Source organism: Pseudomonas mucoides (assembly GCF_015461845.1).
Classification (GTDB): domain Bacteria; phylum Pseudomonadota; class Gammaproteobacteria; order Pseudomonadales; family Pseudomonadaceae; genus Aquipseudomonas; species Aquipseudomonas mucoides.
In genome coordinates this window covers 1255468-1313138 of sequence record NZ_JACOPW010000001.1, presented here as the reverse complement: position 1 = coordinate 1313138, position 57671 = coordinate 1255468, and the positions used below count along the sequence as shown (strand labels likewise).

The following is a 57671-nucleotide window of genomic DNA, read 5'->3' as shown; positions in this document are numbered from 1 at the left end:
ACGACCACGCCGCACGCGAACGACGGCGCCAATACCCTGACCGAAAGCTTCACCTACCAGGCCACCGATTCGCTGGGCAACAGCACCACCAGCACCATCGTGGTGAGCATCGTCGATGACGTGCCAAAAGCGGTGAACGACACGAACTCTGCGACCGCGACGGAGAACGCGCTGACCCTCACCGGCAACGTCCTGACCAACGACATTCAAGGGGCGGACCACGTTGCGACCGGTCCGAATGCCGGGCCGATCACGCCTGCCACACTGAATGGCACGTACGGCACCCTCGTGCTCAACGCCAATGGCACCTACACCTACACGCTTGACACCAATGATGCCGACTTCAAAAACCTGCACGGCGGCGGCAATGGCACCGAAACCTTCACCTACACCCTTACCGATGCCGACGGCGATACCAGCACCGCCACGCTGGTGCTGAACATCCAGAACGCCAACGATCCAGTGACCCTCAACGGCCTCGACGTCAGTGGCGGCGAACTGACCGTCTACGAGAAAAACCTCAGCGATGGCACCAGCCCCAACACCCCGGCACTGACCCAGAGCGGCACCTTCACCGTGACCGCGCTCGACGGCCTGCAAACCCTCGACGTTGGCGGCATCCATGTGGTGGCCGGTGGCGTGGCGGCGGGCTTTCCGCAAACCCTCGTCACCGCGTTGGGCAACACGCTGACCATCACCGGCTACAACCCGACTACAGGTGTAATCAGCTACAGCTACACCCTGGTGGATAACGAAACCCATCCAACCGCCAACGGCGCCAACAGCCTCACCGAGAACTTCAACGTGGTGGCCACGGACACTGACGGCAGCACCGCGTCGGGTCAGATCAACGTCAACATCGTCGATGACCTGCCTACCGCCGCACCGAATACGGCGAGTGCGGCCGAAGGCGCAACGGTCAATATCAGCGTGCTGGGCAACGACGTATTTGGCGCCGACGGTCCGGCGGTCGATGGCGCGGTGATTGGTGTACGTGCCGGCAGCAACACCTCGACCTCGGCGGTCGGCGGCCTGGGCACCAATATCAATGGCACCTACGGTTACCTGACCCTGGATGCCGCCGGCAACGCCGTGTACCACAGCAACCCGAACTCGGTGGGGCCGGAGGGCGCCACTGACACGTTCACCTACACCATTCGCGATTCCGATGGCGATGAAAGCACCACGACCATCACCATCAACGTCTCCGACACCGGTCTCAAAGCCGTGGTGGATCAGGACGTGACGGTTTACGAAAAAGCCCTCGACCTGAACCAGGACGGTCAGGACCTGGCGCCGGGCACCGTCACCGGCAGCGAACCGGGCAACACCGGGGAAACCGCCACCGGGACGCTGGTCGGCTCGGTCACCGGCGGCAGCGGCGCGCTCACTTACAGCCTGGTCGGCAGCGCCACTGGCACGTACGGGCAAATCCTGCTCAACCCCAACGGCACGTACACCTACACCCTGACGTCGGCACCGAAAACCTCGCCGAACGCCAACGACGGGCCCAACACCCTGAGCGAAAGCTTCACCTACAAAGCCACCGATGCCCTGGGCAACAGCACCACCAGCACGATCGTCGTCAACATTGTCGATGACGTGCCCAAAGCGGTGGCCTCGGATCGCTCGGTGGCCGCGGTGGAAATCGACTCCAACATACTGATCGTGCTCGACATCTCCGGCAGCATGATCGACCCCTCTGGGGTGGGTGGGCTGTCACGGCTGGACCTGGCCAAACAGGCCATCAGCGCCTTGCTCGACAAGTACGACGACCTTGGCGATGTGAAAGTGCAACTCGTCACCTTCAGCAGCAACGCCACTGACCGGACCTCGGTGTGGGTCGACGTGGCGACCGCGAAGACGCTGCTCGCCGGGCTGTCCGCGGGCGGTGGCACCAACTACGACGCTGCCGTGGCCACCATGCAGACGGCGTTCAATACGTCCGGCAAACTCACCGGTGCGCAGAATGTCGGCTACTTCTTCTCCGACGGCAAACCCAACGAAGGCGACATCGGTACTACCGACGAGGCCGCACTCAAAGCCTTCCTCGACGCCAACGGCATCAAGAACTACGCGATCGGCCTGGGCAGTGGCGTGAGCAATGCCAACCTCAATCCGCTGGCCTATGACGGCAGCACCCACACCGACACCAATGCGGTGGTGGTGACCGATCTCACCCAACTCAACTCGGTGCTTTCGGGCACTGTGGCCGGCGCGCCGGTCACGGGTACGTTGCTGGAGAACGGTACGTTCGGCGCCGATGGCGGCTTCATCAAAACCCTCACGGTCGACGGCACCACGTACACCTTCGACCCGAAAGGCAACGCTAACCAGGGGTCGCTGAACTTCAGCGGCGGCGCTAACCACGGCACGTTCAACACGGTGAACAACAGCATCAGCATCGCCACCAACAATGGCGGCACGCTGGTGGTGAACCTCGACACCGGCGAGTACAACTACACTTCGCAAAAAACCACCGCCGTGGTCATCACCGAAAACATCGGCTTCACCGTCAGCGACAACGACGGCGACCTGGCCAGCTCCACGCTGACGGTCAAAGTCATTCCCAACGCGGCGCCGGTGGCAGTCGATGACCACATCATCACCAACGTGCTGTCGGGCAACATCGTGGTGCCGGGCGAGCTGTTGCTGGCCAACGACACCGATGCCGACAAGGATCCGCTGACCGCATCGCCGACCAACTTCACCACCGGCTGGGTGGCCAAGGGCGCGGACTTCACCGGCAGCGGTGCGATCAATTTCAAAGGCACCAATGACACCTTGGCCAACCAGGCCCTGGCAGACGTGCGTAGTTCTTTTGCGGCCAACACCGCCGCGATGACGGCACTGCTGGTGGTCAGCGGGTATCTGGGCCAGGTGGCTGCCAACAACGCCAATGATGAAGACCTCATCACCGTGAAGCTGAAAGCGGGTGAAACCCTCAATCTGGATCACAATCTGGCGGGCGGACACATCACCATGGAGTATTCGCTCAATGGTGGCGCCTTCACGACCATCGCGGACGGCGGGACGATCACTGCCTCGTCGGATGGGACCTATCAGATCCACATCACCAACATTGATAACAACAGTGGCAGCAACCCCAAAGGCGCAGAGAACTACCAGTTGACCATGACCGTCAACTACGCCGGCGCCCACGACATCGCACCGGACGCCCACGGCACCTACACCGCCAGCGACAACCATGGCGGCAGCGACACCGCGGGCGTGACCATCACCTACCAGGACGGCCACACCCTCACCGGCACTGCGGGCGATGACACATTGATAGCCGGCACCGGCAACAACATCATCAATGCCGGCGACGGCAACGATGTACTCACCGCCGGTTCCGGCAACAACGAACTGCACGGCGGCGCCGGTAATGACTTGCTGTTCAGCGGCACCGGTAACGATCTGCTCGACGGCGGCACCGGCATCGACACCGTGAGCTACGCCCACGCCACCGCCGGGGTCACCGTCGACCTGAGCCTGCTCACCCCGCAAAACACCGGAGGCGCCGGCACCGACACCCTCACCGGGATCGAAAACCTGGTCGGCTCCAACTTCAACGACAGCCTCACCGGCGACAACAGCAGCAACGTCATCAATGGTGGTCTGGGCGATGACATCCTCAACGGTGGCGGTGGTGACGACTTCCTGATCGGCGGCCTGGGCAACAACACCCTCACCGGCGGGGCAGGGGCCGACACCTTCCAGTGGCTCAAAGGCAACAGCGGCCACGACGTCGTCACCGACTTCACTCCTGGCACCGACAAACTCGATTTGTCGCAACTGCTGCAAGGTGAAAACGGCACGTCGGCGTCGCTGGATGACTACCTGCACTTCAAAGTCACCGGCAGTGGCGCCTCGCTGGTCACCAGCATCGACGTCAGCGCCATGGCCGGTGCCACGCCGAACCAGACCATCGACCTGGCCGGCGTCAACCTCGCCAGCCACTATGGCGTCACGCCGGGGGCGGGTGGTGTGGTGGCGGGCGGGCACGATACGGCGACCATCATCAATGGCATGTTGAATGACCATTCGTTGAAGGTGGACACCGTGTGACCTGAAGGCTGAAACGACAAAACCCGCCATTCCTGGGTCAGGAATGGCGGGTTTTTTGTTGTCTGTGAGAAAGCAATCGCGAGCAACCACCACAAACCTCTACTACCAACCCGGTCATTGTGGCGAGGGGGCGGAGAGTTAGCCGTGCGGATCGACGTTATCGAGCATCCGGTTCACCGCCAACTCACCCAGCATGACCGAGTGTTGAATCCCCAGCAGCGTGTGGCGCTGCGGGCCATTCAACTGTCCCGCGAAATCACTCAACATCACACTCGCTGACGCCAACGTCTCACAGGCATTCACCAGCAGGGTTTCGTTATCGGTGTCGGGCCTGACGAAGTAGATCGTGCTGGGTTTGCGCGGGGTGTCTTTGGGAATGACCGGTTTGAGGTAGTAGTCGAGGGCGCGGTCGGCGGCGGAGTTGAGCTTTTTGGAATCGGTGGATTCGTAGGGGGAAACGTCGTCGGTTTCGGTTTCTGGTGGGGTGGGTGGGATTTTGAACATGGTGAAGCGCCTATACCTGATGGAGCCACCAGAACCTGTCGCTAAACAAGTAAGGATGGCGGCTGTTCGCAGGTTAGCGAACCGAGAGGTATAAGACCCGGCAGACCCGAGGGTCTCCCGCGCACAGCCGCCATATCGAAACTGCAGACGTTCGCCTGCAGTAAGACTGAAGTGTTGCGCTTATACCTGGTCGGGTCGCTAAACCCGATCGCTGATTGGCAGCGATGCGGAAACGATAAAGATCAGGGTCAAAGCACACAAGCCGGCGGATTCTGACGTAGCCATAGGCTACGGCGCAAGGATGCGTAGCCGGAGTGAGTGTCTGGAAGTGTTTTTTTAAACATCGCTGTTTATTCCGCATCGGATGTCGGCAGTAAGACGAGCGGTCGAACCCTTCACATCGGCTCCGGCGGCCCAATCAACCGTCCCATCACCCCAAACAACCCCAGTTCCCGAATCACCTCCAACTCCCCCTGCGTCTCGACCATCTCCGCAATCAACGGCAGATCAATGCTGTTGGTCGCGCGGAAAATCGCATCGATAAACAGCCGCTTGTCAGGCTGCACATCAATGCGGCGGATGTACGCGCCATCGATTTTCAGATACGCCAACCCGAGCTGCGTGAGGTTGCCGATCTGGCTGAAGCTGCCACCAAAGTGCTGCAAGCCGAGGCCATAACCGGTATCGAGCAGGCTATGGCTCAGGCGCTGCAGTTCTTCGGGCGGCGGCAACTGGCGTTCGTCGATTTCCAGGGTCAGCAGCGGTGCCAGTTCCGGCAGCGAATCAAGCAAGTCGATGATGTGTCGCAGCGGCACCGGGTCGCGCAGGGTGCTGCCGGACAGGCTCAACGCCAGGGGCCAGCGGTTGACGACGAGGTAGTCGAGGGTCGCTTCGAGCATCGCCAGGTCAAACCGCGCTGACCAGCCGAGGCGCTCGATCCACGGCAGGAAATGCCCGGCGGCAATGGCTTCGCCGTTGGGGTCGAGCAGGCGCGCAAGGACTTTGTGATGCAGCACCTGGCTGGTGTCGGCGCATTGCACCACGGGTTGGAAATACAGCTGCAGTTTGCCGTGGGTCAGGGCGTCGTCGATCCAGGCGCGCCAGTCATGTTGGGAGTGGTTGTTCGCGGTGGCAGTGTCGGCCAGATGCACCCACGGCCGCTCGGGATGTTGCCGGGCTTGCGTCAGCGCCTGATCGAGACGCAGCAGCACGTCGCTGGCCGGTTCGCCGGGGTGGTAGGGGACGATGCCCAAATGCGCCACCGGCATGCAATCACTGGCGCCGGTCAGGCGCAGGTTCTCCAACGTTGCACTGATTTCCGAGGCCAGGCGTTCGGCGTCGGCGCCATCCAGGCCCGGCGTCAGCAGGCTGAACTCACCGCCGCGGTTGCGTGCCGCCAGCCAGGTCCGACGTTCCGGCAAATGCGTCAGGCGCTTGAGCAGCTCGCCGACGGCGCTGATCAACGCATCGGTGCGCTGACCACCCAGACGCTGGTTGAGGCCGATCAGGTCGTTGACTCGCAGCATCAGCAAATGGCCGGTGCTGCTCTGTTCGCTGATCAACAGATGATCGGCCAGTTGTTCATCCAGCAAACGGCGATTGGCCAGGCCCGTGAGGCTGTCCTGATAGGACTCGGCCCGCAGTTTTTCACTGCGCGTGGCTTCTTCGGCGAACAGCGCCTTGAGCTTCTCGACCATCTGGTTCATGGCCAGTACCACGCGGCGCAATTCCGGAGTGCGCGGCAGTTTTGGCAGGCTCAGGAACTCGCGTTTGCTGATGGCCTCGGCCTGTTTGACCATTTTGTCGAGCGGGCGCAATTGCCGACGCAACAGCCAACCGCCGAATATCGCGCTGAGCAACCCACAGACCAACAGCCAGAGCAGGCTGCCAAGGGTACTGTCCCAGAGTTTGGCCAGGGCAAATTGCGGATTGCTCAACACTTCGACCCGGGCCACCTGTTCCCAGCCGCGCATGATCAGCGCGTCGCCGCCTTCGGGGCGCAGGTTGACGAGCCTGACGAACCAGCCTGGAACGCCGTCGATTTTTGCGGGGGCGCTGCGTTCCACCAACACCTGTTCGTCGACGATGTTGACGACGCGAATGCTGCGGAAGTAGCCGCTGTCATAAATCGAGCTGACCATCAACTCGATCATGGCCGGGTCGTCGATCTGCGCGGTCAGCGACAGACCCAGTGCGGTGGCGGCGTCCTGGGCATGCGAGCGCAACTGGCCGAGCATCTGTTCGCGGGAGCTTTCCAGACTGACAAAAAAACTGCCGCTGAAGGCCACCAGCAGGAACAGGCAAATGGCGAGAAACAACTGTTTGCGCAGTGACATAAAACGCTCCTTGCTATAACGGCTAGCCGTCGCCCACGGCGAATCCTTCGGCTTGCATCTTTTTCAACACGTCTTGCCAGCGCGACAGCTTTTTTGTGTCGCCGCTGCGTTTGCCGCCGTTGGCACCGGGCAAGTACAGGCCTTCGGCGTTGAAGGCGTACACCGGCAACAGGTCTTTACGCTGGGACGCGGGGCGGATTTCGCCGATCAGGTTATCCAGCACCAGCGGTTCGGCCGTGGGGCTGCTGTAGAAGGTCAACACCATGTGCGCCTGGTTTTGGGCCAGGGCCTTGACGTAGGTGATGCGCAGTTTTTCGCTGGGAACACCGAGGTAGCGCAGGCTGAAATACTTTGCCAGCGCGTAGTCTTCACAGTCGGCGGCGCCCTTGATCAGCGATTCTTCTGGCGTGGCCCAGTAATCGGTCTGATGCCAGATGCGCATGTCATCCTGAAAATTCAGCTGCTGATTGAAGAACTGATTGACCGCATTCAGTTGCTCGCGCTCGGGTTGCTTGAGTTCGCTTTTGAGCATTTGACTCCAGGCCTCGACTCTTCCCTTGGCGGGGCCGAGAGGGCCATAGCGCTTTTCGGCGGTTTGCAGAATCTGCGCAAAGTCCCAGTCGGCAAGGACACTGCCCAACCCTGTCAGTAGAAAACTGGACAACAGCAACCAGCCGCCGAGCCGAAGTCGGAGCGTTGACCATCCTGGACTACGCGGACGACGTGACATGTCTGGCTGCTCGCGTGCAGATGACTGAAGTCTAGGCGGTGTTTTGGGCGAGGATGGACAAATTGTCGGGTGGGTACACGGACCTGCACGGACCTGCTACAGGGATCGAGGTTTTTGCAGGGTTTTTTGCTTGAGGATGTAGATCGTGACGAGCACGGCGCTGGTCAGCATGAAGCCGCGCGCCCACGGCAGGGGCACCAGGTAGCAGGAGAACAGGATGCTTACCCACATCAGCCCGATGGCGTAGACCTTGCCTTTGAGGGGGATGCCGTTGCCGTCGAGGTAGTCGCGAATCCACGGGCCCAGCCATGGATGCTCCACCAGCCACTGATAAAAACGCGGCGAACTGCGGGCGAAGCACGCAGCGGCCAGCAACAGAAAGGGCGTGGTGGGCAAAACCGGCAGGAAAATCCCGATCACCCCCAGCGCTACGCTCAGCCAGCCGATGGCCAGCAGCACGTAACGCAACATCAGGGAGCGGTTGCCTATGGGGTTGTCCATAGGCAAGACCTTAGTGATGACGTGGCTTGAGGATCGCCGGTTTTTCGTCTGGCGCGTTGCACAGCAGGTACAGCGCGGTCAGGGCTTCCGGGATCTGTACGATCATGTCGTCCATCAGGTTGGCATCTTTGGCGATGTCTTCGAACTCTGGCTGTTCGTCGAACAGGCCCGAACCGACCATGATCGGCAGGAGCATTTCGCTGACTTCGTCTTCGGCGGTTTCGAACCAGGCGGCTTCGCGCAGGAACACGCCTTCCATGAAACCGATGCACCAGCCGCGCAGGTCGGAGTCATCCGGATCTTCGCCCAGGTCCAGCTCGCACGGCAGCTCGAACTCTTCATCGGACGCCAGTTGGCGGGCGATGTGAGCCTTGAGGGCCAGCAGGGTGGATTCGATGGCTTCACGCTCGGTGTCGTCGGCATAGTGCGGCTCTTCGGCGAAGAGGGCGTCGATCCATTCGCGGTCCGGTACTTCTTCGGAGCAGATCGACAGCGCAGTGAGGTAGCCGTGGGCGGCCACGTAGTCCAGCGCCTCGTCATGCAGTTCGTCGGCGTCGAGGAAAACTTGCAAACGGGTTAGTTGCTCAGCGAAGGACATTAAAGGGCTACCTTGGGAAATAAACAGATGCGGGAATTCTAGGCCTTCTTGAGCGCTCAGGCCAGCCGCGCGGCATATTTGCAGCCTCAGAACACCGCATTCCCTATAGGAGTGAGCCTGCTCGCGATAACGGTGCCACATTCAACATCAATGTTGACTGACCCACCGACATCGCCGGCAAGCCGGTCTCACTCCCCTACAGGGTTCTTTGTTGCATTGGGTTGATGTGTCTTATCAGCGGTGCCCTGCGCAAGGGAGGGCTCGGGTATACTCGCGCGTTTTGTGATGCCCTGCTGGCGTCGCGGCTGGAATGTGAAGCGTCATGCAACGCGCACTTACGATTTGTCAGTGCAGCGTGCGTGGTTCTGAACCAGCCTTGCAGGGATGTTTTTGTGATTTTTGGAGTTTTTATGCTCGAACAGGCTCAACGCGTCCTCAAGGACATCTTCGGCTACGACAGTTTTCGTGGCCGTCAGGGTGCAATCATTGAGCGCGTGGCCAGTGGTGGCGACGCCCTGGTACTGATGCCTACCGGTGGCGGCAAATCCTTGTGTTTCCAGGTGCCGGCGCTGTTGCGCGAAGGCCTGGCCGTGGTGGTGTCGCCGCTGATCGCACTGATGGACGACCAGGTCGCCACCCTCGAAGAGCTGGGCGTCGCGGCCGCAGCCTTGAACTCGACGCTGAGCGCCGAACAACAGCGCGATCTGGCGGCCCGCATCAAGCGCGGCGAAGTGAAGATGCTCTACCTCGCGCCCGAGCGTCTGGTCCAGCCGCGCATGCTGGCCTTCCTGCAAAGCCTTGAAATCGCCCTGTTCGCCATCGACGAAGCGCACTGCGTGTCGCAATGGGGCCATGACTTCCGTCGCGAATACCTGCAACTGGGGCAGTTGGCGGAGTTATTCCCGAACGTTCCGCGCATCGCCCTGACCGCCACGGCCGACAAGCGTACCCGCGAAGAAATCGTCGAGCGCCTGCATCTGCAAGACGCCGAACGCTTCCTGTCGAGTTTCGACCGCCCAAATATTTTCTACCGCATCGTGCCCAAGGAGCAGCCGCGCAAGCAGTTGCTCGCGTTCCTTGCCGAGCGGCGCAGCGATGCCGGTATTGTTTACTGCCTGTCGCGCAAGAAAGTCGACGAAGTGGCGGTGTTCCTCAGCGAACAAGGCTTCCCGGCGCTGCCGTATCACGCGGGTCTGCCCAACGAAACCCGGGCCCATCACCAGAAGCGCTTCCTTAACGAGGAAGGCCTGATCATGGTTGCCACCGTGGCGTTCGGCATGGGCATCGACAAACCCAACGTGCGCTTTGTCGCTCACCTCGATTTGCCGAAATCCCTTGAGGCCTATTACCAGGAAACCGGTCGCGGTGGCCGTGACGGTCTGCCAGCAGACGCCTGGATGGCCTACGGCCTGCAAGACGTGGTGATGCTCAAGCAAATGTTGCAGAACTCCGAAGGCGACGAGCGCCACAAGCGTCTGGAACAGCACAAGCTCGACGCGATGCTCTCGCTCTGTGAAGAAACCCGCTGCCGTCGCCAGACATTGCTGGCCTACTTCGACGAAGACATGCCCGAGCCGTGCGGCCATTGCGACAACTGTGTCGACGGCGTGCAGACCTGGGACGCCACCGAGCCGGCCCGTCAGGCGCTCTCGGCGATTTACCGCACCGGCCAGCGTTATGGTGTCGGGCATCTGGTCGACGTGTTGCTGGGCAAGGACAACGAAAAAATCCGCAGCATTGGTCATCAGCATCTTTCAGTGTTCGGGGTCGGCAAGGCGATGGGCGAGAGCGAATGGCGCTCCCTGTTCCGACAGCTGGTGGCCCGTGGGCTGGCCGACATCGACCTCGAAGGCTATGGCGGCCTGCGCCTGAGCGACACCTGCCGGCCGCTGCTCAAGGGTGAAGTGACCCTGGAGCTGCGCCGCGACCTCAAGCCGCAAACCACCGCGAAAAGCAGCAAGAGCCAGGCGAGCCAACTGGTGCGTGGCGAAGAGCGCGAGCAGTGGGAGGCGCTCCGTGCCTTGCGGCGCAAACTGGCCGAAGAACATGGCGTGCCACCGTACGTCATCTTCCCCGATTCGACGTTGCTGGAAATGCTCCGCAGCCAGCCGACGTCGCTGGCAGAAATGGCCACGGTCAGTGGTGTCGGTGCACGCAAGCTCGAGCGTTACGGCGAGGCCTTCCTCGAAGTGCTGGGCGGTCAGGTCGAGGCACCGAAAGTCGTGGCCGACGTGCGCCACGAACTGATCACCCTGGCTCGCGCCGGCATGACCCCGGTGCAAATCGCCGGTCAGCTGCAATGCTCGGAAAAGAACGTCTACACCATGCTCGCCGAAGCGATTGGCAAGCAGCAGCTGTCTTTGGAACAAGCGCTGGACTTGCCGGAAGAATTGATGGGCGAAGTCCAGGATGCGTTCCTCGACGGCGAAGGTGAATTGCCAGCGGTTTCTGAGATCGCTGCCCTGTTTGCCGGGCGAGTGCCGGAAGGCGTTTTGTACTGCGTGCGTGCCGCCCTGCAATCGGAGTTTGAGGTTTGAGTGGCCCTGTAGGTTGATGTAACGATTCACTACAGACCAAACCTTGCCTCCAGCCAACGGCCATGCTTAGCTGACTAATAATTAGTTTTAATTAATTTCAGTCTAATCATGAGTGTTTTATGCCGTTAACCGATCAACACCGCTTTGGCATGCAACTGGCCCAGATGTCGCGTGGCTGGCGTGCCGAACTGGACCGCCGTCTCGCCGGGCTGGGATTGTCCCAGGCACGCTGGCTGGTGCTGCTGCACCTGGCCCGTTTCGAGGAAGCCCCGACCCAACGTGAGCTGGCGCAAAGCGTCGGTGTCGAAGGGCCGACGCTGGCCCGTTTGCTCGACAGCCTTGAATCCCAGGGCCTGGTACAGCGCCAAGCTGTTCTGGAAGACCGTCGGGCGAAAAAAATTGTCCTCTGCGCGCCGGCCCGTCCCCTGATCGAACAAATTGAAACCATTGCCACGCAACTGCGCCACGAATTGTTCGCGGGCGTCGATGAGGCGGATCTGAAGGTGTGCATGCGGGTTCACGGGCACATTCTGGCCAACCTGGAAAAATCTTGAGGCATAACCACTCGCCAGACTTTTGAGATACCCCGTTGGGCAGACTATAAAGAACTACTAGGCAATATCGTGTTCGTACCGGATGTGCAAACACGCATAGGTTGGTTCTGTTCTCTAAGGGATGCTCATGCTTGAGAGTTGGCGGTTGGTTTTACGGTGTGGCGTCAGGTCGTTTCTGGTCAGTGGCGCTATCACCTACTCGGCATTGGCACCTGCGCTGGGTTTGGGGGACATCACGCTCCACTCCGCGCTGAACCAGCCGTTGAGTGCCGACATCGCCCTGGTGGATGTCGGTGGTCTGGAGGAGGGCGAGTTGTCCGTCAGCCTGGCGACGGCGGATGAATTCAGCCGTGCCGGCGTCGAGCGGGTGTTCTTCCTCAACAATCTGAAGTTCACCCCGATCCTGCGAGGCAATCGCAACCTGATCCGGGTGACCTCCACCAAAGCGGTCAAAGAACCTTTCCTGAATTTCGTGGTGCAGCTCAATCAGCCCAACGGGCGCTTGCTGCGCGAATACACGGTACTGATTGATCCGCCGGGCACCCCGGGGATTGAACCCGCCGCTGATGAGCCGGTTGGCGAACCCCAGCCTTCTGCATTTCCGGTCGTCAAACCGGCCAGTCCGCCAGTTGCACCTGCGAAGAACCCCGCTCCCCCGCAACCGGCCGTCACGCCTGTGAGTGATCCCGTTGTGGCCGAGCAACTGGCCGCCGCTGTCCTGCAAAACCAGCAACTGCAAAAAACCATCGATGAGTTGAAGGCGAAGCTGGCGGCTCAGGATGAGCAGATCGCCGGTCAGAAAAAGCAGATCACCGAACTGCAGACTCAATTGGCCGACGTCAGACAAATGCCAGCCGAGCCCGCTGCGCCGACGGCGGTCGTGCCCGCGCCTGTGGTTGTCGAGGAAGCGACCCATTGGCAATTGATCATCGGCCTGCTGGCACTGGTGGCGTTGGTGCTGCTCGGGTTGTTTCTTCGTCATCGACGTCAGCAGGTCGCGGCCTTGCCCGAGGCAACCCCCGATTTGCCGTCACGGCAGGAGCCGATGCTTGATCCTGCTGTGCAACCGTTAGTCCAAAAGACCCTGCTCAAACCGGCGTCCGATCATCGTGAAGAAACCTCAGCGGGTGATGTGCTGGAAGGGGTCGGCATCTACCTGACGTATGGCCGGTTTTCCGAAGCCGCTGCCATGTTGCGAGAGGCGCTGATGAAAGAGCCTGAGCGCACGGAGCTGGCGGTGCAGCTGCTGGAGGTGCTCGGCAAACAAGGCAATGTGACGGCCTATGACGCGCAGGAAAGCAGCCTGCGCGACGCCGGGTTCGACCCGCAAAAACTACAGGACATCCGCGCCAGCCATCCGAAACTGAGCAGTGCCGCACCCGTGGTGGCCGCGCCCGTAGTCGCACCGGCGGAAGCTGTGCCCAACGATGAATTCCAGTTGAACCTGGATGAGTTATCGATGGATTCAAATTGGGATCTGGTCAGCCCTTTTGACAGCCCACCGGCTTGCGCCAAACCGTCGGACGAGCTGACCTTCACCTCGAACCTGCACGTGTTGCCCGAGGTGTACGAACTGCCCGGCGAATCGTCGCAGCAAGCGCCCGAACTGGAATGGGACCCCGTGCCTGACACGCCATCACTGGATGACGACTTCCTCGACGAATTCAGCGAGGCGCCTCAGTCGCTGCACCTTGAACCGCTGAGCCTGGCCCCGGCGGCGCCATCCAACGCCGGCAAACTGGAACAAGCGCAGACCTGCATCGACGATGGCGACCTGGATCGCGCGATCACGCTGCTCAACGAATTGCTCAAGGACGGCGACGAACCGCTCAAGCAGACCGCCCGCAGTCTGTTGGCCGGTATCGGCTGAGGCTCTATGATGGCTGCGCTCCCAGACTCAGAGACTTGCCTGTCATGACCGCGCACAAACCGGAAATCATCATCACCTATTGCACGCAATGCCAATGGCTGTTGCGTGCCGCCTGGCTTGCTCAGGAACTGCTCAGCACCTTCGGTGATGACCTGGGCAAAGTGTCGCTGGTGCCCGGCACCGGTGGGGTGTTCCATATTTTTTGTGACGACGTGCAACTCTGGGAGCGTAAGGGCGATGGCGGTTTTCCCGAGGCCAAGGTGCTCAAGCAGCGAGTCCGCGATCAGATCGATCCGGACCGCGACCTGGGCCACAACGATCGCACTCAGTGAGACGCCGCTTCCGCCGCCACGGTTTTTTTGCTTGAACCACCGGACAGCCGGCTGGAAACCACGATCGCCACAATGATCAGCGCGCCGCCGATCAGCATCCGCAACGTCGGGTTTTCATTGAACAGCAGCCAGGCCATGGTGATCCCGTAAACGGGTTCCAGGGCGAACACCACCGCCGCCGTGCGGGCCTTGATCACCGCCAGGCTGGCGACGAACAGACTGTGGGCGACGCCGGTGCAGAACACCCCGAGCAGACTGATCCACAGCCAATCGATGCCACGCACTTCGCTCAACTGCGGTACCGCCACGGGCAGCAGGCACAGCGCGACCACCACGTTTTGACACAGCGCGGCCTGTACCGGCGGGATCCGTCCGGAACTGGCCCGGTTGGTCAGCGACAGCAGGGCAAACAACAACCCGGAACCGACGGCCCATAGCAGACCGGTGGTCGCGCCGCTCGCCAGATCGAAGTCCGGTGTGACCAACACCAGCCCGACACTGACCAATACCACCAGCAGGATTTCATTGGCGCGAATCCGCTCGCGGAAGATCAGCCCTTCGAGGATCACGGTAAACGCCGGGAAACTGGCAAAGCCCAAGGTCGCAATCGCCACGCCCGCGACTTTCACCGCAATAAAAAAACTCACCCAATGTCCGGCCAGCAGCAAACCGCTGAGCAGCAGGCGGCGCCAATCCACGGCTTCAAGTTTCTGCCAACGGGTGTTGCTGGCGAAACGCGCGAAAACCGCGAGTGCCAGCACCGCAAACGCAGCGCGGCCAAAGACGATGACAGCGGGGGACGCGGCGGCGAGTTTGCCGAACACACCGGTCAGGCCAAACATTAATGCGCCGATATGCAGGGCGCCAAGGGCGGTACGGGGAGTCATTGCAATCCTTGATAAACGAGTAAACCAAACCGACAGAAACTACGGATTTGTAGCAGCTGGCGCAGCCTGCGTCCGACTGCGGAGCGGTCGTAAAACCTGAAAACGCGGTGTATCAGACACATTGCATTTGTCCCGATGGCGACCGCTTCGCAGTCGGACGCAGGCTTTGCCAGCTGCTACATTTAATCGCGTGATGCGCGGTTTTTCTGTCGTCAGACTCGCCTCATTTGTCGCCAGCCTCGCGCCGCAGTTTGCCGGGAGAGGCGCCAAACTCGCGCAACACTGCGGCGGCGAAGGCGCTCTGTGAGCTGTAGCCGACCCGACTGGCAATCTCGCCGATGGGCAATGGCGAATCCCGCAGCAACCCCACCGCAATATGCAGCCGTCGACTGCGGATATAGTCCATCGGCGTCTGCCCGCATTCAGCCACAAACCGTGCGTGCAACCGGGCGCTGGACAACCCGGCGACACCGGCCAGGTCCGCCACTTGCAACGGATAAGCTGCATGCTGATCGATGTGCGCATTCATCGCTGCATACGGCAGGCGTCGTCCGCCCACGCTGGCTGGTTTGGCGTTGTTGAGGCTGGCCAATAACAGCACCGCGCCTTGTTGCGCGATCAACGGATCGTGGACCTGACTGCTCGCCAACCAACTGACCAATTGGCTCTGCCCGGCATCCAGCGGCAAGCGTCCAGCGTTGTCGAGCAGACGGCGACTGGCCTCGGCGTGATCGCCCAGCGACTGTGAAATCCATTGATCGCTCGGCACATCCAGCACCAGGCAGCGGCTGCCATTGCTGCTGCCGCAGGCGTGATGGAAACCGGACGGCACCACCACGAAACTCTGCTGCACCACCTGACTGCCACGCCCGTCGACTTCGAAATCCAGCGCGCCCGACAGCCCGAACACCAGTTGGGCGTGGTCGTGGCTGTGGACGATCAGGTCGTGGGTGTACTGGCGTAGTGTGAGGATCGGTCGCATCACCGCTCTCCTGGGCAAGATGGGGCCAGTCTACACCGGCCGGTTGCTGTCACAGGAATGACTCACCCCTGTCATGACCGATTAACCCGACCGGCGCAAGCTTGGAAAAACAATCGCAGAGGGTTGCCCATGACCAGCGCCGAGCTCGCCAAACCCAGTCGTAAGCAACGTGTGCGGACCTTGTGGATTTCAGATGTTCATCTGGGCACTCGAGACTGCCAGGCCGAGCACCTGTCGCAGTTTCTCAAGGGCTACCACGCGGACAAGATTTACCTGGTCGGCGACATCATCGATGGCTGGAAACTGCGCGGCGGCATGTACTGGCCCCAGGCGCACACCAACGTCATTCGTCGCTTGCTGACCATGAGCAAGCGCGGCACCGAAGTGATCTACGTCACCGGCAACCACGACGAGTTCCTGCGTCGTTACTCCAAGCTGATCCTGGGCAACATCCAGTTGGTCGACGAAGCCGTGCACGTCACCGCCGACGGCCGTCATCTGCTGGTGATCCACGGCGATCAGTTCGATGTCATCACCCGTTACCACCGCTGGCTGGCCTTCCTCGGGGACTCGGCCTACGAGTTCACCCTGACCCTCAACCGCTGGCTCAACCACTGGCGCGCCCGCTATGGCTACGGCTATTGGTCGTTGTCGGCGTACCTCAAGCACAAGGTTAAGACTGCAGTCAGCTTCATCAGCGATTTCGAGGAAGCCATCGCCCACGAATGCGTGAAGCGCGAGTTACATGGCGTGGTGTGCGGGCACATCCACCATGCCGAGATTCGCAAGGTGGGCGAGGTGGATTACCTCAATTGCGGGGATTGGGTGGAGTCGTGTACGGCGCTGATCGAGCATTGGGACGGGTCGATCGAGTTGTATCGGCTGGCGGATGCGCAGGCGCGTGAGGCGGAGTTGAAGGCGCTGAAGGTTGCCGAGCCGGCCTGAAATTTGCGGTGACTGGGCTGGCCTCATCGCGAGCAGGCTCACTCCTGCATTGAACTGAGTCTGCCTTGAGAACGCGGTCAACTGTAGGAGTGAGCCTGCTCGCGATGGACCGCGCAGCGGTCCCCTGAGGTGTATCAGGCCGGCGAATATTCTTCCATCGCCGCTTTGTAGATCGAGTTCTTCGGCTGCGCAAACAACCGTTCCATCATTGGCATAAAGAAACTCAACGGCAGCGTGTCATAGGCCGGGTCAAAGGCCGCCGCATCGTATTTGGCACAGAACTCGACGGTGGCCTGATACTGCGGATGGTCCTTGAACTGCTCGCGCAGGTGCCGATCCATGCCCAAATGGTGGAAAAAGTAATAGCCTTGGAAAATCCCGTGTTTCTCCACCATCCACAGATTCTCGGCGCTGACGAACGGCTTGAGAATCGCCGCGGCAATGTCCGGATGGTTGTAGGAACCCAAAGTGTCACCGATGTCATGCAGCAACGCGCACACCACATATTCCTCATCACGGCCATCGCGCCAGGCGCGGCTGGCGGTTTGCAGGGAGTGGGTGAGACGGTCCACCGGGAAGCCACCAAAATCGCCCTCCAGCAACTTCAGGTGCGCCACAATCCTTGAAGGCAATTGTTTCGCGTAGGCACTGAAGTCGGCGGCGATGATCGCCCAGTCTTCCCGGGTGCCATCCTTCATGTGGGTGAAACGGGCGTTGGCATTCATTGACTCTTCTCTCTTCGTGTTCACGACGCTTAAAACGGCACGCGACCCAGGATCATGTCGCGGTACATGACGAAGTCACCGAGCAGGCTATAAAGAGGATGCTGGAAGGTCGCAGGCCGATTCTTCTCGAAGAAAAAATGCCCGGCCCAGGCGAAGCTGTAACCCGCCAGCGGCAGGGCCCACAGCAGCAGCCACGCGCCTTTGCCGATGGTCAGGGCGAGAATGAAGATGACCAGGGTCGTGCCGATGAAGTGCAGTCGTCGGCAAGTGCTGTCACTGTGCTCGCTGAGGTAATACGGGTAGAACTCAGCAAAGCTGTTGAAACGTTTGATGTTTTCCACGACAGCGATCTCTGTGGTTGTTGTTCTGATTGCAAGATGTTCTGCGGGTAGCTTATTTGAGTCTAGAGTGATCATTGGCATCAGCCAGTGACAATAGGCGCCACTTTAGTATCCTTCGAAAACTAGCCGCGTCAGACGGCTCACTGAACAGTAAGCAAACGCCATGAGCGAACGAACGACTTCTGCAAGCTGGGCGATGGGGATTGTCAAAGCACTGGAGATGGACGGCCTGGATTGCCGGGCACTGTTCAAGCAGCTAGGGCTCGACTACGCCTCACTGGATGATCCGGATGCGCGTTTTCCGCAAGATTCCATGACGCGACTGTGGCAGCGCGCGGTCGAGCTGTCCGGCAACCCGGCGATCGGCCTGAACATGGGCAAGGTGGTGCGACCGGCGTCTTTCCATGTCGCCGGTTACGCCCTGATGTCCAGTCAGACCCTGGCCGAAGGCTTTCAGCGGCTGGTGCGCTATCAGCGGATCATTGCCGAAAGTGCCGACCTGAGTTTCCGTCTGCTGGATGAAGGTTATGCGCTGATTCTGACGGTCCACGGCGACCACTTGCCGCCGACCCGGCAAAGTGCCGAGGCGTCACTGGCCTGTGCGCTGGCATTGTGCGGCTGGTTGACCGGGCGGACCTTGCAACCGCTCAAGGTGCTGTTACAGGGCGATCAACCTGTCGACCTCGAACCCTATAAACAAGCCTTTCATGCGCCGTTGCTGTTCAACGCGCCTTACGACGCGTTGATCTTCGAACGGGCAGACATGGAAGCACCATTGCCGACCGCCAATGAAGCAATGGCGCTGTTGCATGACCGGTTTGCCGGCGAGTACCTGGCGCGGTTTTCCGAGAGCCGTGTGACGCACAAGGCGCGACAGGTATTGTGCCGTTTGCTGCCCCAAGGCGAACCCAAGCGCGATACCGTGGCGCAGACGCTGCACCTTTCACAACGCACCTTGCAGCGACGCTTGCAGGAAGAGGGCACTAGTTTCCAGGCCTTGCTCGATGACACCCGGCGCGAATTGGCCGAGCAGTACCTGGCCCAGCCCACCATGACCCTGCTGGAAATTGCCTACCTGCTGGGGTTCGCTGACCCGAGCAATTTCTTCCGCGCGTTCCGCCGCTGGTTTGATGCGACCCCCGGCGAGTACCGGGCGCACATGACCGAAGCGGCGGCGCAGGTCAGTGGCGCCAGAACGCAGGAATGCACAGAACAAACACCGTAATGATCTCCAGTCGGCCGAGCAGCATGCCAAACGACAGAATCCACTTGGCGGCGTCCGGCAACGACGAAAAGTTACCCGACGGCCCGATGGTCGGCCCCAACCCCGGCCCGACACCGGACACGGTACTGGCCGCGCCGGTCAGGGCAGTCATCCAGTCCACGCCGAGCAGTGAGAGCAGCAACGCGATGACGCAGATAATGATGGCGAAGAAGAACGAAAAGGTCAGGATCGAACGCACGATTTCTTCGTCGAGACGGTGACCGTTGTACTTCTGCTTGATCACCGCGCGCGGGTGAATCAATTGGTTAAGGTTGGCCTTGAGCAGGATATAGGCGACCTGGAAGCGGAAAATCTTGATCCCGCCGGCCGTCGAGCCTGAGCAGCCGCCGACAAAGCCCAGGTAAAAGAACAGCATCAGCGAGAAATTGCCCCACAGGCTGTAATCTCCCAGCGCAAAACCGGTGGTGGTGACCACCGATGTCACGTTAAACGCCACGTGCCGCAAGGCTTCGAGCCAATGCAGTTGGGTGGTCCACCAGTACCAGGTGCCAAGCACCAGCCAGGTCACCAGCAACATGCCGAGCATCCCTTGAACCTGTTGATCCTTGATCAAGGCCCGACGGTTGCCGCGCAAGGTTGCGACGTACAGGGTGAAGGGCAGGCTGCCGAGAATCATGATGACAATCGCCACCCAGTGCACCGCCGGCTGCGTCCATTTGGCCAGCGACTGGTCCGAGGTGGAAAAACCGCCAGTGGAGATCGCTGACATCGCGTGGTTGATCGCATCAAACAGGCTCATCCCGGCCCACCAGAGCGCGAGGCTGCCGATGATGGTGATGCCGACATAAGCCGCCACGATCAGACGCGCCACCATGTGCGAGCGAGGCATGACCTTTTCCGAACGGTCCGAGGACTCGGTCTGGAACAGGCGCATGCCACCGATGCGCAGCAACGGCAGAATCGCCACCGCCATGCCGATAAAACCGATGCCGCCGAGCCAGTGCAGCAGCGAACGCCAGATCAGGATGCCGGGTGACATGGAGTCCAGGCCGCTGAGGACCGTCGAACCGGTGGCGGTGATGCCGGACATGCTTTCAAAGATCGCGTCGGTGAAGCTGACATGTTGAGCCAGCATAAAAGGCAGTGAGGCGAAGAGGCAGACCACCAGCCAACTGCTGACGGTCAACAGGTACATGTCCCGTGGACGCAGGTGGATGTGTTCGGGGCGACCAGGGATAACCATCGCCAGGCCGGCGACGAAGGTAATCATGCTCGACCACAGGAACGAGGGGAGCTCGTGGGTGCGCTCGAAAATCACCAGGGTCGCCATGGGCACGACCATGGCAATGGCCAGCGTAATCAGGAAGATGCCGATGATAAAACCAATAATCCGTAAGGTCGGCAACGCCATGAAATCCGCTCGGGCTGTGGTGGGAGTGGGCGCCATTCTACCTGCGGGGCAGGGCATGTAAACCGACGCCGCTTGCGCACTTGCAGCTAGAATAGCCAAACATTTTTTCAGGAGGTGGCCGATGCAGGCTCTCGACGCTTTGCTCAACCGTGTTTCCGTTCCACGACTGCTTGACCCGGCACCGACTGCGGCGCAACGCGAAGTCCTGTTTGGCGCCGCCATGCGCGCCCCGGACCATGGTCATTTGCAGCCTTGGCGCTTCCTGACCGTCGAGGGCGCGGCGCGCGAGCAAATGGGCGAATTGCTGGCCGAAGCGGCGAAGTTGCAAGACAGCGAGGTGTCGGAGGCGGCGCTGGACAAGGCGCGCAACGGCCCGCTGCGCGCACCGTTGGTGGTGGTGGTGATTGCGCGGGTGCAGGATCACGTCAAGTACCCGAAATCCGAGCAACTGCTGGCCGCAGGCTGTGCAGCGCACGGAATTTTGCTGGCGGCGTATGCGCAAGGGATTGGCGCGGTATGGCGTACCGGTGAACTGGCCTACTCGGCGCATGTGGCCAAAGGGCTGGGGTTGGCGGAAGGGGAAGAGGTGATTGCGTTCCTTTACCTGGGCACACCGCAAAAAGAACCGCGTGTGGCCGAAAAAGCCGACCTCGCCGAGTTCGTCAGCGCGTGGCCTGCCAAGTCCTGAAGATCAAAAGAATCGCAGCCTCGTTTCACTCGACAGCTGCTACAGGTGCACACAGACCTCTGTAGCAGCTGTCGAGTGAAACGAGGCTGCGTGCTTTTTACGGTTGGACGACCGCCCCTGGCACCAGCGGCAATTCCAGACTGGCCACAAACCCGCCCTGCGGATGATTGGCCAGTACCAGACTCCCGCCATGACGTTCTGCCGCGCGGCGCGCGATCGCCAAACCCAGGCCATGCCCGGCGGCCGTTTGCCCTGGAGCTCGATAAAACGGCTCACCCAACTGATTCAAATGCTCGGTGTTCACGCCCGGTCCATGGTCACGCACGCTGACCACAATGCGCTCACCCTGACGCACGGCCTTCATTTCAATCGACTGCCCCACCGGATTAAAGCGCTGGGCGTTGCGCAGCAGATTGTCGACGGCGCGCTCGATCATCGTCGGCCAGCCCTTGAGGTTCAGTTGCGGTTCTGCCTCAAGACTTACGTTCTGTTCCGGTGAACTCAGTTGCGCATCCTTTTGCAGCGTATGAAGCAACGCGTTCAGGTCGACCTCTTCGGCACTGGCGTTGTCGGCGTCGACCCGCGCCAGTACGAGGATTTCGCTGATCAACGCTTCCAGCCGGTCGCATTCGCGGGTCAGGCGCGGCCAGAGTTTTTCCCGTTCTTCAGGGTTGGCCCGTTCCGCCAATGCCAGGGCAATGCGCAGTCGAGCGAGCGGGGAGCGCAATTCATGCGACACATCGCGCAGCAACTGCCGCTGACTGCCGATCAAGCTTTGCAGGCGTGAGCCCATGCGGTTGAAATCGTTGGCCAGCACGCCAAACTCATCGCGCCGGTTGGCCAGTTTCACCAGACTGTTCTGCTGATAAGTGGTTTGTCCCAGGTCATGCACGGCGCTGCGCAAACGGCTGAGCGGGCGGGTAATCGACAGGGTGACGAACAGGCTGAACAAGGTCAGCACCACCAACGCGATGCCCAGCGCACTCAACGGCCACAGCAGGCTTTCGCGGTGCCAGGAATCCAGTTCCGGGTGCGGAATGCGATAGATCAGCAGGTAGGTGTCGCCGGTTTTCTCGCTGGTGTATTCCGCGGTCAAACGACGCCATGGCAGGCGCCGGTCATCGTTGTTCTGCCGCGCTTCGAACGCGGCTGCGCGACGCGGAAAGGTCCCACGGACGACCGGGTCGCCGCTTTCGTTCAACACCTGAACGTCGATGTGATATTGACGTTTGCGCTGTTCCAGAATGTTTTGGGCGGCTTCTTCGCCTTGGGATTCGTAGGTTTGCGTCCACTCTTGCGCGAGGGTATTGAGGCCTGGATGGCGACTGAGGATCCACGCGTCCTGATTGAGCATGTGCCCCAGCAGAATGGAGAGCCCTGCCACCAGAGCGATGGCCAGCCAGAAGCTGGCCAGGATACGCCAGAACAATGAACGCACAGAAAATCCTCAAGCTGACGCAAGATCCTTGTAGGAGCGAGGCTTGCCCGCGAAGGCGATTTAACATTCAACATCTCTGTTGATTATGAAATCGCCTTCGCGGGCAAGCCTTGCTTCTGCAGTGGTAACAGACCCAACGGGGTTGGCCGTTGGGTCCGGGGTCAGCGCATTATTGCGCTTTTTGCGGTTGTTGCGCTTTCCAGGCCTTGAACTCGGCCCACTCGGCGCGACGCTCAGCCTGCTTTTTCTGGATCTCGTCGAATTTCTTCTGTTGATCCGGTTTCAGCACGGCGCGTACATCGGCTTCGGCTTTCTGATGCTTGGCGGTCATTTCGTCTTTCAGGGCTTTCTGGTCGGCTGGCGAGAGTTTCTCCAGGTACTTGTCGACCAGTTGCTTACGCTCGTGCATCTGCTCGCCCATGATCTTGCGGATCTGCTCGCGCTGTTCGCGGCTCAGGTCAAGCTGACTGTACGGGCCTTTACCGTGCATGCCGTGCATCTGACCGCCGTGGTGCGAGCCATCCATCGGCCCACCCATCGGGCCGGTGCCCTCAGGCATGGCCATGGCAACGGTCGGCAAAGCGGCGGCGAACATCAGAGCGATAAGAGTCTTGCGCATGGTGAATCTCCTTGTCTCGTTCCCGGTACGTTCCGGATGAGTACAGATTACGCAGATCAAGGTCAGCGGCGGTCAGCGAAGCGTAAAGCTTGGGTAAAGACGATTTCCCGCCGACCTGACACTTCCACCACCTTTTGGACACACATGGCCCGTGTAGCAGCTGTCGAGCCTGCGAGGCTGCGTTCGGTGGCGAAGCCGTCGTGAAATCAGGCGCTGCGGTTTTTCAGGAAAACCGCGTTTTCAGGGTTTACGACGGCTTCGCCACCGAACGCAGCCTCGCCGGGGCTCGGCAGCTGCTACAGAGGATCGCGTTCGGGATTAGAGGCTGTAGTAGTAACCACGGCTGCGCAGCGCAACGATGCGCGGGCGGCCGTCGGGGTGCGGGCCGATTTTCTTGCGCAGGTTACTGACGTGCATGTCCAGGCTGCGGTCGTACAGGGTCAGCTTGCGGCCGAGGGCGATTTGCGCCAGTTCCTGTTTGTCCAGCGGCTCGCCGGGTTGCTTGAGCAGGGCTTCAAGCAGACGGCTTTCGGAGACGGTGAGGGTGAATTCCTGTTCATCGATGCTGACCACGCCGCGCACCGGGCTGAAACACAGGTCGCCCAGTTCCAGCTGGCTTGACACTGCCGCCGGATGGCTGCGACGCAACACCGCGCGCAGGCGGGCTGTCAGTTCCCGTGGGTCGCAGGGTTTGGCCAGGTAATCGTCGGCGCCCAGTTCCAGGCCGAGGATGCGGTCCAGTGGCTCGCCGCGTGCCGACAGCATCAGCACCGGCAGGTCCGGGTGATCGCTGCGCAATTGCTTGAGCAGCTCCAGACCGCTGCCGTCGGGCAGCATCACGTCCAGCACCACGGCGGCGGGAGAGGTTTCGGCCAACGCGCGGCGGGCACTCTGGCCATCGTGGCAGGCACGGACCTGAAAGCCTTCCTGGCTCAACCAACTGCTCAGGAGCTCGCACAGCTCCTGGTCATCATCAATTAGTAACAGCTCGCTCATGAATCACTCAATTTAGCCATTGCCGACGTTTTCTGGTGGCACCACTGGCGAAGATACCGCAGAGCAGGGCCAATAGCGCTACTCCACCGCCGATAACAAACCATTGCTGCTGATCAGTCAGCAGACGTGGCAACGGGCTACTGGCCTGCGCTTCCTTGAGTTGCAGCTTGAGGCGCTGATTCTCTTGGCGCAACCGGCTCAGTTGAGCGCTTTCGCGTTCGGCATCGGTATTTTGCAGTTGCTTGCTCAATTCTTCCCGTTGCTGCTCGCTGACCTTCAAGCGTTGCTGCAACTCGCTAATCTGGCTGCCGGCGCTCAGGGACAAAGGCGTCGAATTAGCGCCCTCGGCGCTTTCTTCACCGTGGGCCGGGGCCATGATCGACAACGTCACCAACAACAGACACAACGGACCCTTGCGCATCGCGACTCCTGATTCCAATCGAGTGATTGGGCAGGTTGTCGGCAGGCAAACAAGAATAATGAGCGTTGAGAGCGCGATGAACCGACAAGGTTCAACGCGCGGGGGGCATTTGTGGGGGAGAGTTACGGCAGGACTTGCTTGAACGGCTTGACTGAAACGTTGGCGTAGACGCCTGCAGCGATATACGGGTCGGCGTCGGCCCAGGCCTGTGCGGCGCTCAGGGAGTCGAATTCGGCGACGATCAGGCTGCCGGTGAAACCCGCAGCGCCCGGATCATTGCTGTCGACCGCCGGGTGCGGACCGGCCAATACGATGCGGCCTTCGCCCTTGAGCACTTGCAGGCGCTCAAGGTGGGCAGGGCGCGCGGACAGTCGGGCTTGCAGCGAGTTGGCGACGTCTGTGGCAATGATTGCGTAGAGCATGTCAGTCCTCGGTTTTTGGCGTAGTGGTGTCGGTGTCGTGCAGGTGGCGGGACAGGTAAATGCCCTGGCCGACCAGGAACAGCAGCGTCATGCCCAGGCTGCCGAAGACTTTGAAGTCGACCCAGTAGTCCTGAAAGGTGAACGCGACGAACAGGTTGGCGGCGCCGCAAAACAGGAAAAAAGCGATCCAGGCGATGTTCAGGCGCGTCCAGACGGGCTCTGGCAGGGTCAGTGCATGGCCCATGATGCGCTTGATCAAAAGGCTGTCACCGACGAAGTGGCTGCCAATGAACGCGAGGGCAAACAACCAGTTCACTACCGGCGCTTTCCACTTGAGGAAGGTTTCGCTGTGGAACGCCAGGGTCAGGCTACCGAAGACCAGGCAGGCAATGAGGGTCAGCCACTGGCTCTTCTCAAGCTTGCGCTGCTTGATGAACAGCGCGCCGTAAACCACCAGCGAGCTGATGATCAACATCGCGGTGGCGCTGTAGATACCGCCTACAGTCAATTCATAACCGCCGATGTCGACGACCCGTGGGTCCAGTTTGAAGACGATGAAAAACAGCAGAAGCGGGATGAAATCGATGAATTGTTTCACAGTGGCAGCCAGAAGCAGGATGTGGCGGCATAATAACAAACATATGGGCGCGCGATAGCGCCAGCTGATTTGAGGTAACAAAGTCCTGTGAATGTTGATTTGCACTGCCATAGCACGGCCTCCGACGGCGCCCTGGCGCCTGCGGTACTGGTTGCGCGTGCGTTCGAGAAAGGCGTGCGAGTCCTGGCCTTGACCGATCACGACACCCTTGAGGGCCTCGATGAGGCCCGCACAGCCGCGACGGCGCTGGGGATGCAACTGGTCAATGGCGTCGAATTGTCCTGCACCTGGGGCGGCGCGACCATTCACGTATTGGGTTACGGATTTGATGTCACGGCGCCGCCGTTGGTCGAGGCGATTGCAAAATTGCACGATGGCCGTTGGCTACGGTCCGAAGAAATAAGCCGCAAGCTGGCGTTGAAAGGCATGCCGGGAGCGCTGGAAGGTGCCCGCGCCATGCAGCAGGAGCTGGGCGACAGCGGCAACGCGCCGGCCCGTCCGCACTTTGCCGACTGGATGGTGCGTGAAGGGTTTGTAAAGGATCGCGCCGAAGCCTTCCGCAAATGGCTGGGCGCCGGCAAGCTGGGCGACGTCAAGCAACACTGGCCGACCCTCGAAGAAACCGTCGAAACCCTGCGCGCGGCGAAGGCCTGGGTCAGCCTGGCGCATCCCTGGCACTACGATTTCACTCGCAGCAAGCGTCGTCGCCTGATTTCTGACTATATTCAAGCCGGGGGCCACGCGATTGAAGTGGTCAATGGTCATCAGCCCGCCGAACAAGTGGGCAGCCTGGCCATTCTTGCCCGTGAGTTCGGTCTGCTGGTCAGCGCCGGCAGTGATTTTCATGGCCCTGGAGGCTGGTCCGAGATCGGCGAATATCGCCCGCTCCCGGAGGATCTGCCACCACTGTGGTGTCGATTCAAACATGACCCAATTATTGCCGCCGTCTGAACAGGTAGAGAATGTGAGTCAATTTTTCCAGATTCATCCGGAAAACCCGCAAGCGCGCCTGATCAAACAGGCGGTTGAGATCATCCGCAAAGGCGGGGTGGTGATTTATCCCACGGACTCGTCCTACGCCATTGGTTGCCAGATCGGCGACAAGAATGCCGTGGACCGCGTACGCCGTTTACGCGGGCTGGATGACAAACACAACTTTGCGCTGATTTGCAGCGACCTGTCGCAGCTGGGGCTGTTCGCCAAGATCGATACCGGCACGTTCCGTCTGCTCAAGGCGCACCTGCCCGGGCCTTACACCTTTATTCTCAACGCCACCCGCGAAGTGCCGCGTCTGCTGCTGCATCCGAAAAAGCGCACCATCGGCCTGCGAGTACCTAGTCATCCGATTGCGCTGGCCTTGCTGGCCGAACTCGGCGAGCCGCTGATGAGCGTGACCCTGATCATGCCCGGCGACGAAGACCCGTTGAGCGATCCGTACGAAATGCGTCAATTGCTTGAGCATCAGGTGGACTTGATCATCGACGGCGGTTTCGGCGGGATCAAGGCGTCCACCGTGATCGACCTGACCGGCGACGACCCGGAAGTGATCCGTGTCGGTTGCGGCGACCCTGCGCCGTTCATGGCCGAGGCGTAGATGTCTGCAGTAGAACCCGCAGTCGACAGTCAGGCCGGAGCCCAGCAAGAGCTGCCCTTCGCGATGGTGTATGGCCAGGCGGTGCTGGAAATGCCGCTGGACCTGTACATCCCGCCGGATGCGCTCGAGGTCTTTCTCGAGGCCTTCGAAGGCCCGCTCGACCTGCTGCTGTACCTGATTCGCAAACAGAACATCAACATCCTCGACATCCCGGTGGCGGAAATCACTCGCCAATACATGGGCTATGTCGAGCTGATGCAGTCGGTGCGCCTGGAGCTGGCCGCCGAGTACCTGGTGATGGCCGCGATGCTGGCCGAGATCAAGTCGCGGATGCTGTTGCCCCGCGCCGAAACCATCGAAGACGAAGAAGAGGACCCGCGCGCCGAGCTGATCCGCCGCTTGCAGGAATACGAGCGTTTCAAGGCGGCCGCCGAAGGCATCGATGGCCTGACCCGTGTCGGGCGTGACGTGGTGGTGCCCAAGCTGGATGCCCCGGAAGCCCGGGCGCGCAAACTGTTGCCGGATGTGCGCCTGTCTGAATTGCTGTTGTCCATGGCCGAAGTCCTGCGCCGTGGCGACATGTTCGAAAGTCACCAGGTCAGCCGCGAGGCGTTGTCCACCCGCGAGCGCATGAGCGATGTGCTGGATCGGCTCAAGGGCGGAGGTTTCGTGCCCTTTGTCGAGCTGTTCACGGCAGAAGAGGGGCGACTCGGGGTGGTGGTGACCTTTATGGCGATCCTCGAACTGGTCAAGGAATCCTTGGTCGAGCTGGTGCAGAATGAGCCGTTCGCAGCGATCCACGTGCGGGCCCGAGCCGAATAACGAGTTGAATCATGAACCTGACTGAACCCCGCGAGCTGGCGCCACTGCTTGAAGCCTTTCTGTTGGCCTCGGGAAAACCGCAATCGCTTGAACGCCTGTTCGAACTCTTTGAAGAGGGCGAGCGGCCGGAGCCGCCGGTTTTCAAGAAAGCGCTGACGATCCTGGCCAAGTCCTGTGACGGGCGCGCGTTCGAGCTGAAAGAAGTCGCCTCCGGCTATCGCCTGCAAATCCGCGAAAAATTCTCGCCGTGGGTTGGGCGTTTGTGGGAAGAGCGGCCGCAGCGATATTCCCGCGCCATGCTCGAAACCATCGCGCTGATCGCCTATCGCCAGCCGATCACCCGGGGCGAGATCGAAGACGTGCGGGGCGTGGCGGTCAACAGTCAGATCGTCAAGACGCTGATGGAACGCGAGTGGATCCGCATCGTCGGCTACCGCGATGTGCCCGGCAAACCGGCGATGTTCGCGACCACCAAGGCGTTTCTCGATCACTTCAACCTGAAAAACCTCGACGATCTGCCGCCGCTGGCCGAACTGCGCGAGCTGGAACCGGACCCGGTACTCGACTTCGACGATGCGCCCGTGCCTGCCAGCCTGCAAGCGTTGGCGGACGCCAGCGCCGAGCCGGAAGAACCCAAGGAAGAAACCAGTTTCCACACGTTGTTGCTGGAGCTGGACACCATGGAGGAGGGGCTCAAGACCGACTTCGACGATTTGTTGCGCGATGGCGAGATGACTGCGGTTGAGCCTGACATCGACAGTGCACCTCCGGTTGAGCCCGAAGCCGCAGTCGAAACAGAGCCGGAACCGGAGCTCGAAGACGATATTCTGGGCGTCGCTGAAGCTCGCGAAAAACTATTGGCCGCGGTTGCCGCCCTCGAACAACCGAAACCCGAGCCCGAGCTGAGCGACGAAGAAGCCGAAGCCCGGGCGCTCGCCGAAGCCATCGAAGCCGAACGCCGCGAGTTCGACGATTGACGCAATCCCTGAGGTCCATGGAGATCCTTGTGGGAGCGAGCTTGCTCGCGATGAGGGCGTGTCAGTCAACATAATTGCTGCCTGACCCACCGCTATCGCGAGCAAGCTCGCTCCCACAGGGTTTCGTGTGTATAGAGACATTTGCGATGAGCTCAACCAAAGACCCCTGCATCAACCTCTGCAAATTCACCGACGACATCTGCCTCGGCTGCGGCCGCAGCAAGCGTGAAATCAGGGCCTGGAAGAAACTCGACAAGCTCGACAAACACACCGTTCTCGCTGAAGCATCGCTCAGGTTGATCAAACTCGGCGCCACCGGTCGGCGGAAAAACAAGTAAGTCCGCGTTCATCAGCTAGTCTCTGATGCGCAAATGCCCACATGGGCGTATGATTCGCGACCCTTCGGCGATCCCTTCGCCCAAGTGAACAGATTTACATCGCTTCAGGACCCTCACTTCAGAGCTTCCTGAACAGACCACACCGGGAGGTGCCCAGATGAGTATCAACGACCAGAAAGACGACCAGGAAATCGGCCCAGCAGGCGAAAAACTGCAGAAAGTCCTCGCCCGTATCGGCGTCGGCTCGCGCCGTGACGTAGAAGCCTGGATCAGCCACGGCCGCATCAAGGTCAATGGCAAAGACGCCACGCTCGGTCAGCGTGTCGACATGCATGACGCCATCACCATCGATGGCCGCGTGATCAAGCGCGAAGAAGCCGCCGAGTCGGTACGCCGCGTGATCATGTACAACAAGCCCGACGGTGAAATCTGCACCCGCCTCGACCCGGAAGGCCGTCCGACCGTATTCGACAAGATGCCAAAACCGAAAGAAGGTCGCTGGATCAACATCGGCCGTCTGGACATCAACACCACCGGTCTGCTGATGTTCACCACCGACGGTGAGCTGGCTAACCGCCTGATGCACCCTTCCTACGAAATGGACCGTGAATACGCGGTACGTGTACGTGGCGAAGTCGATGACGAGATGATTGAGCGTCTGAAAGCAGGCGTCGTCCTTGAAGACGGCCCGGCCAAGTTCACCGACATCAAGCAGGCGCCAGGCGGCGAAGGTTTCAACCACTGGTACCACTGCGTGGTGATGGAAGGTCGCAACCGTGAAGTTCGTCGTCTGTGGGAATCCCAGGGCCTGGTGGTCAGCCGTCTGAAGCGCGTGCGCTTCGGTCCGGTGTTCCTCAACTCCGACCTGCCGATGGGCCGCTGGCGCGAAATGAGCCAGTACGAAGTCGACATTCTGAGTGCTGAAGTCGGCCTGACGCCGGTTGCAATGCCGCAGATGAACGCGAAGAGCAAAGACAAGCTCGACCGTATGCAGCGTAAATCGTCGCGTCCGATGGGCAAGACCGAGCGCGTGCGCACCCTGCGTCCAGCGGCCGGTGCACAGCCAACGGTTGCTCCGCGTGATTCCCGTGAGCCGCATTTCGAAGGTGAACGTCCAGCCCGCAAGCCAGCAGCCCCTCGTGCTGATGGCGAGCGCGGTCCACGCACGCCACGTCCGGCCAACGGTCGCACCGAGCGCGGCGAAGGCCGTGGTGCGCCAAGCGGCGGTCGCAGTGATCGCGGTGCTCCGGCAGGTCGCGGTGAGTCGGGTCGCGGTACGCCAGTGGCGGACCGTCCTGCTGATACCAAGCGCCCGGCCAAGCCAGCGCCGAAGAAGCGCCCAGGCATCGTCCTGGTCGACAAGGACGCGCCATCGGGCAAGCGTCGCGGTGCGCCAGCCGGTTCGGGCCAGCGTCCGGGCTTTGGTCGTCGCAAGCCTGAGTAATCGGTAAGCACCCTATAAAAAACGCCATCCCTCGGGATGGCGTTTTTTTTTGCCTGACTGATCGGAATGCCTCAATGGACGCTCTGCGTCCGCTTCGAAAGGACGCGGGGCGTTCCCGGCTGCATACCCACGCGGAGCGTGGGAACGATCATTTAGAACACAAACCGCCCATCAAACACCGGCTCATCATCCAACGCCAACACGCCACCGGAGAAGATCAAATCCAGATGATGGCTGCCCTTGGCGCCACCGCCCAACCCAAGGTGCAGCCCGCAATGGCGCTCCTCGAACCCGGCATTGCGCGCATACAAGGCTTTCACCCCCTCATTGGTGCCAATCCCCAGTTCTTCAATCCTGCGATTCGACGGATTGGCCTCCAGGTATTGATTGAAGTCATGTTCCAGCCCCGGAACATCGGTGGCGATTTTATGGATGGTCGAGTTCTCGATCCATAACTCCAGCGGTGATTCCAATACGCCATATTTGCGCGCAAACGGAATTGTACTGAGAAAAGTCCCCATGAACTTCACACGCCCATTAATCGCTTCGCTGTGCGTGGCGATTTCACCGGGTGCCAGATCAAAGTTGCCGACACCGTTGATGTCAGTCCACTTTTTAATGCTGTTCAGCGGAGCGTCAAACCAGGAACCGTGTTCATCTTTGAAACTTAACGTCTTGGCCTGGGACAGGCGCTGGATCAAGTGGCTGTTCAGCCCGGCAATGCGTTGCGGGGTGACACTGAAGGTGTCGTAGAAGTAGTCACCGTAATCCTTGAACAGCAGCGACTTCTTCCAGTTCTCGGCCATCACCCCTTGCAGTGCGCGGACAAATTCCGGGCCTTCGGGGCGTGGGTTGGGCAGCGTGGAAGAGTCGTAGAAGAAAATGTACAGATCGCTGTCGGCAATGGCCTGGGCCAGCAAAGCCGTGGGTTCCAGATCAAGGCGTAGCGTGTTGAAACGGAAGGGTTGGCGGCCACCGGCGTGTTCGGCAATGGCGCCGGTCAGCGCCTCGTAATCGGCGGTGTGGCCAAGCAAGACCTTCGCCGGGTTGATGCCGGCAAGGGCTGGGTGTTGTTCGAGGTAGTAAAGAAAATGGGTAATGGCGCGATGCTTGTCCATGGTGTCCTCCGTGACGAACCGGGAAAAAGTGGCAGGCACAACCGGCCGGATTACGCCTGCCGGGAGGTCTTACAGAGGCCACATCGCCGTGCCGAACGGAACGACCGCGTCGGCTTGCATCATTTCTACGGCGGCTTCATGGGTCGGTGCTTCAAACCATTCGTCCAGTTGAAGTTCAGTTTCCAAGTCGTTGTCCAGTGCTTGCATGGTGAAACTCCTTAATGACTTTTGAGTAGAAACAACTTGCCGGTCGATGCGGCTCGGCAAGTCGCTGCAAACCTAGTTGAGGGATTTTTAGAATGCAAAAAAATAATCAAATAAGATTTTCATTGAACTGTTTGGTTTGTTTTTTTAATCATTATTTATTAATAAAAAACAAAAACTAACTCGGCTTTTTCCTTAGGAAGCTTCCTATCGTCAATTTGCAGTCGTCCTACAGATAAATCCGATTCGGAAAATAATCGTTACGCCTTGTAAAGAAATGCTGACGAAATTTCGCCTGAAACCCTGTGGGTTGACGCTTGCGGAGCGGGTGTAAGGAAAACCTGCCGAAATCAATCCGCTCGACCATCGCCCAAGGCTCTGGCCCGCTTGTTTCAGCGGCGCAGGAAGGGTCAGATGCGTCCCATGCCTGTCGTGCAGGTGCATAACAAGAAGGAGGCGCAATGTACGCCGTGATTCAAGCCCATCTCTCCCCGTGGGGCGATTTTTCAATCGTTCCCGTCGATGGCCCGCAAGGGTCTGACTCTCTATTTGCAGCCGCCCGGGACACCCGGGGCGGACACCGGCAATCCCGGCTTACAACACGCTGATCCAGCGGGTCTGGCAGCAGGGGGTTAGCGGTGTACAATGCGCCGCGTTTTACCTGTGACCTCCTGCGCAAATGCGCAAACTTCAAGGCTATCCGCCTTGTTCACTCCGCCACGCCACGAGTGTGCCGGGTTCGATTTCGTCACAGATAAAAACAAACAGGTGACGCATGAACGTTGTAACGATGCAGAACGTGAGACCCTTTTCATGAGTGGACAAAACTCGCAGTCAGGCGAGCTGAAGCGCGGCCTGAAAAATCGCCACATTCAATTGATCGCCCTCGGTGGCGCGATCGGTACCGGTTTGTTCCTCGGCTCGGCCGGGGTCCTGAAATCCGCTGGCCCGTCGATGATCCTCGGCTACGCCATCTGCGGCTTCATCGCGTTCATGATCATGCGCCAGCTCGGCGAAATGATCGTTGAAGAGCCGGTCGCCGGTTCGTTCAGCCACTTCGCGCACAAATACTGGGGCGGTTTCGCCGGCTTCCTGTCGGGCTGGAACTGCTGGATCCTGTACATCCTGGTGGGCATGTCGGAGCTGACCGCGGTCGGCAAATACATCCACTACTGGGCGCCGGACATCCCGACCTGGGTCTCGGCTGCGGGGTTCTTCGTCTTGATCAACCTGATCAACCTGGCCAACGTCAAAGTCTTTGGCGAGGCCGAGTTCTGGTTTGCGATCATCAAGGTTGTGGCCATTGTCGGCATGATTGCCCTGGGCAGCTATTTGCTGGTCAGCGGTAACGGCGGCCCGCAAGCGTCGGTCAGCAACCTGTGGTCCCACGGTGGTTTCTTCCCGAACGGTGTCAGTGGTCTGGTGATGGCCATGGCGATCATCATGTTCTCCTTCGGCGGTCTGGAAATGCTCGGTTTCACCGCTGCAGAAGCCGACAAGCCGAAAACCGTGATCCCGAAAGCCATCAACCAGGTGATCTACCGGATCTTGATTTTCTACATCGGCGCGCTGGTCATTCTGTTGTCGCTGACGCCATGGGACAGCCTGCTGGCGACCTTGAACGCGTCGGGTGATTCCTACAGCGGCAGCCCGTTCGTGCAAGTGTTCTCGATGCTCGGCAGCAACACCGCCGCGCACATCCTCAACTTCGTGGTACTGACTGCGGCGTTGTCGGTGTACAACAGCGGCACCTACTGCAACAGCCGCATGCTGTTGGGCATGGCCGAGCAGGGTGATGCGCCAAAGGCCTTGTCGAAGATCGACAAGCGTGGCGTGCCGGTGCGTTCGATCCTCGCTTCGGCGGCGGTGACGCTGATTGCCGTTCTGTTGAACTACCTGATCCCGCAAAACGCGCTGGAGCTGCTGATGTCGCTGGTGGTTGCGACCCTGGTGATCAACTGGGCGATGATCAGCTTTTCGCACTTCAAGTTCCGTCAGCACATGAACAAGACCAAGCAAACGCCGCTGTTCAAGGCGCTGTGGTACCCGTACGGGAACTACATCTGCCTGGCGTTCGTGGTGTTCATCCTGTGCGTGATGCTGCTGATTCCGGGGATCCAGATCTCGGTGTACGCGATTCCGGTGTGGGTCGTGTTCATGTGGATCTGCTACGGCATCAAGAACAAGCGCAGTGCGCAGCATGCGTTGCAGGCTTCAGTGAAGTAACGCGGTACGCAACAACAACAAACCCGGCCAAGTGCCGGGTTTTTTGTGCGCGCTATAAAACCTGTGAGAGCGTATTCCTTCTTTCCATTCGCGGTATCCTGCGCACTCTGAATACGGACGTTTTTCCATGCTGGTGATTTCCAACAACGTGCATCTGCCGGATGCCGAGATCGAGTTGACGGCCATTCGCGCGCAAGGCGCCGGCGGGCAGAACGTCAACAAGGTCTCCAGCGCCGTGCACCTGCGCTTCGACATTCCGGCCTCGTCCTTGCCCGAGTTTTACAAGGAACGGTTGCTGGCGCTGCGCGACAGCCGCATCACCAGCGAAGGGGTGTTGATCATCAAGGCCCAACAGTACCGTACGCAGGAGGCCAATCGCGCCGATGCGCTGGAGCGCTTGATCGAGCTGATCCTCAGCGCGACCAAGGTCGAAAAGAAGCGTCGCCCGACCAAGCCAACGCTGGGTTCAAAAAAACGTCGGCTCGAATCCAAGACCAAGCGCGGCAGCATCAAGGCCGGGCGCGGCAAGGTCGACTTTTAACGCGCCCGCGCTTCGCGTTGTTTAGGTGCTTGCCGGTACAAGTACACACTCAATGCCAAACCGCTCAGCGCGGCCATCGCGGCAAACAGGAAGATCGAAGCAAAACCAAACCCGGCCGCAATGGCACCGGCCAATGGCCCGGTAATCCCCAGCGACAAATCAATGAACAACGAATAAGCCCCGACCGCGGCACCACGACTGGAAGCTGGCACCAGGTTGACCGCTTCCACGCCGAGCGCCGGGAACACCAGCGAAAATCCGAAACCGCTCAGCGCCGCACCGGCCAGTGCCCAATGGGCATCAGGCGCCAGCCACAGCAGCAGCAACCCCAAAGTTTCCACCGACAGACAGGCGATCGCCACGCGAAATCCGCCGAGGCGGTTGATCAGGTTGCCGAACAGCAGGCGCGCGCCGATGAAGCTGGCGCCGAACAAGCTCAGGCACAACACCGCGTTGTCCCAGTGTTGCGTGGCGTAATACAAGGTGATGAAGGTGGCGATGGTGCCGAAGCCAATGGAACCCAGCGCCAGGCCGCAACCGTGTGGCAGCACCCGACCCAGCACATGCATGAACGGCAAACGTTCACCGACCACAATCGGCGCGGCGGTTTTTGGCCAGGCCAGTGCCAGGCCCAGCACGGCCAACAGCACGATGCTCACGCCCATGCTCCACAAGCCCAACTGATGAACCAACAGCACCCCCAGCGGCGCGCCGACGGCCAGTGCGCCGTAACTGGCGATGCCGTTCCAGGAAATCACCTTGGCAGTGTTGGCCGCGCCGACCCGGCCGATGCCCCAGCCAATCGATCCGGAGCCGACCAGGCTTTCCGCGCTGCCGAGCACCAGACGGCCAATCAACAGGCTGATCAGGCTCACGGTCGGCAGGCTCTGCGTCCAGGCCGAAATCAGCATGAACACACCGCTCAAGCCGCAGCCGGCCAGTCCGTACATCACCGCCAGTTTGCTGCCCTTGTTGTCGATGATTTTCCCGGCATAAGGCCGGCTGAGCAGGGTGGCCAGGTATTGCACGCTGATCACCAGCCCGGCGATCACCGCGCCGAAACCGAGGTCGCTGTGGACATAGCCGGGCAATACGGCCAGGGGAATGCCGATATTCAGGTAGCCGATGAAGGTAAACAGAACGATGGAAACAACTTGCAGCGTGACCGCCAGGGGGCGCTGGTTTTCAGGCATGGGTAAAGGTCCACGGGAAAGCAGGATAGATAGGCTGCTTATGATAACGGCGCGAGCGCTCGCGGGTCGTGGAAAAAGTAAAACTATTTGCCAGCGGGCTGAATCAGGGCTTGGCGGGGGCAACCAGTTGCGTTGTGACCAGGGCGGCCAAGGCGTTTTCTTGAGTACCGAAGCGGGCGAGCAGTGCGGCTTGTTTTTCGGGAGAGAGACGGTTCCAGATCTCGATCATCTTCTCGGCGGTGCCGATCAGGACGCTGGCCTGGCTCTCATTGAATTCGTCGGTCATGGTGCGTAGCTCAAGGGTTCAGGCGGTGTGGAAAGCGCATGTTAGCGCTTTCCACACGGTCTGGCATTGCAGGTGTTTCAGTCTTCGCTGTCGGCCTGGCGGCGTTCAGTGGCTTCTTTGGGCTCGGGCTGTTGGGCGCCGGCTTGTTGCGTGGTTGTCTGCTCAGTTTCGTGCAGGCTTGGGAAGGGGAGATTAGGGATCTCGTGCATGTTTCGCGCTCCTCGCAAAGTCTGTTGATAGATCTGGTAGATCCGCGCTTATACAAAGCTTGGGCAGGATACAGCACTGAAAATGACAAATAGACTTTTATATCCATTTGTTTCGACGGATGGGGTTGTCTAGACAGGTCTGGAAGAGGGAACAACACAAAACAACTGTGGGAGCGAGCGTGCTCGCGATTGCGGACTGACAGGCAACATTGATGTCGACTGTCAGGTCCTCATCGCGAGCAAGCTCGCTCCCACAGGGGACGGTGCAGGTACTTGGGGTTACTTGCAGACTTCAGCAATCGCTTCAGCCAGCAAATCCAGACGCGTTGCATCAATCCCCGCCACGTTGGCCCGGCCGGAGTTGACCATGTACACGCTGTGATGATCGCGCAGCTGTTTAACCTGCGCCGCCGTCAAACCGGTGTACGAGAACATTCCGCGCTGCACGCCAATGTGCGCAAAACGCTCGCGCAAACCATACGGTTCCAGCGCTTCAACCAGGCCACTGCGCAACTGGGCAATGCGCAAGCGCATGGCTTCCACTTCGTCGGCCCAGAGGCTTTTCAGCTCAGGGTCGCCAAGAATCGTTGCGACCACGGCGGCACCGTGATCCGGCGGGGTCGACCACAGGTTACGGGCGATGTTGGCCAGCTGGCTGCGGATGTCCACCAGCTTGTCAGCGGTTTTCGCGCAGACAATCAGTGCGCCAGTGCGGTCGCGGTACAAGCCGAAATTCTTCGAGCAGGAACTGGTGATCAGCACTTCCGGCAACGCGTCTGCGAACAGACGGGTCGACCAGGCATCCTGTTCCAGGCCATCGCCGAAGCCCTGGTAGGCGAAGTCGATCAATGGCAGCAGATCGCGACTGCGCACCACGTCCAGCACTCGGCGCCAGTCGTCATGGGACAGATCGAAACCGGTCGGGTTGTGGCAGCAGGCGTGCAGCAACACCACGTCGCCCTTCGGTGCTTCGCTCAGTACCGCGAGCATGGCGTCGACATCGAGGCGGTTGTCGCTGCCCACGTACGGGTAATGACTGACCTTGACCCCGGCCGCCGCGAAAATCGTTTCGTGGATTGGCCAGGTCGGGTTGCTCAGCCACACGCCACGGCCCGGCAGGCACTGGGCGATAAAGTCGGCGCTCAAGCGCAATGCGCCGGTGCCGCCCGGTGTCTGGGTCGCGCCGGCGCGTTGACCGGCGATCAGCGCGGAGTCCGCACCGAGCACCAGCTCACTGATGGCTTTGCCGAAGGCCGGTTCGCCGTGACCACCGATGTAGGTCTTGGTGGTCTGGCGATCCACCAGACGCTGCTCGGCCAGCTTCACCGACTGCGGAATCGGCGTCAGGCCCTGGGCATCTTTATAGACGCCCACGCCGAGGTCGAATTTGCGCGGGTTCGGGTCCTGCGCATAGGCTTCCATCAAGCCGAGAATCGGATCGCCGGGTACTCGACCTATGGCGTCGAAATGCATTATTTACGGCCCTCGGCGTCCTTGGCCACTTCGTCAGTGCGCGCGGCCATGATGAAGTCGTTGCGGTGCAAGCCCTTGATGGAGTGGCTCCACCAGGTGACGGTGACTTTGCCCCATTCGGTCAGCAGGCCCGGGTGGTGACCTTCGGCCTCGGAGATTTCACCGACGGCGTTGGTGAACGCCAGCGCGTGCTTGAAGTTTTTGAACAGGAACAGCTTTTCCAGCTGCATGACGCCGTCGCGGACTTCGATGTTCCAGTCCGGGATCTGCTTGATCAGGATCGGCAATTCCTCGTCGCTGACCTGAGGGGCGTCGGCGCGGCAGGCTTCGCAGTGGGCTTGGTTCAATGTGGACATGTTGAATTCCTGAAATCAAATAATTGGAAATCGGCCGTCAGTCACTCCACGCTAAACCAAAGCGTCGGTTCCTGACAGGCTCACTTGTTTCTAAAAGCAGCGGATCACGCTGCCTTTGGCGGAAATTTCGGGGTGTGCAAGCCCAGCTGCATGCCTTGTTTGACCATGCTCATGATGTCTTCATGGGCCACATCAAACAGTCGCTTGAGGTTCGGCAAGACAAAGTACAGCGGTTGCAGGATGTCGATGCGATACGGCGTGCGCATGCATTCCAGCGGATCGAACGCCTGATGCTCAGGTTCGTTGGACAGGCAGTAAACGGTTTCTTTTGGCGAAGAAAGAATGCCGCCGCCGTAAATGCGCAGGCCTTCGGCGGTATCGACCAGGCCGAACTCGATGGTCATCCAGTACAGGCGCGCCAGGTACACGCGTTCTTCCTTGGTCGCTTGCAGGCCAAGTTTGCCGTAAGTGTGGGTGAATTCAGCGAACCAGGGGTTGGTCAGCAGAGGGCAGTGACCAAAGATCTCGTGGAAAATGTCCGGCTCTTGCAGGTAATCCAGCTCTTCGCGGGTACGAATAAACGTTGCCACGGGAAACTGCTTGTTGGCCAGCAATTCGAAAAACGTCTGGAAGGGGATCAGCGCCGGGACTCGGGCCACTTGCCAACCGGTGGTTTCACCGAGGACTTTGTTGATTTCACCGAGTTGCGGAATGCGGTCGTGGGGCAGACCGAGTTTTTCGATACCGTCCAGGTATTCCTGGCACGCACGGCCCTCGATCACTTTCAGTTGACGAGTGATCAGCGTGTTCCACACCGCATGTTCTTCAGCGGGGTAGTCGATAAAACCTTGCGCATCGGGCTCGCGAGCCACGTACTGCGTCTGCTTCATGCTGCTCTCCTGCGAGGGATTTCGTTCTTGTTATGTGCTGCTATGGACCTAGAAATACCCCAAGGCGTGCGGCGTTGCAGCAGGTGTCCGGCACTCCTTGTAGGAAAATTCGCCGTTTTTCGTAAAGTATTCGTTACGCTTTGACGGCTATGGCGCAGCTATTGAGATTTGCGGGTTTGAAATGGCGTCCAGGTGTCACATAATCTTGACGACTAACTTGGCGCCCGCGCAGAAAATTTGCGCATGGGACCTCGATTCCCCTTTCTTCGGGCCTTTATATGCGTATCAAAGTCCACTGCCAGAACCGCATCGGCATCCTGCGCGACATTCTCAACTTGCTGGTGGAGTACGGAATCAACGTCGCCCGTGGTGAGGTCGGCGGTGAGCATGGCAATGCGATCTACCTGCATTGCCCGAACCTGATCAACATTCAGTTCCAGGCCCTGCGCCCGAAATTCGAATCGATTGCCGGTGTATTCGGCGTCAAGCGGGTAGGGCTGATGCCCAGCGAGCGTCGGCACATGGAGCTCAATGCCTTGCTCGGCGCCCTGGAGTTTCCGGTGCTGTCGATCGACATGGGCGGCTCCATCGTCGCGGCTAACCGGGCGGCGGCGCAGTTGCTCGGGGTGCGGGTGGACGAGGTGCCGGGGATTCCGCTGTCGCGTTACGCCGAGGATTTTGATTTGCCGGAACTGGTGCGTGCCAACAAGTCGCGCATCAACGGGCTGCGGGTCAAGGTCAAGGGTGACGTGTTTCTGGCTGACATCGCGCCGCTGCAATCCGAGCATGACGACAGCGAAGCCATGGCCGGTGCCGTCCTGACGCTGCACCGCGCTGATCGGGTGGGGGAGCGCATCTATAACGTACGCAAGCAGGAACTGCGTGGGTTCGACAGCATCTTCCAAAGTTCGAAAGTCATGGCCGCGGTGGTGCGCGAAGCGCGGCGCATGGCACCGCTGGATGCACCGCTATTAATAGAAGGCGAAACCGGTACCGGTAAAGAATTGCTGGCCCGCGCCTGCCACCTCGCCAGCCCACGCGGGCAGTCGCCGTTGATGGCGCTCAATTGTGCCGGTTTACCGGAGTCGATGGCCGAGACCGAATTGTTCGGCTACGGCCCCGGCGCCTTCGAAGGTGCACGCGCCGAAGGCAAGCTTGGTCTGCTGGAACTGACGGCGGGCGGAACGCTGTTTCTTGATGGCGTGGGCGAAATGAGCCCGCGCTTGCAGGTGAAGTTGCTGCGCTTTTTGCAGGACGGTTGCTTCCGTCGTGTCGGCAGTGATGAAGAGGTGTATCTGGATGTGCGGGTGATCTGCGCCACCCAGGTGGATTTGTCCGAGCTGTGCGCGCGGGGTGAGTTTCGCCAGGATTTGTATCACCGCTTGAACGTGCTTTCGCTGCACATTCCGCCGCTGCGTGAATGCCTCGATGGGTTAACGCCGTTGGTGGAGCACTTCCTCGATCAGGCCAGCCGGCAGATCGGTTGCCCGCTGCCGAAGCTGGCACCGGCGGCGATGGAGCGGCTCAGTCATTACCATTGGCCGGGTAATGTCCGGCAATTGGAAAATGTGTTGTTCCAGGCGGTTTCGTTGTGCGAAGGCGGGACGGTCAAGGCCGAGCATATTCGTCTGCCGGATTACGGTGTGCGTCAGCCGCTTGGCGATTTCTCGCTGGAGGGCGGGCTTGACGAGATCGTCGGACGGTTCGAGAAAGCGGTGTTGGAGCGGCTGTATTCCGAGCATGCCAGTAGTCGGCTGTTAGGTAAGCGCCTGGGGGTCTCTCACACCACCATTGCCAATAAGTTGCGTGACTATGAAATTGGCAAGACGTGAGCAGTAACGTTATCCAGCGCCGAATCAATAAACAAGAATACTGAGTTGGAGTCAGTCATTCACTGGCGCTTCAAAATGCCACTTGAAGCGCTACCGTCATGCCGTTGATCTGAATCGTGGAATTTGCCAGGCAAGCCATCTAGGCTCATTTCAAAGTTTGGCAGGAGCGATAACCATGCCATCAACGGATGACTCTACCCAGCAAGTCCGCAAAGAAACTCGCCTGTTCTTTTTTCTGATTGTTGTCCTCTTTCCATTGCTCTCGGTGGCGATAGTGGGTGGTTACGGATTTTTTGTCTGGTTTCTGCAAATGCTGCTCGGCCCTCCTGGTTCACCTCATTGATCGCGGTCCATCTTCAGCATAAGAAGAGGAGTACAGGTCATGGCAGAAACGCTCCATATTGCCAGTCTCGTGGTACTGGCCCGTCCTGAGTTGTTCGAGGCGGTGAAAGCCAACTTGCGTTTACTCACAGGCGTTGAACTGCATCACGAAAGCCCCGTCGGCAAGCTGGTGGTTGTGCTGGAAATGGAAGAAGAAAGCGAAATTTCCAAGCGAATCACTCAGATCAACGGTTTGCCTGGAGTACTCAATGCATCCCTCGTTTATCACGAGATTCTCGATGTGACGGGAGAAAGTACATGCCAATGACTCGGCGCGAGTTTGTCAAAGCCCAGGCGGCCGGGATTGCTGCAGCGGCGGCGGGGCTTCCGGTGTTTACGTCTGCCAGCAACCTGATCACTGAAGAAGACCGTGTCACCATGGACTGGAATAAAGCCCCTTGCCGCTTTTGCGGTACCGGGTGCAGCGTCATGGTGGCGACCAAGGACAATCGAGTGGTCGCGACTCATGGTGATGTGAAAGCCGAGGTCAATCGCGGGTTGAACTGCGTCAAGGGTTACTTCTTGTCGAAGATCATGTATGGCGTTGATCGACTGACTCAGCCGCTGTTGCGCATGACTAACGGGCACTATGACAAACAGGGCGAGTTTCAGCCGGTGTCCTGGAGCCAGGCGTTTGATGTCATGGAGTTAAAGTTTAAGGAAGCGATAAAAAACAAGGGTTCCGAGTCTGTCGCCATGTTCGGTTCCGGTCAGTGGACCATTTGGGAAGGGTACGCGGCCAACAAGTTGATGAAGGCGGGATTTCGCTCCAATAACATTGATCCTAATGCGCGTCATTGCATGGCCTCTGCGGTCATGGGGTTTATGCGTACGTTCGGTATCGATGAGCCGATGGGGTGTTATGACGATATTGAGGTTACTGACGCGTTTGTGCTGTGGGGTTCAAACATGGCGGAGATGCATCCGATTCTTTGGAGTCGGGTCGCAGATCGCCGGTTAAGCCAGCCCAGCGTCAAGGTTGCGGTGCTGTCGACTTTCGAGCATCGCAGTTTTGAGTTAGCCGACATCCCCATGGTGTTCAAGCCCCAGACGGACCTGTTTATCCTCAACTACATTGCCAACCACATCATCGAAAGTGGCTCGGTCAACAAAGACTTTGTCAGCAAATACACCCGCTTCGCCAAAGGAACGGATGACATCGGCTATGGCTTGCGTCCCGATAATCCGCTGGAGATGAAGGCCCGCAATGCCGCCAAGGCGAACACCTGGAGCGATATCGACTTTGAGCAGTACGCCGCTTTCGTAAAACCCTACACCCTTGAACGTACCGCCAAGGAAACCGGTGTGCCAGCCGAGCGCCTCAAGGCATTGGCCGAGTTGTATGCCGACCCCAAGCGCAAGGTGGTTTCATTCTGGACCATGGGTTTTAACCAGCACACGCGCGGCGTATGGGCCAATAACCTGATTTACAACATTCACCTGCTGACCGGGAAAATCAGTGAGCCGGGCAACAGCCCTTTCTCCCTGACGGGCCAACCCTCAGCCTGCGGGACGGCACGCGAAGTGGGAACATTCTCCCATCGCTTGCCTGCCGACCTGGTGGTCACCAACCCGGCACATCGCGCCAAGGCAGAGCAAATCTGGAAAGTGCCTCCGGGCACCGTCAATGAGAAGGTCGGTTTCCACGCCGTGCAGCAGAGCCGCATGCTCAAGGATGGCGTGCTCAATGTGTATTGGACGATGGCCAGCAACAACATGCAGGCCGGCCCCAACATCATGCAGGAAGTGTTGCCGGGTTGGCGCAACCCCGAGAATTTTGTGGTGGTTTCGGATGTTTACCCCACTGTCTCTGCCCAGGCGGCCGATCTGATCCTGCCCACCGCCATGTGGGTGGAGAAAGAGGGCGCCTACGGCAATGCTGAGCGCCGTACACAGTTCTGGCATCAATTGGTCTCGGCGCCGGGCGACGCCAAATCGGATCTCTGGCAGTTGGTCGAGTTTTCCAAGCGCTTCAAAACGGACGAGGTCTGGTCTGCGCAGTTGTTGTCCGCCTCACCGGAGTACAAGGGCAAGACCCTGTACGAAGTGTTGTTCAAGAACGGCCAGGTCGATCAGTTCCCGCTTGAACAGATGGAGGCGGGCTATCAAAACGATGAGGCCCGGGATTTTGGTTTTTACCTGCAAAAAGGTCTGTTCGAAGAATATGCCCAATTCGGGCGTGGTCACGGTCATGACCTCGCCCCGTTTGACCGCTACCACACCGAGCGCGGGTTGCGATGGCCCGTCGTGGAGGGCAAGGAAACACGCTGGCGTTTCCGGGAAGGGTATGACCCTTACGTTGAGAAGGGCAGTGGTGTGCAGTTTTATGGCTATCCCGACAAGAAGGCCATCATCTTCGCGCTTCCCTACGAGCCACCGGCGGAATCCCCCGACGCGGAATTTCCATTCTGGTTGAGTACCGGTCGGGTGCTTGAACATTGGCACACCGGCACGATGACTCAGCGGGTCGAGGAACTCTATAAGGCCGTCCCCGACGCGTTGGTCTACATGCATCCGGCCGATGCCAAGGCCTTGAATGCCCGTCGCGGCAGCGAAGTGAAGCTGATCAGCCGACGAGGTGAGATGCGTGCGCGCATTGAAACCCGAGGACGCAACAAACCGCCGCAAGGTTTGGTGTTTGTACCGTTCTTCGATGCCAACCGGCTCATCAACAAAGTCACGCTTGATGCGACGGACCCTATCTCCAAACAAACTGATTACAAAAAATGCGCGATCAGGATTGAGTTGATCAAGACGGCATAAGGAGAGCTCAGATGAAGCGTCGTTCGCTGTCCTTGCTTGCCGCGCTGCTGCTATGGATGCCAGCGGCATTCCCGGCAGAGCCCGGTTACCCGCTGGATGCGCCTGCGCCGGATGGTCGGCGAATCGGAGGGACGCTGACCCAGGAGTTGCCGGCGCCGCCGATTGCTGATGAAGAGAACAAGGACCTCAAGCGTGAGCGCAATTATCCCGAACAGCCACCCACCATTCCCCACAGCATTGCGGGGTATCACATCGACAAGAACAGTAATAAGTGTCTGTCCTGTCACAGCCGAGCCAACAGCGCACGTACCCAGGCGCCAATGATCAGTATCACTCACTACATGGACCGTGACGGTCAGGCGCTGGCCGCGGTTTCTCCGCGCCGGTATTTCTGCAATCAGTGTCATGTGCCACAAACAGACGTTAAGCCACTGGTGAACAACAGCTTCAAGAACATTGACCAGGTGCTGCAAGACGAAATCAACGGCCAGCAGAAACGATAAGGAGAGGCCATGAAATCCTTGCTCGCCCTGTTCAAAGACTATTGGAGGGTTTTGCGTCGGCCCAGTGTTCATTACAGCCTGGGCTTTCTGACGCTCGGCGGATTTATCGCCGGGGTGATTTTCTGGGGGGGGTTCAACACCGCGCTGGAAGCGACCAACACCGAGAAATTCTGCATTTCCTGTCATGAAATGCGCGATAACGTTTTTGTCGAGTTGCAGGACACCATTCACTACACCAATCGCTCTGGCGTACGCGCAACCTGCCCGGACTGTCACGTCCCCCATGAGTGGACGCACAAGATTGCCCGCAAGATGCAGGCGTCCAAAGAAGTGTGGGGGAAAGTGTTCGGAACGATCGATACCCGGGACAAGTTTCTCGATATGCGGCGTGAACTGGCCGAGCACGAGTGGGGGCGACTCAAGGCAAACGACTCCCGAGAGTGCCGCAATTGCCATAACTTCGAATTCATGGACTTCACCCGTCAAGGCAAGCGCGCCGCCAATATGCACTCCACGTCGCTGGCTAGCGGCCAGGCGACCTGTATCGACTGTCATAAGGGCATCGCCCATAAGTTACCCGACATGAGCGGGGTCAAAGGCTGGTAGTCGAATCAGCCCAGGCTTTCACTCCGTTGCCGCCTGGCGGCATATCCGCGCCGGTTTTTCGACTTTGACCCAATCCCCCATTCCCCTCTGAATCCCCTCAAGTCCTTTGTTTGCCGGGCCCGGCGCCGCCAGAAAAAAGTTGGTCTGCAAATTGCTTATCGCTCATCAGTACAGCGGTGGGCGGCAAACGTCCGGCATGCAGAGGAAAGAGTGTGGACAAGTACCTTTATGTGGCAATGACCGGCGCCAGCCAGAATGCACTGGCGCAGAAGGCTCATGCCAACAACCTGGCAAACATCTCCACCAACGGTTTTCAGAAGGACCTGGAACAGGCCCGTTCGATGCCGGTGTTTGGTGACAGCTTTCCGGCGCGTGCGTTTGCGATGACCGAACGCCCGGCCACCGACTTCTCCCCTGGTTCGCTGGTTGAAACCGGTCGTGACCTCGATGTCGCGGTGCAAGGCAACGGCTGGATTGCCGTGCAGACGCCCGATGGCGCTGAAAGCTATGTGCGCACCGGCAGCCTGAACGTGGACGCCCTCGGCGTACTGCGCGCCGGCAACGGCATGCCGGTGATGGGCAATGGCGGTCCGATCGCCGTGCCGCCCGAGCAGCAAATCGAAGTCGGCGAAGACGGCACCATCAGCATCCGTGCGATGGGCGAAGGCCCGCGTGTGATGGCTGAAGTCGACCGCATCAAACTGGTCAACCCTGACCTGAAGAACATGACCAAAGGCCTGGATGGTTCGATCCACACCAAGGACGGCAAGCCGGCGCAAGCCGACGCCGGCGTCAAACTGGTGTCCGGGTTCCTTGAGTCGAGCAACGTCAACGCCGTGGAAGAGATGACTTCGGTGTTGGCTTTGTCGAAGCAGTTCGAGCTGCACATCAAGATGATGAACACCGCCAAAGACGATGACCAGGCCATGGCTCGGGTCTTGCAGATCAGCTAATTATCAGAACGTCGCGCCGTAAAACAGGCGCACGAGGAGAATCGAATGCTTCCGGCTCTATGGGTTGCCAAAACAGGTCTGTCCGCCCAGGACACCAACCTGACCACTATTTCCAACAACCTGGCCAACGTGTCGACCACGGGTTTCAAACGTGACCGCGCCGAGTTCCAGGACTTGCTCTATCAGATCAAGCGCCAGCCAGGCGCCCAGTCGACCCAGGACAGCGAACTGCCGTCGGGTCTGCAAGTGGGTACCGGTGTGCGCATCGTCGGCACCCAGAAAAACTTCACCGCCGGCAGCCTGCAAACCACCGAACAGCCGCTTGACCTGGCGGTCGACGGTCGCGGTTTCTTCCAGATCCTGCAGCCGGACGGCACCACGTCCTACACCCGTGACGGTACCTTCCACCTCGATTCCAACGGTCAGATCGTGAATGCCAGCGGCTTCGCCCTGGAGCCGGCCATTGTGATTCCGAACGACGCGCAGACCTTCACGGTCGGTCGCGACGGCACCGTGTCCATCACCGTTCCGGGTAACCCGGCCAACCAGGTGATCGGCAACCTGCAAACCGCCGACTTCATCAACCCGGCCGGTCTGCAGGCCGTGGGTAACAACCTGTTCCTGGAAACCGCTGCTTCCGGCGCACCGCAAGTCGGTACTCCGGGCCTGAACGGTTTCGGCACCACGCTGCAGAACACCCTGGAAACGTCCAACGTCAGCACCGTTGAAGAGATGGTCAACATGATCACCACTCAGCGCGCCTACGAGATGAACTCCAAGGTGATCTCCACCGCCGACCAGATGCTCTCGTTCGTAACGCAGAATCTGTAATCAAGTCTATGAGGCGACCATGAGGTCGCCTGCAACACCGTGAGGTAGGGTCATGAATCGCTTTGTATCTGTTCTGGCACTGAGTGGGGCTGTTGTGCTCGCAGGCTGCGTTCCAACGACGCCCAAGCCCAATGACCCGTATTACGCGCCGGTGTTGCCGCGCACGCCGTTGCCGGCTGCCGCGAACAATGGCTCGATTTATCAGGCCGGTTTTGAACAGAACCTGTACAGCGACCGCAAGGCGTTCCGGATCGGTGACATCATCACCATTACCCTGAACGAGAAGACCCAGGCGAGCAAAAACGCCAACTCGCAAATCGACAAGAACAGCAAGACAGGCATCGGCCTGACCTCGTTGTTCGGCTCCTCGCCCAACACCAACAACCCGTTTGGCAGTGGCGACCTGAACCTGAGCGCCAGCTATGAAGGCGACCGCGCGACCAAGGGCGACAGCAAGGCCGCGCAGGGCAACACCCTGACCGGCTCGATCACTGTCACCGTGGCTGATGTGCTGCCCAACGGCATCATCGCGGTACGCGGCGAGAAGTGGATGACCCTCAACACCGGCGATGAGCTGGTGCGGATTGCCGGCCTGGTGCGCGCCGATGACATCGCCACCGACAACACCGTGTCGTCGACCCGCGTCGCCGATGCACGCATCACCTACTCGGGCACCGGTTCGTTTGCCGATGCGAGTCAGCCAGGCTGGTTCGACCGTTTCTTCCTCAGCCCGCTGTTCCCTTTCTAGGTGGCCAGTTTGAATCTTAAACACCTCATGGTGGCCGCCCTGATGCTGTCTGCCGCGTTCAACGCGCAGGCCGAGCGGCTGAAGGATATCGCCAGTATTTCTGGCGTGCGTTCCAACCAATTGATCGGCTACGGCCTGGTGGTCGGGCTTAACGGCACCGGTGACCAGACGACGCAGACGCCTTTCACCCTGCAGACCTTCAACAACATGCTTTCGCAGTTCGGCATCAAGGTGCCGCCGGGTTCGGGCAACGTGCAGTTGAAGAACGTCGCAGCGGTCTCGATCAGTGCCGATTTGCCGGCGTTTGCCAAGCCGGGTCAGCAGGTCGATATCACCGTGTCCTCCATCGGTAACTCCAAGAGCCTGCGCGGCGGCACCTTGCTGCTGACTCCGCTCAAAGGTATCGACGGCAACGTCTACGCCGTCGCTCAGGGCAACCTGGTGGTCGGTGGTTTTGATGCTGAAGGTCGTGACGGTTCGAAGATCACCGTCAACGTTCCGTCGGCCGGTCGTATCCCCGGCGGTGCGTCGGTCGAGCGTTCGGTGCCGAGCGGTTTCAACCAGGGCAACAGCCTGACGCTGAACCTCAACCGTTCGGACTTCACCACCGCCAAACGCATCGTCGACAAGATCAACAACATGCTCGGCCCGGGCGTTGCCCAGGCCATTGACGGCGGTTCGATTCGCGTCAGCGCGCCGCTTGATCCGAGCCAGCGTGTCGATTACCTGTCGATCCTGGAAAACCTTGAAGTCGATCCGGGTCAGGCGGTGGCGAAAGTCATCATCAACTCGCGTACCGGCACTATCGTGATCGGCCAGAACGTCAAGGTGTCACCAGCCGCCGTAACCCACGGCAGCCTGACCGTGACCATCACCGAAGACCCGATTGTCAGCCAGCCCGGCCCTCTGTCCAACGGTCAGACGGCCGTCGTGCCGCGCTCGCGGGTTAACGCACAGCAAGAAGCCAAGCCGATGTTCAAGTTCGGCCCGGGCACCACCCTCGACGAAATCGTCCGTGCGGTGAACCAGGTCGGCGCGGCGCCGGGCGACTTGATGGCGATCCTCGAAGCACTGAAACAGGCTGGCGCATTGCAAGCCGACCTGATCGTGATCTGAGGACGGCTGTCATGGATATGCGCAAGAGCGGTCTGGTCAGCAGCAGCGACTCCGGTTCCTATTCGGACTTGAATCGTTTGAACCAGCTCAAGGTGGGCGACAAGAACAGCGACGGCAACATGCGCAAAGTGGCGCAGGAGTTCGAATCGCTGTTCCTCGGTGAGATGCTCAAGTCCATGCGTTCGGCCACCGAAGCGCTGGGCAAGGACAACCCGCTCAACACGCCGGCGGCCAAACAGTACCAGGAAATGTACGATCAGCAGTTGGCCATTTCCATGTCCCGCGAAGGCGGTGGTATTGGTCTGGCGGACGTGCTGATGCGGCAGATGTCGAAGAACAAACCGCTCGCGCCAGGCGAGGCGGCGGCCCTGTCCGCGGCCAAGCAGGAAGCGGCGAAAGCCGCCGTGCCAACGCCGATTGCGGCCGGCACCGTGGCCACTGATGGTCCGCTATCGCGGCTCAATGGCCAGCGTCCGTTGTGGGCTTCGCGTTCGGTGAAAGCGCCGACAGGCGAGGGCACGCATCGCAATGACATGGAGCTGATTAATCAGCGCCGTCTCGCCTTACCGCCGAAACTGGCGGATCGCTTGCTCGCCGGTCTGGTGCCTTCAGCCACCACGACTGCTGCTGCGACGCCGAACAAAACCCTGTTGCCAGAGCGTGCCACGACGACGGCCACGACCGGTGCCGGCCCGCTGTTCAACGGCGATTGGCTGGCCTCGCAAACGGACAATAAGTCCAGCGGGCAGATGCAGATTTACGGACGTGCGATGGCGCAGATTCCTCTCGCGCCGCCGAAGAAAGCCTTCAGCTCCGCCGACGAATTCGTCAACACCATGCTGCCGATGGCCAAGGAAGCCGCCGAGCGCATCGGTGTCGATCCTCGCTACCTGGTGGCTCAGGCCGCACTGGAAACCGGTTGGGGTAAATCGGTCATGCGTGCCCAGGATGGCAGCAGTAGCCACAACCTGTTCGGCATCAAGGCCGGCACCAGTTGGAAGGGCGATTCGGCGCGGGCCATTACCAGCGAATTCCGCAACGGCGAGAGGGTCAAGGAGACGGCTGAGTTCCGTTCCTACGACTCGTACAAAGACAGCTTCCACGACCTCGTGACGTTGCTGCAAACCAATAATCGCTATCAAGATGTTGTGAAGTCGGCCGATAACCCAGAACAGTTTGTACGCGAGTTGCAGAAAGCCGGGTATGCAACCGACCCGGATTACGCAAGCAAGATCTCGCAGATAGCCAAACAGATGACGAGTTACCAAAACTACGCTGCGGCGGGCGCTTCCACCACGCCTCTATAGGCACAAGGCATAAGGTCTGAACCATGAGTTTGCTCAATATCGGGATGTCGGGTCTGGCCGCTGGCCAATCCTCGTTGATGACTACCGGCAATAACATTGCCAACGCCGACACCGCCGGTTATTCACGCCAGCAAACCGTGCAGGGCACCAAAGCCTCGAATCAGTTCGGCAACGTCTACATCGGCACCGGCACGACCCTGGCCGATGTGCGTCGCGTCTACAACAGCTACCTCGATGCGCAATTGCAGACCACCACCTCGCTCAACAGCGACGCGGCCGCCTACGCCGGGCAGATCAGCCCGCTCGACGCCTTGCTGTCGGACAGCGGCACCGGCCTCAACGGCGCGCTGACCAAGTTCTTCGCCTCGGTGCAGAACGTCAACGCCAAGCCGGGTGACGATGCGTCCCGTCAGTTGCTGCTCAGCGATGCCCAGGCCTTGAGCAACCGTTTCAACTCAGTGTCCGCCCAGTTGACCGCGCAGAACGCGAACATCAACGGCAACCTGACGAACATGGCCGATCAGGTCAACAAACTCGCCGCCACCGTGGCGCAGTTGAACCAGAAGATTTCCGAAGTTTCCAAGGCTGGCGGCATGCCGAACGAGCTGCTCGACGCGCGCAACGAAACCGTGCGTCAGCTCTCCACGTTCACCGGCGCACAAGTCATCGAACGCGACGGTAACCTTGATGTGTACCTGGGCAGCGGTCAGCCGCTGGTCATGGGCGGCACCGCCAGCACTCTGCAAGTGGTGCCGAGCCAGGCCGATCCATCGCGCATGGGCATTCAGCTCAATCGTGGTTCGAGCACCGTCGACATTACTTCGGTAATGACCGGTGGCGAGATGGGCGGTCTGCTGCGCTATCGCAGCACCGTGCTGGACCCGGCCATGAACGAACTGGGCCGCGTAGCCCTGGTCGTTGCCGACCAGATGAACAGCCTTCAGGCCCAAGGCATCGACAAGAACGGTGCGTTCGGTTCGAACCTGTTCAACAGCATCAACAGCGCCGCACAGATGGCCGACCGCAGTGTGGCCACCGTTGGCAACAGCGCCGGTTCCGGCAACTTCGATGTCAGCATCGAGGACAGCGGCAAGCTGACCATCAACGATTACAAAGTCACCTTCACCAGCGCCACCAACTACACCGTGCAGCGCCTGCCGGAAGGTACAGCGATGGGCGCTTTCAGCACCCTGACCACGCCGCCTCCGGTGATTGACGGTTTCTCGTTGAAGCTCAGCGGTGGGGGGGCTGCGGCCGGTGACACGTTCAAGATCACGCCGACCCGCAACGCGGCGACGAACATCAAGACCGAGATGACCGACTCCAAGCGTCTGGCCATTGCGGCACCGTTGAGCGCGGCGATTGCGCCGGGCGGCAGCGGCACCCTGACCATCTCGTCCAGCGGTCAGCCAACCCTGACCACGAAGTTCGATATCTACGACACGGCCACGACCACCCTTATCCAGAACGGCATGAACACCTCCATGCCGGTCAAAGTGGTGTTCGGTGCCGCAGCGGCCGACGGTTCCAGCCAGCCTTACCAGTTGCTCGATGCCAAAGGCGTGCAGATCAGCACTGGCACCATCAAGCCGAACCAGAACAACACCCTGAACCTGACCGTGCCTCTCAAGGACGGCACGGGTGCGCCGATCATGGACCCGGGCCCGCCCGCCGTGCAGCGTACCGTCAGCTTCGACATGACCGTGGCCGGTTCGCCAGGCACAGGCACTGCGATTGATATCAACATCGCGCAGCCAGGCACCCTGGACAACCGTAACGGCACTGCACTGGCCGGCTTGCAGACCAAGCAGGTAGTGGACACCGGTACCGCCAGCAAGGGTATTTCCCTGACCGACGCCTACGGCAAACTGGTCGAGGGTGTTGGCGCCAAGGCGGCGCAGGGCAAGCTCGACAGCGCGGCGACCGGCGCCATTCTGGACAACGCCAAGAATGCCCGCGACTCGCTGTCCGGTGTCGACCTCGATGAGGAAACCGGCAACCTGGTCAAATACCAGCAGTACTACACCGCCTCTTCGCAGATCATCAAGGCTGCGCAAGAAATCTTCAGCACACTGATCAACAGTCTTTAAGGAGTCGTAGCCCATGCGCATTTCTACCGCCCAGTTTTACGAGTCCTCTGCTGCCAACTATCAGAAGAACTTCTCCAACGTGGTCAAGAGCAGCGAAGAGGCGAGCAGCCTGGTTCGCGTCAACACCGCGGCCGATGATCCGGTCGGTGCCTCGCGCCTGCTGCAATTGGGTCAACAGGCTTCGATGCTTGATCAGTACAAAGCCAACACCAACACCCTCAAGGCGACCCTGGGCCAGACCGAGTCGGTCATGACCAGCATCACCAACGTGCTGCAGCGCGCCCAGGAACTGGCCATCGGTGCCGGCAACGCCGGTTACACCGACGCCGACCGTCAAGCCAACGCTTCGGAGCTGGGCGAGATCGAAGGTCAGTTGCTGAGCCTGATGAACAGCAAGGACGAGAACGGCAAGTACATCTTCGCCGGTTCCAAGGGCGACACCGTTCCGTTCACGCAAAACGCCGACGGCACCTACAGCTACAACGGTGATCAGGTAACGCTTGACCTGGCGGTCGGCGACACCATGTCGATGGCCACCAACAGCACCGGTTGGGAAGTGTTCCAGCAGGCGATCAACACCAGCCGCAGCCAGGTCACCATGACCGCACCGGCGGTGGATGACGGTCGTGTGGTCCTGTCCAACGGTCAGGTGTCGTCGGGCGTCACCTACAACAACAAGTTCCGCGCAGGCGAGCCGTACACCGTCGATTTCGTCAGCGGCACCCAGTTGAAAATCACCGATTCGGGCGGCAACGATGTGACCGCTGAAGCAAGTCAGGGCGGTGCGTTCGACCCGACCACGAAAACCGGCCAGACCGTGTCGTTCCGTGGTGTCGACCTGAACCTGAACATCAACCTGGCGGCCGGTGATACCGCTGCCGCCGTGCTGCCGGGCCACACCTTTACCCTGGCGGCCAAGCCTGACACCTTCACCGCGACGCGCAGCCCGGGTAACCCGACCGCGACTCAGGTCACTGCCAGCAACATCACCAACCCGGCGAATTACCACGCCAGTTTCCCGACCGGTTCGGCGGTGATGAAATTCACCAGCGCCACCGCGTTCGACCTGTATGCCGCACCGTTGACGCCTAACAGCCAGCCGGTTTCTTCCGGCACTGTGGTTGCCGGCGTCGCCACGGCCTCGGGCGTGAGCTTCACCCTGGCCGGTACGCCGGGCGCGGGTGATCAGTTCAGCGTGGCGGTCAACACCCACGAAACCCAGAACATTCTGGACACCGTGAACCAGCTGAAAACCGCACTGAACACACCAATCAGTGGCAACCCGATCGCGATCCAGAAGTTTCAGGCCGCACTGGCTTCGGGCATCGGCAACCTGGCGAGCGGCGCCGATCAGTTGTCGACCTCTCTGAGTTCGGTGGGTGGTCGCGGTTCCGCCCTGGACACCCAGAGCGAGACCAACCAGAGCCTGGTCCTGGCCAACACCCAGACCCAGTCGGCAATCCGCGATTCCGATCCGGCCGAAGTCATGACCCGCCTGACCTTGCAGCAAACCATGTTGCAAGCGTCGCAACTGGCCTTCAGCAAGATTGCTCAGCTGGGCTTGTTCAACAAGATCTGAGTCTGTGTCTGTCGAGCTACCAACCGTCTTTTCCTAAGCGGTTCCGCAGCCTCTGCCTGAAAGGGCAGAGGCTCGCCGCTCGAGAGTTCTGTCGTGAATCAACGCCCTCTAGTCAGCATCGTCATCCCCGCCTTCAACCCGCGCTTCTTCAGTCAGGCGCTGGAAAGCTCGCTCGCTCAAAGCTATGAGAACGTTGAAATCGTCGTCTGTGACGATTCGTCTTCTGACGAGATCCACAAAATCGTCAAATCGTTTGCCGACCCTGCTCACCCTGTTCGTTACCTGCGTAACCCCAAGCGTCTGGGCCTGTCAAAAAACGTGCTGCGTTGCGTCAACGAAGCACGCGGCGAGTTCATCAAAGTGCTGTGCGATGATGACCGGCTGTTCACGCCGAGCATCGCGATGCAAGCCCAGGCGCTGATCGACTATCCCGAGGCCACCCTGGTGTGCGGCCTGCGCATGATGAGCGACGCGAACAATTTCATCTTGCCGCCCCGCATCGATAACTGCCGTTTTTCGCCCCTTGATGCATTGCTCAAGGGCGATGACATGTTGGCGATTTTCGAGAACACGCCGAAGAACTTCATCGGCAATTTCAGCTCGACCCTGATGCGCCGTGCCGATGTGCTGGAACTGTTGCCGGCGCTGACCCAGGACGGTACGGGTTTTGTCGCGATGCTCGATTTCGCCTTGTTCGTGTGCCTGCTGCGCCGCGGCAACATGGCGGTGTTGAACACCGTGCTGAGCACCGAGCGTCTGTACCCGGAACGCCTGAGCAAGACCACGGAAATGACCCGGGCCGCCGTGCAGGAATGGGAATGGCTGATGCAAATGCTGACCTCGCGCGGTGGCGAATCGGCCCCGGCGTCGGGCTGGGTGCGCTGCGTCGAATTGAGAAAGGCCCTTGAAGAGCCGCGCCAGTGGGAAGAGTTGTGTGTGGTGCGCGTGCTCGGCAGTCGCAACACCGTGGTCAACGGTCGCGTGGGCGGAAACAGCGACAGCTACGCCGAGTTCTATCGCGAGTGGCTGGCGAGCCGCCAATTCACTCCGGCGGAAACACGGCACATGCCGGGTACGATCAGCCGCTGGGCCATGCGTCCGAACCTGGTGCCGATCATCATCGACACCGAGTCTGACAGCGTCGCCCTGAACGCCACGCTGGCCAGCCTCGCCACGCAACTGTACGCCCCGCAAGCGGTGGTGGTGCTGTCGAACGCGGACTTCGATGGCGCCGATAACGTGCTGCAATTGCCGCTTGAGGACAACTGGGCGCACCAGCTCAATGGCGTGATACCGCAACTGGAAGGTGCGCATTGGTTCTACCTGCTGCGTGCCGGCGACACCTTGCGCGTGTCGTCGTTGCTGGTGATGGCCGAGCGCATTGCCGGTACGCCGGGCATGCTCTGCGCCTACAGCGATGAAGGCGCGTTGGTGGAAGGTGAGTCCGCCGAGCCAGTGTTCAAGCCAGGCTTCAACCTCGACCTCATGCGTTCCTACCCCTACGTTGGCCGGACTCTCGCATTCGAGCGTCAGCGCTTTTTGGCGGTGGGCGGTTTCGATTCGGCTCACGGCGAATTGGCCCCGCATGATTTGCTCTGGCGTCTGGTGGAAGAGGCCGGGTTGCACACCATCGAACACATTGCAGAGATTCAGGTGGAGTCGACGCAGACCTACGCCGATTGGCTGTCGTTGCCTGAGGTGATCGAGGGCAGCGAAGCCGTCGTCAGCGCGCACCTCGACCGCATCGGTCTTGAACACCGGATTCGCGATGGCGAGTTGCCGCTGCTCAAGCGCATCGATTACCTGCACGCGCACCGGCCGGTGGTCTCGATCATCATAGGCGCGGGCTCTTCGCTGGGCGCTTTGCAGCGTTGCACCGAAAGCCTGATCGAGCAGACCTCGTACACCGAGTACGAAATCCTGATTGTCGATGAAGGACGCGGTGATGCGGCGATGGCCGAGTGGCTGGGCGCGATGTCTCAACTGGGCGCCGCGATGCTGCGCGTCCTGCGTTTTGACGGGTGCACCGGCGAGGCGGCGTTGGTCAACTTCGCTGCCAGCCATGCGCGGGGGGAGTACCTGCTGACGCTCAACCCGCGCAGCGTGATTTACGCGGGTGACTGGCTCGCCGAAATGCTCAATCATGCTCAGCGTCCGGAAGTCGGCGTGGTTGGCGCACGGCAGATGAACGCCAACGGCGCGATTGTTTCCGCCGGTTTGATCCTGGGCATGGCCGGGCCTGCGACTTCGCCGTTTATCGGCGAGCACGTCAGTTCGCGTGGCTACATGCAGCGTCTGCAAGTGGCGCAGAACTGGAGTGCGGTCAGCAGTGATTGCCTGATGGTGCGCAAAGAGGTGTTCGACAGCCTCGGTCAGCTGGATGAGGCTGAATTCAACCTCGGGCTCGGGGGTGTTGACCTGTGCCTTAAGGCGGATAAAAACGGTTACCTGATCGTCTGGACCCCGTTCGCGACCGTGATGATCGGTGACGACAGCGCGCCAGCCCTGACGCAGGTCGATGTGCAGGCGCAGCAGGCCGAGCAGGAAAGTTTCTACCTGAAGTGGCTGCCGAAGATTTCCCGTGATCCGGCGTACAACCCGGCCCTGACACTCGGCGTCGCGAGCTTCAGCCTGGAGCCTTCGCTGCGCCACAACTGGAATCCGTTCTGCCATCGCGACCTGCCGCTGATTCTCGGCTTGCCGGTCAACGAGTCGGCGATCGGGCATTACCGCGTGACCGCGCCGCTGGCGGAGCTTGAGGCGGCCGGGCGGGTCATTTCACGGGTGGCTTACGAGTCGCCTTCGACGGTGGAAATCGAGCGCCTGTCGCCGGATACCATTATTTTGCAGGGGCGCTACAGCGAAGGTTCGGCGGCCGACATTCTGCGCATGAAGAAGTACTCCAATGCGCTGCGGATTTTCGAGCTGGATGACTACATTGTCAGCACGCCGAAAAAGAACAGCCACGCCCGCAACAAGCCGGCCAACACTGAGCAGATGTTGCGTGAGGGTATTGGTCTGTGTGATCGCGTGGTGGTGACTACCCAGGCACTGGCTGATGTGTTGTCGAGCATGCACAGCGAGATTCGTGTGGTGCCGAACATGTTGCCTCCCGAGCCATGGGCGACGTTGACCAGTCAGCGCCGTACCTCGAAAAAGCCACGGGTTGGTTGGGGTGGTGGCACCAGTCACACCGGCGACCTGGAGATCATTGCCGATGTGGTTCGGGAGTTGGCCAATGAGGTGGAGTGGGTGTTCTTCGGCATGTGTCCGGATGCGTTGCGTCCGTACATTCATGAGTTCCATGGCACGATCGATCTGCAGAGTTATCCGTACAAGCTGGCGAGCCTGAACCTTGATTTGGCGTTGGCGCCGTTGGAGTTTCATATCTTCAACGACTGCAAGAGCAACTTGCGGTTGCTGGAGTATGGGGCTTGTGGGTATCCGGTGATTTGCACGGATACCCGTGCGTATGACGGGTTTTTGCCTTGCACCAAGATTCTGAGCAATAGCACGGAGGAGTGGTTGCAGGCGATTCGCATGCACCTGGCGGATCCGGA

Annotated in this window: 54 protein-coding genes (2 of these 54 only partly in view); 30 read left to right on the top strand and 24 right to left on the bottom strand. The window is 60.0% G+C overall.

The window, feature by feature from the left end:
• Nucleotides 1–4071, top strand: part of the annotated coding region (locus H8F22_RS06210; protein WP_194939844.1) for an Ig-like domain-containing protein (this coding region is incomplete at its 5' end). 1523 nt of the annotated region lie to the left of the window's left edge; 4071 of its 5594 annotated nt are in view.
• A 138-nt stretch (nt 4072–4209) separates the two neighbouring features.
• Here H8F22_RS06210 and H8F22_RS06205 read toward each other — a convergent pair.
• The 5 genes from H8F22_RS06205 to H8F22_RS06185 all read right to left on the bottom strand — a co-directional run bounded on the left by H8F22_RS06205 (nt 4210) and on the right by H8F22_RS06185 (nt 8740).
• Nucleotides 4210–4575: a DUF6124 family protein gene (locus H8F22_RS06205; RefSeq protein ID WP_027922281.1), complete on the bottom strand. Its 366-nt coding sequence runs from the start codon at nt 4573–4575 to the stop codon at nt 4210–4212.
• A gap of 395 nt (nt 4576–4970) precedes the next feature.
• A complete protein-coding gene (gene lapD / locus H8F22_RS06200; RefSeq protein WP_194939843.1) occupies nt 4971–6911 on the bottom strand; it encodes a cyclic di-GMP receptor LapD in 1941 nt (646 codons plus the stop codon).
• 22 nt (nt 6912–6933) lie between these two features.
• Nucleotides 6934–7641 carry a cysteine protease LapG gene (lapG, locus tag H8F22_RS06195; RefSeq protein WP_027922283.1) on the bottom strand — a complete coding sequence of 236 codons (708 nt, stop codon included), beginning with the start codon at nt 7639–7641 and terminating at the stop codon, nt 6934–6936.
• A 96-nt stretch (nt 7642–7737) separates the two neighbouring features.
• Complete coding sequence (locus tag H8F22_RS06190; protein ID WP_027922284.1) at nt 7738–8142, bottom strand: YbaN family protein; 405 nt, start codon at nt 8140–8142, stop codon at nt 7738–7740.
• Between the two features lie 10 nt (nt 8143–8152).
• On the bottom strand, nt 8153–8740 hold the full coding sequence (locus H8F22_RS06185) for a UPF0149 family protein (RefSeq protein ID WP_027922285.1): 588 nt from the start codon (nt 8738–8740) through the stop codon (nt 8153–8155).
• A gap of 410 nt (nt 8741–9150) precedes the next feature.
• Between H8F22_RS06185 and recQ the strand changes: the two genes are divergently transcribed.
• The 4 genes from recQ (at nt 9151) to H8F22_RS06165 (ending at nt 14033) form a co-directional block, all read left to right on the top strand.
• Nucleotides 9151–11277 carry a DNA helicase RecQ gene (gene recQ, locus H8F22_RS06180; RefSeq protein WP_027922286.1) on the top strand — a complete coding sequence of 709 codons (2127 nt, stop codon included), beginning with the start codon at nt 9151–9153 and terminating at the stop codon, nt 11275–11277.
• A gap of 119 nt (nt 11278–11396) precedes the next feature.
• On the top strand, nt 11397–11831 hold the full coding sequence (locus tag H8F22_RS06175; protein WP_027922287.1) for a MarR family transcriptional regulator: 435 nt from the start codon (nt 11397–11399) through the stop codon (nt 11829–11831).
• A 127-nt stretch (nt 11832–11958) separates the two neighbouring features.
• Entirely contained in the window at nt 11959–13701 is a 1743-nt protein-coding gene (locus tag H8F22_RS06170; protein ID WP_194939842.1) for a FimV/HubP family polar landmark protein, read from the top strand.
• Nucleotides 13702–13745: 44 nt separating this feature from the next.
• Nucleotides 13746–14033 carry a SelT/SelW/SelH family protein gene (locus tag H8F22_RS06165; protein ID WP_027922289.1) on the top strand — a complete coding sequence of 96 codons (288 nt, stop codon included), beginning with the start codon at nt 13746–13748 and terminating at the stop codon, nt 14031–14033.
• Here the strand turns inward: H8F22_RS06165 and H8F22_RS06160 are convergent.
• Both H8F22_RS06160 and H8F22_RS06155 read right to left on the bottom strand, forming a co-directional pair.
• Nucleotides 14027–14920: a DMT family transporter gene (locus H8F22_RS06160; protein WP_027922290.1), complete on the bottom strand. Its 894-nt coding sequence runs from the start codon at nt 14918–14920 to the stop codon at nt 14027–14029. The genes H8F22_RS06165 and H8F22_RS06160 overlap by 7 nt on opposite strands.
• 223 nt (nt 14921–15143) lie before the next feature.
• Entirely contained in the window at nt 15144–15902 is a 759-nt protein-coding gene (locus tag H8F22_RS06155; protein ID WP_027922291.1) for a helix-turn-helix transcriptional regulator, read from the bottom strand.
• 129 nt (nt 15903–16031) lie between these two features.
• On the opposite strand from H8F22_RS06155, the gene H8F22_RS06150 reads away from it, so the two are divergent.
• Complete coding sequence (locus H8F22_RS06150; RefSeq protein ID WP_027922292.1) at nt 16032–16847, top strand: UDP-2,3-diacylglucosamine diphosphatase; 816 nt, start codon at nt 16032–16034, stop codon at nt 16845–16847.
• 134 nt (nt 16848–16981) lie between these two features.
• Here H8F22_RS06150 and H8F22_RS06145 read toward each other — a convergent pair whose 3' ends face one another.
• Together H8F22_RS06145 and H8F22_RS06140 are read right to left on the bottom strand one after the other, a co-directional pair.
• Nucleotides 16982–17572: an HD domain-containing protein gene (locus H8F22_RS06145; protein ID WP_059181402.1), complete on the bottom strand. Its 591-nt coding sequence runs from the start codon at nt 17570–17572 to the stop codon at nt 16982–16984.
• Nucleotides 17573–17601: 29 nt separating this feature from the next.
• Nucleotides 17602–17913: a DUF962 domain-containing protein gene (locus H8F22_RS06140; RefSeq protein WP_027922294.1), complete on the bottom strand. Its 312-nt coding sequence runs from the start codon at nt 17911–17913 to the stop codon at nt 17602–17604.
• 163 nt (nt 17914–18076) lie between these two features.
• Here H8F22_RS06140 and H8F22_RS06135 point away from each other — a divergent pair, with 163 nt between their 5' ends.
• Nucleotides 18077–19138, top strand: a complete 1062-nt coding sequence (locus H8F22_RS06135; RefSeq protein ID WP_081743913.1) for an AraC family transcriptional regulator — start codon at nt 18077–18079, stop codon at nt 19136–19138.
• Here the strand turns inward: H8F22_RS06135 and H8F22_RS06130 are convergent.
• On the bottom strand, nt 19095–20549 hold the full coding sequence (locus tag H8F22_RS06130) for a TrkH family potassium uptake protein (protein WP_194939841.1): 1455 nt from the start codon (nt 20547–20549) through the stop codon (nt 19095–19097). The two genes, H8F22_RS06135 and H8F22_RS06130, sit on opposite strands and share 44 nt — an antisense overlap.
• Before the next feature lie 121 nt (nt 20550–20670).
• On the opposite strand from H8F22_RS06130, the gene H8F22_RS06125 reads away from it, so the two are divergent.
• Nucleotides 20671–21237: a nitroreductase family protein gene (locus tag H8F22_RS06125; RefSeq protein WP_027922297.1), complete on the top strand. Its 567-nt coding sequence runs from the start codon at nt 20671–20673 to the stop codon at nt 21235–21237.
• Nucleotides 21238–21334: 97 nt separating this feature from the next.
• On the opposite strand, the gene H8F22_RS06120 is transcribed toward H8F22_RS06125, so the two are convergent.
• The 6 genes from H8F22_RS06120 to H8F22_RS06095 form a co-directional block, all read right to left on the bottom strand.
• Nucleotides 21335–22675: a sensor histidine kinase gene (locus H8F22_RS06120; protein WP_059181399.1), complete on the bottom strand. Its 1341-nt coding sequence runs from the start codon at nt 22673–22675 to the stop codon at nt 21335–21337.
• A 169-nt stretch (nt 22676–22844) separates the two neighbouring features.
• On the bottom strand, nt 22845–23294 hold the full coding sequence (locus H8F22_RS06115) for a Spy/CpxP family protein refolding chaperone (RefSeq protein ID WP_194939840.1): 450 nt from the start codon (nt 23292–23294) through the stop codon (nt 22845–22847).
• A gap of 318 nt (nt 23295–23612) precedes the next feature.
• Complete coding sequence (locus H8F22_RS06110) at nt 23613–24290, bottom strand: response regulator transcription factor (protein ID WP_027922300.1); 678 nt, start codon at nt 24288–24290, stop codon at nt 23613–23615.
• A 7-nt stretch (nt 24291–24297) separates the two neighbouring features.
• Nucleotides 24298–24711 (bottom strand): translation initiation factor 2, encoded by a 414-nt coding sequence (locus tag H8F22_RS06105; protein WP_027922301.1) that lies wholly within the window; start codon nt 24709–24711, stop codon nt 24298–24300.
• A gap of 122 nt (nt 24712–24833) precedes the next feature.
• Complete coding sequence (locus tag H8F22_RS06100) at nt 24834–25133, bottom strand: YciI family protein (protein WP_027922302.1); 300 nt, start codon at nt 25131–25133, stop codon at nt 24834–24836.
• A gap of 1 nt (nt 25134) precedes the next feature.
• A complete protein-coding gene (locus tag H8F22_RS06095) occupies nt 25135–25731 on the bottom strand; it encodes a septation protein A (RefSeq protein ID WP_194939839.1) in 597 nt (198 codons plus the stop codon).
• Nucleotides 25732–25818: 87 nt separating this feature from the next.
• Here H8F22_RS06095 and H8F22_RS06090 point away from each other — a divergent pair, with 87 nt between their 5' ends.
• The 6 genes from H8F22_RS06090 to rluB all read left to right on the top strand — a co-directional run bounded on the left by H8F22_RS06090 (nt 25819) and on the right by rluB (nt 30906).
• Entirely contained in the window at nt 25819–26682 is an 864-nt protein-coding gene (locus H8F22_RS06090) for a PHP domain-containing protein (RefSeq protein WP_027922304.1), read from the top strand.
• Nucleotides 26683–26695: 13 nt separating this feature from the next.
• Nucleotides 26696–27325 (top strand): L-threonylcarbamoyladenylate synthase, encoded by a 630-nt coding sequence (locus H8F22_RS06085; protein WP_032833461.1) that lies wholly within the window; start codon nt 26696–26698, stop codon nt 27323–27325.
• Nucleotides 27326–28147, top strand: a complete 822-nt coding sequence (locus H8F22_RS06080) for a segregation and condensation protein A (RefSeq protein ID WP_027922306.1) — start codon at nt 27326–27328, stop codon at nt 28145–28147.
• A gap of 11 nt (nt 28148–28158) precedes the next feature.
• On the top strand, nt 28159–29124 hold the full coding sequence (gene scpB / locus H8F22_RS06075; RefSeq protein ID WP_027922307.1) for an SMC-Scp complex subunit ScpB: 966 nt from the start codon (nt 28159–28161) through the stop codon (nt 29122–29124).
• 146 nt (nt 29125–29270) lie between these two features.
• Nucleotides 29271–29462: a DUF1289 domain-containing protein gene (locus H8F22_RS06070; RefSeq protein ID WP_059181396.1), complete on the top strand. Its 192-nt coding sequence runs from the start codon at nt 29271–29273 to the stop codon at nt 29460–29462.
• A 157-nt stretch (nt 29463–29619) separates the two neighbouring features.
• Entirely contained in the window at nt 29620–30906 is a 1287-nt protein-coding gene (gene rluB / locus H8F22_RS06065; protein ID WP_027922309.1) for a 23S rRNA pseudouridine(2605) synthase RluB, read from the top strand.
• A 152-nt stretch (nt 30907–31058) separates the two neighbouring features.
• Here rluB and H8F22_RS06060 read toward each other — a convergent pair whose 3' ends face one another.
• Nucleotides 31059–32024, bottom strand: a complete 966-nt coding sequence (locus H8F22_RS06060) for a M29 family metallopeptidase (RefSeq protein WP_027922310.1) — start codon at nt 32022–32024, stop codon at nt 31059–31061.
• A 69-nt stretch (nt 32025–32093) separates the two neighbouring features.
• Nucleotides 32094–32231: a hypothetical protein gene (locus tag H8F22_RS06055; RefSeq protein ID WP_027922311.1), complete on the bottom strand. Its 138-nt coding sequence runs from the start codon at nt 32229–32231 to the stop codon at nt 32094–32096.
• 810 nt (nt 32232–33041) lie between these two features.
• Here H8F22_RS06055 and H8F22_RS06050 point away from each other — a divergent pair.
• Nucleotides 33042–34454 carry an amino acid permease gene (locus H8F22_RS06050; protein ID WP_027922312.1) on the top strand — a complete coding sequence of 471 codons (1413 nt, stop codon included), beginning with the start codon at nt 33042–33044 and terminating at the stop codon, nt 34452–34454.
• A 127-nt stretch (nt 34455–34581) separates the two neighbouring features.
• Nucleotides 34582–34995, top strand: a complete 414-nt coding sequence (arfB, locus tag H8F22_RS06045; protein ID WP_017337147.1) for an alternative ribosome rescue aminoacyl-tRNA hydrolase ArfB — start codon at nt 34582–34584, stop codon at nt 34993–34995.
• Here arfB and H8F22_RS06040 read toward each other — a convergent pair.
• From H8F22_RS06040 to phhA, 6 genes are all read right to left on the bottom strand, one after another.
• Nucleotides 34992–36188 (bottom strand): MFS transporter, encoded by a 1197-nt coding sequence (locus H8F22_RS06040; protein WP_059181394.1) that lies wholly within the window; start codon nt 36186–36188, stop codon nt 34992–34994. The genes arfB and H8F22_RS06040 overlap by 4 nt on opposite strands.
• 103 nt (nt 36189–36291) lie before the next feature.
• The gene (locus H8F22_RS06035; RefSeq protein ID WP_027922314.1) at nt 36292–36474 is read right to left on the bottom strand and encodes a hypothetical protein; all 183 of its coding nucleotides are present in this window, start codon (nt 36472–36474) and stop codon (nt 36292–36294) included.
• A 77-nt stretch (nt 36475–36551) separates the two neighbouring features.
• Nucleotides 36552–36683 carry a hypothetical protein gene (locus H8F22_RS32865; RefSeq protein ID WP_010461912.1) on the bottom strand — a complete coding sequence of 44 codons (132 nt, stop codon included), beginning with the start codon at nt 36681–36683 and terminating at the stop codon, nt 36552–36554.
• Nucleotides 36684–36962: 279 nt separating this feature from the next.
• Nucleotides 36963–38156: an amino acid aminotransferase gene (locus H8F22_RS06030; RefSeq protein ID WP_027922315.1), complete on the bottom strand. Its 1194-nt coding sequence runs from the start codon at nt 38154–38156 to the stop codon at nt 36963–36965.
• Nucleotides 38156–38512, bottom strand: a complete 357-nt coding sequence (locus H8F22_RS06025; protein ID WP_027922316.1) for a 4a-hydroxytetrahydrobiopterin dehydratase — start codon at nt 38510–38512, stop codon at nt 38156–38158. The genes H8F22_RS06030 and H8F22_RS06025 overlap by 1 nt, the downstream gene beginning before the upstream one ends.
• Nucleotides 38513–38616: 104 nt before the next feature.
• Nucleotides 38617–39402: a phenylalanine 4-monooxygenase gene (gene phhA, locus H8F22_RS06020; protein WP_027922317.1), complete on the bottom strand. Its 786-nt coding sequence runs from the start codon at nt 39400–39402 to the stop codon at nt 38617–38619.
• Between the two features lie 278 nt (nt 39403–39680).
• On the opposite strand from phhA, the gene H8F22_RS06015 reads away from it, so the two are divergent.
• From H8F22_RS06015 to H8F22_RS05950, 14 genes are all read left to right on the top strand, one after another.
• Nucleotides 39681–41234, top strand: a complete 1554-nt coding sequence (locus tag H8F22_RS06015; protein ID WP_027922318.1) for a sigma-54-dependent phenylalanine hydroxylase transcriptional regulator PhhR — start codon at nt 39681–39683, stop codon at nt 41232–41234.
• Nucleotides 41235–41409: 175 nt separating this feature from the next.
• Complete coding sequence (locus H8F22_RS06010) at nt 41410–41577, top strand: periplasmic nitrate reductase, NapE protein (RefSeq protein ID WP_027922319.1); 168 nt, start codon at nt 41410–41412, stop codon at nt 41575–41577.
• Between the two features lie 39 nt (nt 41578–41616).
• Entirely contained in the window at nt 41617–41883 is a 267-nt protein-coding gene (locus tag H8F22_RS06005; RefSeq protein WP_194939838.1) for a chaperone NapD, read from the top strand.
• A complete protein-coding gene (gene napA / locus H8F22_RS06000) occupies nt 41874–44378 on the top strand; it encodes a nitrate reductase catalytic subunit NapA (RefSeq protein WP_194939837.1) in 2505 nt (834 codons plus the stop codon). Before H8F22_RS06005 ends, napA begins: the two co-directional genes overlap by 10 nt.
• Nucleotides 44379–44389: 11 nt before the next feature.
• Complete coding sequence (locus H8F22_RS05995) at nt 44390–44881, top strand: nitrate reductase cytochrome c-type subunit (protein ID WP_027922322.1); 492 nt, start codon at nt 44390–44392, stop codon at nt 44879–44881.
• Between the two features lie 9 nt (nt 44882–44890).
• Complete coding sequence (locus H8F22_RS05990) at nt 44891–45487, top strand: cytochrome c3 family protein (protein ID WP_027922323.1); 597 nt, start codon at nt 44891–44893, stop codon at nt 45485–45487.
• Nucleotides 45488–45699: 212 nt separating this feature from the next.
• Entirely contained in the window at nt 45700–46440 is a 741-nt protein-coding gene (locus H8F22_RS05985) for a flagellar basal body rod protein FlgF (RefSeq protein ID WP_010457018.1), read from the top strand.
• 45 nt (nt 46441–46485) lie between these two features.
• The gene (flgG, locus tag H8F22_RS05980; RefSeq protein ID WP_027922324.1) at nt 46486–47271 is read left to right on the top strand and encodes a flagellar basal-body rod protein FlgG; all 786 of its coding nucleotides are present in this window, start codon (nt 46486–46488) and stop codon (nt 47269–47271) included.
• A gap of 52 nt (nt 47272–47323) precedes the next feature.
• Nucleotides 47324–48019: a flagellar basal body L-ring protein FlgH gene (gene flgH / locus H8F22_RS05975; RefSeq protein WP_027922325.1), complete on the top strand. Its 696-nt coding sequence runs from the start codon at nt 47324–47326 to the stop codon at nt 48017–48019.
• 27 nt (nt 48020–48046) lie between these two features.
• Nucleotides 48047–49135: a flagellar basal body P-ring protein FlgI gene (locus tag H8F22_RS05970; protein WP_032833447.1), complete on the top strand. Its 1089-nt coding sequence runs from the start codon at nt 48047–48049 to the stop codon at nt 49133–49135.
• An 11-nt stretch (nt 49136–49146) separates the two neighbouring features.
• Nucleotides 49147–50442, top strand: coding sequence for a flagellar assembly peptidoglycan hydrolase FlgJ (gene flgJ, locus H8F22_RS05965; protein ID WP_027922327.1), 1296 nt, complete (start codon nt 49147–49149; stop codon nt 50440–50442).
• Nucleotides 50443–50465: 23 nt separating this feature from the next.
• Nucleotides 50466–52532, top strand: a complete 2067-nt coding sequence (gene flgK, locus H8F22_RS05960; protein ID WP_027922328.1) for a flagellar hook-associated protein FlgK — start codon at nt 50466–50468, stop codon at nt 52530–52532.
• A 13-nt stretch (nt 52533–52545) separates the two neighbouring features.
• On the top strand, nt 52546–54111 hold the full coding sequence (locus tag H8F22_RS05955; protein WP_027922329.1) for a flagellar hook-associated protein 3: 1566 nt from the start codon (nt 52546–52548) through the stop codon (nt 54109–54111).
• 93 nt (nt 54112–54204) lie between these two features.
• Nucleotides 54205–57671: the 5' portion of a glycosyltransferase gene (locus H8F22_RS05950; RefSeq protein WP_194939836.1), read on the top strand. It continues 106 nt past the right edge of the window; the window shows 3467 of its 3573 coding nt (coding positions 1–3467); it begins with the start codon at nt 54205–54207; its stop codon lies off the right edge, out of view.

Excerpts from the sequence above, each read along its gene's own strand:
- H8F22_RS06205 (WP_027922281.1), bottom strand. The coding sequence starts at position 4,575 with ATGTTCAAAATCCCACCCACCCCACCAGAAACCGAAACCGACGACGTT.
- lapD (WP_194939843.1), bottom strand. The coding sequence starts at position 6,911 with ATGTCACTGCGCAAACAGTTGTTTCTCGCCATTTGCCTGTTCCTGCTG.
- lapG (WP_027922283.1), bottom strand. The coding sequence starts at position 7,641 with ATGTCACGTCGTCCGCGTAGTCCAGGATGGTCAACGCTCCGACTTCGG.
- H8F22_RS06190 (WP_027922284.1), bottom strand. The coding sequence starts at position 8,142 with ATGGACAACCCCATAGGCAACCGCTCCCTGATGTTGCGTTACGTGCTG.
- H8F22_RS06185 (WP_027922285.1), bottom strand. The coding sequence starts at position 8,740 with ATGTCCTTCGCTGAGCAACTAACCCGTTTGCAAGTTTTCCTCGACGCC.
- recQ (WP_027922286.1), top strand. The coding sequence starts at position 9,151 with ATGCTCGAACAGGCTCAACGCGTCCTCAAGGACATCTTCGGCTACGAC.
- H8F22_RS06175 (WP_027922287.1), top strand. The coding sequence starts at position 11,397 with ATGCCGTTAACCGATCAACACCGCTTTGGCATGCAACTGGCCCAGATG.
- H8F22_RS06170 (WP_194939842.1), top strand. The coding sequence starts at position 11,959 with ATGCTTGAGAGTTGGCGGTTGGTTTTACGGTGTGGCGTCAGGTCGTTT.
- H8F22_RS06165 (WP_027922289.1), top strand. The coding sequence starts at position 13,746 with ATGACCGCGCACAAACCGGAAATCATCATCACCTATTGCACGCAATGC.
- H8F22_RS06160 (WP_027922290.1), bottom strand. The coding sequence starts at position 14,920 with ATGACTCCCCGTACCGCCCTTGGCGCCCTGCATATCGGCGCATTAATG.
- H8F22_RS06155 (WP_027922291.1), bottom strand. The coding sequence starts at position 15,902 with ATGCGACCGATCCTCACACTACGCCAGTACACCCACGACCTGATCGTC.
- H8F22_RS06150 (WP_027922292.1), top strand. The coding sequence starts at position 16,032 with ATGACCAGCGCCGAGCTCGCCAAACCCAGTCGTAAGCAACGTGTGCGG.
- H8F22_RS06145 (WP_059181402.1), bottom strand. The coding sequence starts at position 17,572 with ATGAATGCCAACGCCCGTTTCACCCACATGAAGGATGGCACCCGGGAA.
- H8F22_RS06135 (WP_081743913.1), top strand. The coding sequence starts at position 18,077 with ATGAGCGAACGAACGACTTCTGCAAGCTGGGCGATGGGGATTGTCAAA.
- H8F22_RS06130 (WP_194939841.1), bottom strand. The coding sequence starts at position 20,549 with ATGGCGTTGCCGACCTTACGGATTATTGGTTTTATCATCGGCATCTTC.
- H8F22_RS06125 (WP_027922297.1), top strand. The coding sequence starts at position 20,671 with ATGCAGGCTCTCGACGCTTTGCTCAACCGTGTTTCCGTTCCACGACTG.
- H8F22_RS06115 (WP_194939840.1), bottom strand. The coding sequence starts at position 23,294 with ATGCGCAAGACTCTTATCGCTCTGATGTTCGCCGCCGCTTTGCCGACC.
- H8F22_RS06110 (WP_027922300.1), bottom strand. The coding sequence starts at position 24,290 with ATGAGCGAGCTGTTACTAATTGATGATGACCAGGAGCTGTGCGAGCTC.
- H8F22_RS06105 (WP_027922301.1), bottom strand. The coding sequence starts at position 24,711 with ATGCGCAAGGGTCCGTTGTGTCTGTTGTTGGTGACGTTGTCGATCATG.
- H8F22_RS06100 (WP_027922302.1), bottom strand. The coding sequence starts at position 25,133 with ATGCTCTACGCAATCATTGCCACAGACGTCGCCAACTCGCTGCAAGCC.
- H8F22_RS06080 (WP_027922306.1), top strand. The coding sequence starts at position 27,326 with ATGTCTGCAGTAGAACCCGCAGTCGACAGTCAGGCCGGAGCCCAGCAA.
- scpB (WP_027922307.1), top strand. The coding sequence starts at position 28,159 with ATGAACCTGACTGAACCCCGCGAGCTGGCGCCACTGCTTGAAGCCTTT.
- H8F22_RS06070 (WP_059181396.1), top strand. The coding sequence starts at position 29,271 with ATGAGCTCAACCAAAGACCCCTGCATCAACCTCTGCAAATTCACCGAC.
- rluB (WP_027922309.1), top strand. The coding sequence starts at position 29,620 with ATGAGTATCAACGACCAGAAAGACGACCAGGAAATCGGCCCAGCAGGC.
- H8F22_RS06060 (WP_027922310.1), bottom strand. The coding sequence starts at position 32,024 with ATGGACAAGCATCGCGCCATTACCCATTTTCTTTACTACCTCGAACAA.
- H8F22_RS06055 (WP_027922311.1), bottom strand. The coding sequence starts at position 32,231 with ATGCAAGCACTGGACAACGACTTGGAAACTGAACTTCAACTGGACGAA.
- H8F22_RS06050 (WP_027922312.1), top strand. The coding sequence starts at position 33,042 with ATGAGTGGACAAAACTCGCAGTCAGGCGAGCTGAAGCGCGGCCTGAAA.
- arfB (WP_017337147.1), top strand. The coding sequence starts at position 34,582 with ATGCTGGTGATTTCCAACAACGTGCATCTGCCGGATGCCGAGATCGAG.
- H8F22_RS06040 (WP_059181394.1), bottom strand. The coding sequence starts at position 36,188 with ATGCCTGAAAACCAGCGCCCCCTGGCGGTCACGCTGCAAGTTGTTTCC.
- H8F22_RS06035 (WP_027922314.1), bottom strand. The coding sequence starts at position 36,474 with ATGACCGACGAATTCAATGAGAGCCAGGCCAGCGTCCTGATCGGCACC.
- H8F22_RS32865 (WP_010461912.1), bottom strand. The coding sequence starts at position 36,683 with ATGCACGAGATCCCTAATCTCCCCTTCCCAAGCCTGCACGAAACTGAG.
- H8F22_RS06030 (WP_027922315.1), bottom strand. The coding sequence starts at position 38,156 with ATGCATTTCGACGCCATAGGTCGAGTACCCGGCGATCCGATTCTCGGC.
- H8F22_RS06025 (WP_027922316.1), bottom strand. The coding sequence starts at position 38,512 with ATGTCCACATTGAACCAAGCCCACTGCGAAGCCTGCCGCGCCGACGCC.
- phhA (WP_027922317.1), bottom strand. The coding sequence starts at position 39,402 with ATGAAGCAGACGCAGTACGTGGCTCGCGAGCCCGATGCGCAAGGTTTT.
- H8F22_RS06015 (WP_027922318.1), top strand. The coding sequence starts at position 39,681 with ATGCGTATCAAAGTCCACTGCCAGAACCGCATCGGCATCCTGCGCGAC.
- H8F22_RS06010 (WP_027922319.1), top strand. The coding sequence starts at position 41,410 with ATGCCATCAACGGATGACTCTACCCAGCAAGTCCGCAAAGAAACTCGC.
- H8F22_RS06005 (WP_194939838.1), top strand. The coding sequence starts at position 41,617 with ATGGCAGAAACGCTCCATATTGCCAGTCTCGTGGTACTGGCCCGTCCT.
- napA (WP_194939837.1), top strand. The coding sequence starts at position 41,874 with ATGCCAATGACTCGGCGCGAGTTTGTCAAAGCCCAGGCGGCCGGGATT.
- H8F22_RS05995 (WP_027922322.1), top strand. The coding sequence starts at position 44,390 with ATGAAGCGTCGTTCGCTGTCCTTGCTTGCCGCGCTGCTGCTATGGATG.
- H8F22_RS05990 (WP_027922323.1), top strand. The coding sequence starts at position 44,891 with ATGAAATCCTTGCTCGCCCTGTTCAAAGACTATTGGAGGGTTTTGCGT.
- flgG (WP_027922324.1), top strand. The coding sequence starts at position 46,486 with ATGCTTCCGGCTCTATGGGTTGCCAAAACAGGTCTGTCCGCCCAGGAC.
- flgH (WP_027922325.1), top strand. The coding sequence starts at position 47,324 with ATGAATCGCTTTGTATCTGTTCTGGCACTGAGTGGGGCTGTTGTGCTC.
- H8F22_RS05970 (WP_032833447.1), top strand. The coding sequence starts at position 48,047 with ATGGTGGCCGCCCTGATGCTGTCTGCCGCGTTCAACGCGCAGGCCGAG.
- flgJ (WP_027922327.1), top strand. The coding sequence starts at position 49,147 with ATGGATATGCGCAAGAGCGGTCTGGTCAGCAGCAGCGACTCCGGTTCC.
- flgK (WP_027922328.1), top strand. The coding sequence starts at position 50,466 with ATGAGTTTGCTCAATATCGGGATGTCGGGTCTGGCCGCTGGCCAATCC.
- H8F22_RS05955 (WP_027922329.1), top strand. The coding sequence starts at position 52,546 with ATGCGCATTTCTACCGCCCAGTTTTACGAGTCCTCTGCTGCCAACTAT.